At 35.6% G+C, this 57,671-nt stretch carries 45 protein-coding genes (2 of these 45 only partly in view); 22 read left to right on the forward strand and 23 right to left on the reverse strand.

Features of this window, described 5'->3' with window-relative positions:
* The 9 genes from ACEN92_RS06265 to ACEN92_RS06305 all read right to left on the reverse strand — a co-directional run.
* Nucleotides 1–190: the 5' portion of a hypothetical protein gene (locus tag ACEN92_RS06265; RefSeq protein WP_495641515.1), read on the reverse strand. The gene continues 14 nt to the left of window position 1, outside the view; only the first 190 of its 204 coding nucleotides appear in the window; the start codon lies at nt 188–190; its stop codon lies beyond the left edge, outside the window.
* A 277-nt stretch (nt 191–467) separates the two neighbouring features.
* Nucleotides 468–1,715, reverse strand: coding sequence for an MFS transporter (locus ACEN92_RS06270; protein ID WP_495641516.1), 1,248 nt, complete (start codon nt 1,713–1,715; stop codon nt 468–470).
* A 33-nt stretch (nt 1,716–1,748) separates the two neighbouring features.
* On the reverse strand, nt 1,749–1,907 hold the full coding sequence (locus ACEN92_RS06275; RefSeq protein WP_495641517.1) for a hypothetical protein: 159 nt from the start codon (nt 1,905–1,907) through the stop codon (nt 1,749–1,751).
* Between the two features lie 75 nt (nt 1,908–1,982).
* Nucleotides 1,983–2,579, reverse strand: coding sequence for a TetR/AcrR family transcriptional regulator (locus ACEN92_RS06280; RefSeq protein WP_495641518.1), 597 nt, complete (start codon nt 2,577–2,579; stop codon nt 1,983–1,985).
* 71 nt (nt 2,580–2,650) lie between these two features.
* Nucleotides 2,651–3,289: a ligase-associated DNA damage response endonuclease PdeM gene (pdeM, locus tag ACEN92_RS06285; protein WP_495641519.1), complete on the reverse strand. Its 639-nt coding sequence runs from the start codon at nt 3,287–3,289 to the stop codon at nt 2,651–2,653.
* 5 nt (nt 3,290–3,294) lie between these two features.
* Nucleotides 3,295–5,754, reverse strand: a complete 2,460-nt coding sequence (locus ACEN92_RS06290) for a ligase-associated DNA damage response DEXH box helicase (protein WP_495641520.1) — start codon at nt 5,752–5,754, stop codon at nt 3,295–3,297.
* A 95-nt stretch (nt 5,755–5,849) separates the two neighbouring features.
* Nucleotides 5,850–7,451 (reverse strand): ATP-dependent DNA ligase, encoded by a 1,602-nt coding sequence (locus ACEN92_RS06295; protein ID WP_495641521.1) that lies wholly within the window; start codon nt 7,449–7,451, stop codon nt 5,850–5,852.
* 28 nt (nt 7,452–7,479) lie between these two features.
* A complete protein-coding gene (locus ACEN92_RS06300; protein WP_495641522.1) occupies nt 7,480–8,520 on the reverse strand; it encodes a ligase-associated DNA damage response exonuclease in 1,041 nt (346 codons plus the stop codon).
* Between the two features lie 151 nt (nt 8,521–8,671).
* On the reverse strand, nt 8,672–9,262 hold the full coding sequence (locus ACEN92_RS06305; protein ID WP_495641523.1) for a Zn-dependent protease: 591 nt from the start codon (nt 9,260–9,262) through the stop codon (nt 8,672–8,674).
* 186 nt (nt 9,263–9,448) lie between these two features.
* Here ACEN92_RS06305 and ACEN92_RS06310 point away from each other — a divergent pair, with 186 nt between their 5' ends.
* On the forward strand, nt 9,449–9,928 hold the full coding sequence (locus ACEN92_RS06310; RefSeq protein ID WP_495641524.1) for a CAP domain-containing protein: 480 nt from the start codon (nt 9,449–9,451) through the stop codon (nt 9,926–9,928).
* Nucleotides 9,929–10,267: 339 nt separating this feature from the next.
* On the forward strand, nt 10,268–11,026 hold the full coding sequence (locus ACEN92_RS06315) for a GH12 family glycosyl hydrolase domain-containing protein (RefSeq protein ID WP_495641525.1): 759 nt from the start codon (nt 10,268–10,270) through the stop codon (nt 11,024–11,026).
* 87 nt (nt 11,027–11,113) lie between these two features.
* Here ACEN92_RS06315 and ACEN92_RS06320 read toward each other — a convergent pair whose 3' ends face one another.
* From ACEN92_RS06320 to ACEN92_RS06335, 4 genes are all read right to left on the reverse strand, one after another.
* Nucleotides 11,114–12,340, reverse strand: coding sequence for a sensor histidine kinase (locus tag ACEN92_RS06320; RefSeq protein WP_495641526.1), 1,227 nt, complete (start codon nt 12,338–12,340; stop codon nt 11,114–11,116).
* 25 nt (nt 12,341–12,365) lie between these two features.
* Nucleotides 12,366–18,728, reverse strand: coding sequence for a HAMP domain-containing protein (locus ACEN92_RS06325; protein WP_495641527.1), 6,363 nt, complete (start codon nt 18,726–18,728; stop codon nt 12,366–12,368).
* Nucleotides 18,729–18,812: 84 nt separating this feature from the next.
* Complete coding sequence (locus ACEN92_RS06330) at nt 18,813–19,241, reverse strand: response regulator (protein ID WP_495641528.1); 429 nt, start codon at nt 19,239–19,241, stop codon at nt 18,813–18,815.
* Nucleotides 19,238–20,689 carry an ATP-binding protein gene (locus ACEN92_RS06335; protein ID WP_495641529.1) on the reverse strand — a complete coding sequence of 484 codons (1,452 nt, stop codon included), beginning with the start codon at nt 20,687–20,689 and terminating at the stop codon, nt 19,238–19,240. Before ACEN92_RS06335 ends, ACEN92_RS06330 begins: the two co-directional genes overlap by 4 nt.
* Before the next feature lie 490 nt (nt 20,690–21,179).
* On the opposite strand from ACEN92_RS06335, the gene ACEN92_RS06340 reads away from it, so the two are divergent.
* The 5 genes from ACEN92_RS06340 to ACEN92_RS06360 all read left to right on the forward strand — a co-directional run bounded on the left by ACEN92_RS06340 (nt 21,180) and on the right by ACEN92_RS06360 (nt 25,343).
* Nucleotides 21,180–21,827 (forward strand): NAD-dependent epimerase/dehydratase family protein, encoded by a 648-nt coding sequence (locus tag ACEN92_RS06340; protein WP_495641530.1) that lies wholly within the window; start codon nt 21,180–21,182, stop codon nt 21,825–21,827.
* A gap of 333 nt (nt 21,828–22,160) precedes the next feature.
* Nucleotides 22,161–22,622: a DUF1810 domain-containing protein gene (locus ACEN92_RS06345; RefSeq protein ID WP_495641531.1), complete on the forward strand. Its 462-nt coding sequence runs from the start codon at nt 22,161–22,163 to the stop codon at nt 22,620–22,622.
* A 460-nt stretch (nt 22,623–23,082) separates the two neighbouring features.
* Entirely contained in the window at nt 23,083–23,730 is a 648-nt protein-coding gene (locus ACEN92_RS06350; protein WP_495641532.1) for a hypothetical protein, read from the forward strand.
* Nucleotides 23,731–23,801: 71 nt separating this feature from the next.
* Entirely contained in the window at nt 23,802–24,374 is a 573-nt protein-coding gene (locus ACEN92_RS06355; RefSeq protein ID WP_495641533.1) for a hypothetical protein, read from the forward strand.
* A 9-nt stretch (nt 24,375–24,383) separates the two neighbouring features.
* Nucleotides 24,384–25,343: an HTTM domain-containing protein gene (locus ACEN92_RS06360; protein ID WP_495641534.1), complete on the forward strand. Its 960-nt coding sequence runs from the start codon at nt 24,384–24,386 to the stop codon at nt 25,341–25,343.
* Nucleotides 25,344–25,549: 206 nt separating this feature from the next.
* Here ACEN92_RS06360 and ACEN92_RS06365 read toward each other — a convergent pair whose 3' ends face one another.
* A complete protein-coding gene (locus ACEN92_RS06365) occupies nt 25,550–26,668 on the reverse strand; it encodes a Fe(II)-2OG oxygenase family protein (RefSeq protein WP_495641535.1) in 1,119 nt (372 codons plus the stop codon).
* 235 nt (nt 26,669–26,903) lie between these two features.
* On the opposite strand from ACEN92_RS06365, the gene ACEN92_RS06370 reads away from it, so the two are divergent.
* Genes ACEN92_RS06370 through ACEN92_RS06405 form a run of 8 tightly spaced genes read left to right on the forward strand, consistent with a single transcriptional unit; the run spans nt 26,904 to nt 37,850 of the window.
* Nucleotides 26,904–27,560, forward strand: coding sequence for a nitroreductase family protein (locus ACEN92_RS06370; RefSeq protein ID WP_495641536.1), 657 nt, complete (start codon nt 26,904–26,906; stop codon nt 27,558–27,560).
* Between the two features lie 30 nt (nt 27,561–27,590).
* Nucleotides 27,591–29,117, forward strand: coding sequence for a pyridoxal phosphate-dependent decarboxylase family protein (locus ACEN92_RS06375; protein ID WP_495641537.1), 1,527 nt, complete (start codon nt 27,591–27,593; stop codon nt 29,115–29,117).
* Nucleotides 29,095–31,542, forward strand: a complete 2,448-nt coding sequence (locus ACEN92_RS06380) for a GNAT family N-acetyltransferase (protein ID WP_495641538.1) — start codon at nt 29,095–29,097, stop codon at nt 31,540–31,542. The genes ACEN92_RS06375 and ACEN92_RS06380 overlap by 23 nt, the downstream gene beginning before the upstream one ends.
* 10 nt (nt 31,543–31,552) lie before the next feature.
* Entirely contained in the window at nt 31,553–32,923 is a 1,371-nt protein-coding gene (locus ACEN92_RS06385; protein WP_495641539.1) for a lysine N(6)-hydroxylase/L-ornithine N(5)-oxygenase family protein, read from the forward strand.
* A 6-nt stretch (nt 32,924–32,929) separates the two neighbouring features.
* Nucleotides 32,930–34,765, forward strand: coding sequence for an IucA/IucC family protein (locus tag ACEN92_RS06390; protein WP_495641540.1), 1,836 nt, complete (start codon nt 32,930–32,932; stop codon nt 34,763–34,765).
* Nucleotides 34,762–36,168 (forward strand): MATE family efflux transporter, encoded by a 1,407-nt coding sequence (locus ACEN92_RS06395; RefSeq protein ID WP_495641541.1) that lies wholly within the window; start codon nt 34,762–34,764, stop codon nt 36,166–36,168. Before ACEN92_RS06390 ends, ACEN92_RS06395 begins: the two co-directional genes overlap by 4 nt.
* 30 nt (nt 36,169–36,198) lie before the next feature.
* Nucleotides 36,199–36,441: an acyl carrier protein gene (locus ACEN92_RS06400; protein ID WP_495641542.1), complete on the forward strand. Its 243-nt coding sequence runs from the start codon at nt 36,199–36,201 to the stop codon at nt 36,439–36,441.
* A gap of 17 nt (nt 36,442–36,458) precedes the next feature.
* A complete protein-coding gene (locus ACEN92_RS06405; protein WP_495641543.1) occupies nt 36,459–37,850 on the forward strand; it encodes an AMP-binding protein in 1,392 nt (463 codons plus the stop codon).
* 75 nt (nt 37,851–37,925) lie between these two features.
* Here ACEN92_RS06405 and ACEN92_RS06410 read toward each other — a convergent pair whose 3' ends face one another.
* The gene (locus ACEN92_RS06410; protein ID WP_495641544.1) at nt 37,926–40,265 is read right to left on the reverse strand and encodes a TonB-dependent siderophore receptor; all 2,340 of its coding nucleotides are present in this window, start codon (nt 40,263–40,265) and stop codon (nt 37,926–37,928) included.
* Nucleotides 40,266–40,802: 537 nt separating this feature from the next.
* On the opposite strand from ACEN92_RS06410, the gene ACEN92_RS06415 reads away from it, so the two are divergent.
* The 3 genes from ACEN92_RS06415 to ACEN92_RS06425 all read left to right on the forward strand — a co-directional run bounded on the left by ACEN92_RS06415 (nt 40,803) and on the right by ACEN92_RS06425 (nt 43,104).
* The gene (locus ACEN92_RS06415; protein ID WP_495638448.1) at nt 40,803–41,234 is read left to right on the forward strand and encodes an IS110 family transposase; all 432 of its coding nucleotides are present in this window, start codon (nt 40,803–40,805) and stop codon (nt 41,232–41,234) included.
* Nucleotides 41,228–41,803 carry a transposase gene (locus tag ACEN92_RS06420; RefSeq protein ID WP_495638449.1) on the forward strand — a complete coding sequence of 192 codons (576 nt, stop codon included), beginning with the start codon at nt 41,228–41,230 and terminating at the stop codon, nt 41,801–41,803. The genes ACEN92_RS06415 and ACEN92_RS06420 overlap by 7 nt, the downstream gene beginning before the upstream one ends.
* A 170-nt stretch (nt 41,804–41,973) precedes the next feature.
* On the forward strand, nt 41,974–43,104 hold the full coding sequence (locus ACEN92_RS06425) for a PepSY-associated TM helix domain-containing protein (protein WP_495641545.1): 1,131 nt from the start codon (nt 41,974–41,976) through the stop codon (nt 43,102–43,104).
* Nucleotides 43,105–43,206: 102 nt separating this feature from the next.
* Here the strand turns inward: ACEN92_RS06425 and ACEN92_RS06430 are convergent, their stop codons facing one another.
* The 5 genes from ACEN92_RS06430 to ACEN92_RS06450 all read right to left on the reverse strand — a co-directional run bounded on the left by ACEN92_RS06430 (nt 43,207) and on the right by ACEN92_RS06450 (nt 47,077).
* Nucleotides 43,207–44,208, reverse strand: a complete 1,002-nt coding sequence (locus ACEN92_RS06430) for an NADP-dependent oxidoreductase (RefSeq protein WP_495641546.1) — start codon at nt 44,206–44,208, stop codon at nt 43,207–43,209.
* 41 nt (nt 44,209–44,249) lie between these two features.
* Nucleotides 44,250–45,014 carry an SDR family oxidoreductase gene (locus tag ACEN92_RS06435; RefSeq protein WP_495641547.1) on the reverse strand — a complete coding sequence of 255 codons (765 nt, stop codon included), beginning with the start codon at nt 45,012–45,014 and terminating at the stop codon, nt 44,250–44,252.
* 10 nt (nt 45,015–45,024) lie between these two features.
* A complete protein-coding gene (locus ACEN92_RS06440) occupies nt 45,025–45,726 on the reverse strand; it encodes an SDR family oxidoreductase (RefSeq protein WP_495641548.1) in 702 nt (233 codons plus the stop codon).
* 144 nt (nt 45,727–45,870) lie between these two features.
* A complete protein-coding gene (locus ACEN92_RS06445; protein WP_495641549.1) occupies nt 45,871–46,461 on the reverse strand; it encodes a TetR/AcrR family transcriptional regulator in 591 nt (196 codons plus the stop codon).
* Between the two features lie 130 nt (nt 46,462–46,591).
* Nucleotides 46,592–47,077 (reverse strand): CinA family protein, encoded by a 486-nt coding sequence (locus ACEN92_RS06450; RefSeq protein ID WP_495641550.1) that lies wholly within the window; start codon nt 47,075–47,077, stop codon nt 46,592–46,594.
* A gap of 264 nt (nt 47,078–47,341) precedes the next feature.
* Here ACEN92_RS06450 and ACEN92_RS06455 point away from each other — a divergent pair, with 264 nt between their 5' ends.
* The 4 genes from ACEN92_RS06455 to ACEN92_RS06470 all read left to right on the forward strand — a co-directional run bounded on the left by ACEN92_RS06455 (nt 47,342) and on the right by ACEN92_RS06470 (nt 55,495).
* On the forward strand, nt 47,342–48,562 hold the full coding sequence (locus ACEN92_RS06455; protein ID WP_495641551.1) for a DUF763 domain-containing protein: 1,221 nt from the start codon (nt 47,342–47,344) through the stop codon (nt 48,560–48,562).
* A 559-nt stretch (nt 48,563–49,121) separates the two neighbouring features.
* A complete protein-coding gene (locus ACEN92_RS06460; protein WP_223680337.1) occupies nt 49,122–49,850 on the forward strand; it encodes an LOG family protein in 729 nt (242 codons plus the stop codon).
* A gap of 294 nt (nt 49,851–50,144) precedes the next feature.
* A complete protein-coding gene (locus ACEN92_RS06465; protein ID WP_495641552.1) occupies nt 50,145–52,895 on the forward strand; it encodes a gluzincin family metallopeptidase in 2,751 nt (916 codons plus the stop codon).
* 188 nt (nt 52,896–53,083) lie between these two features.
* Nucleotides 53,084–55,495: an alpha-ketoacid dehydrogenase subunit alpha/beta gene (locus tag ACEN92_RS06470; RefSeq protein WP_495641553.1), complete on the forward strand. Its 2,412-nt coding sequence runs from the start codon at nt 53,084–53,086 to the stop codon at nt 55,493–55,495.
* Nucleotides 55,496–55,859: 364 nt separating this feature from the next.
* On the opposite strand, the gene kdsB is transcribed toward ACEN92_RS06470, so the two are convergent.
* From kdsB to ACEN92_RS06485, 3 genes are all read right to left on the reverse strand, one after another.
* Nucleotides 55,860–56,594, reverse strand: coding sequence for a 3-deoxy-manno-octulosonate cytidylyltransferase (kdsB, locus tag ACEN92_RS06475; protein ID WP_495641554.1), 735 nt, complete (start codon nt 56,592–56,594; stop codon nt 55,860–55,862).
* Between the two features lie 105 nt (nt 56,595–56,699).
* Entirely contained in the window at nt 56,700–57,530 is an 831-nt protein-coding gene (gene ygiD, locus ACEN92_RS06480) for a 4,5-DOPA-extradiol-dioxygenase (RefSeq protein WP_495641555.1), read from the reverse strand.
* Between the two features lie 87 nt (nt 57,531–57,617).
* Nucleotides 57,618–57,671, reverse strand: the end of a protein-coding gene (locus ACEN92_RS06485) for an ATP-dependent DNA helicase (RefSeq protein ID WP_495641556.1). 1,371 nt of this gene lie beyond the right edge of the window; only the last 54 of its 1,425 coding nucleotides appear in the window; the start codon falls outside the window, past its right edge — the gene reads right to left on this strand; it ends in the stop codon at nt 57,618–57,620.

The following is a 57,671-nucleotide window of genomic DNA, read 5'->3' on the forward strand; positions in this document are numbered from 1 at the left end:
TTTTCGTAGTATCAGTTCTCATTGTATCTGTCATCGTTGTATCAATTGGTGTCTGCACACTATCAATAGTTGTTGCTGTCGAATCGTAAGTAGTTGTTGTATCAACAGCAGTTTCCTTTTTTTTACAAGAAGCTGCAATTCCTATTATCATGATGGCAATAGCAATTGTGGATTTAAAAGATCTTTTCATAATATTCGTTTTTTAAATTTGTAGCATCTTCAAATTTAAAATCTTGAGAATAATTATTGTTATATAATTTTTTAAAATTTTTATACAATCTTTCAATTAATTTGCAAAATATTTATTTTAAAACACTTACTCTTGCTCGAATCCAAAACAGGTGTCAGGCTGAGCGAAGTCAAAGCCCACTCCTTACATTAAAAACCCTTCGCTAAGTTATCCGCAACGAAGCCAATTGATTCCCAATAATAATAATAATAATAATAATATTATTATTATTACTCTTTTATTTTTTTTCGATTGCTTCTTTTGATTTTGCTAATTGATTCACTCTCCACATTAACAGTGCAGTGCAAAATGTAATAACAGCAATTACATACCCTAAAATATCATAGTTTTCCAAAGGAGAAGTTTTCGTTCTCTGATGTACAATAAAACCTGCACAGACAGCCGCAATCCCGCCTGCAATTTGCTGTAATGATGATGTTATCGACATATAAGCACCACGGTCTTTCATTTCGGGAATCGCTGTATTGAGTGTTGTAGCAGGAATCATACGGCTCATAATACCCATAAACAAAATCATATTGATTACCACTACTTCCCATAATGGTATTGGACTAAGATTGGTATAAATTAAAACCATAATGATCGAAATTAATGATCCTGCGCAAAATAATTTGAACTTGCTTATTTTATCACTTAACCGCCCAATTATCGGCATTATAAAAAGTACCGAAAGCCCTGTAAAGAAAAAAACCATAGGTAGCTGAAGCTGGCTTATATGAATATTATTCACCAGAAAAGCAGTTCCAAATGGCTGCAGCATAAAACCTCCGACAGAAAGAAATGCAATAGCTGCAAAGCCAATCTGATAGTTTTTATTACCTAGTGTATGCCAAAGATGAAGAAAAGGGTTTTTATCAGACTGCAGTTCTAAATGCTTCGTTATAGGCTCCATTTTAGTAACAATAGCAATCAAAATCAATATTCCTAAAACAGCAATCATAATAAAGGCCGAATGCCATCCCCAATTATTGGCAAAATATAATCCAAGCGGTATACCTAAAATCTGGCTTGTTGCAAATGCCATTTGTATAAAACCCATAACCCGCCCTCTTTGATGAATTACAAATAAATCTGTTACAATCGCCAGAGAAACCGAACCAATAACACCTCCAAAAAGGCCTGTAAAAATCCTTGCAAAAAGAAGCCACCAGTAGTTGGAAGCAAAAGCGCAGAAAACGGTACCAATAATGAATCCTGTATAAAAGAAAATCAAGAGTTTTTTCCTGTCAAATCTGTCTGCAAAACCCGCTGCAAGCAATCCGGAAATTCCTGCACTGAATGCATATCCGGAAACTGCAAAACCGAAATTTGATGTAGTCATATCAAGCTTTTTCATTAATATATCTCCCAAAGGGGAAATAATCATAAAATCAAGTATAACCGTAAATTGTAAAAGCGCCAGTATGGCAATAATAATTTTTTGATGTGAGGTAAAGGGCGGAATTTCTATTGTATTTTTTTCCATTTTGACTGATTGATTTTTGATTGATTAATTTGATTAAGGCAATTCGTGGCATTGATAGCCAAACTCATTAACTATACCAATGATTTCATTAGGTTTAAGTACTTCTGAAACTACTCGCAGTACGCAATCAACATCTTCATAATCAATGCTCCATTGTTGTATGCCTGAATGATTATCAAATGTGCTATGCATGGGACAGTCCGGATTTTTTTTCCAAACGTCTGTTTTAAAAATGTGTATTGTGTTTAAATTTGTTTCCATAATTTTTCATGGTTTTAAAGCTTTAATGGCAGCCTGAAAGGCTTCCCTTATCATTTTATTGGTCAGTGTAAATGGTTTTCCTCCTAAACTTTTTCCTTCCTTATGAAAGTTTAACAAAGTATATAATGGCCCATATGCAAGAGACCAAAAAACTTCGAGTGTCATTGGAACGAGTTCTTTATTTCGTAATGCATTCTCAATAAACTGAAGCATACTCATTCTGAAATCTGAAAATTTTGTTGAAGAATTTAATATGGCTTCTCCGTATGGCGAATGCTTTATAATTTCAAAAAAAGCAACTTCCTTAGGGTTTTTCAGGGCAAATAGAGACCGGTTTTCCCACTGTTTCCATAATCCTTCTTCAAATGACATTTCTGGTGAAAAGTCTTTTACTGTACTTGTAAAAAAATCGAGGGCAATGGTTCCTCCTATTTTCAGGATTAAATCATCTTTGTCCTTGTAATAAATATATAAGGTAGCGACAGAAATGTTACAGGCTTTTGCCAGCTTATTCATACTGAAACCCTGAAAACCATCCTGCACAATCTGATCTATCGCATTTGCAATAACCAGTTTCTCCTTATCAATATCTCTTATTCGCATTCTGTTTTTTTTACAAAGATAAAATAATAAGTGAATGAACGTTCTTTTATTTATTATTTTTTTATCTAAATTTATAATTTTCCAAAAAGCACAAAAATTTCATCCTTTGCAATAGCATAAATAATGTCATCCTGTTCTGCCTTCATAAGGTGTTTGCCTGTAAATTCACCAAAAGCCGGTAATATCATTTGATTTTCATTTTGGAAAAAACAAGGCAGCTTTAAAGACTGGCCGCCTAAACCCCGCAATATAACTCCGGGATGAATATGTCCGGAAAAGTTAAACCAGCCTTTTTTTTCCACAGGATGGTGGGTCAGTAAAAAGTCATCTATTTCGAGGAATTGCAAGACATTGATATTAATATCCGTATATTCTTTTTTGTTTATAATATCATGGTTTCCGGCAATAAGCATAATTTCGCTGACACATCCCGCTACCCATTCAACAAATAAATCCCATTCCTTATTTTTGGAACTATGAAATAAATCTCCCAGAAAAATAATTTTTTCAGGACAAAAAAATTCAACAACTTTTGTCAGCCTTGTAAAGTTTTCAATAATCGCATTATTCGGAATTGCAACGCCGTGTTTCCTAAAATGTGAAACTTTTCCCAGATGCACATCAGAAATTAAGAGCATTTTTTTAGCTTTCCAAAACAAAGCTCCGCTTGGATGTAAAATGAATGCCTGATTTTTTATTGTAATTTCCATAAGTATTATTTCATATATGATGCTGTCATTTTTTTGATTCGTTCTGCTAATGTTTCGCTCGAAAGCTTTTCTCTCAATCGGTCAGTAATCACCGGAAAGCTAAAAGGTGTTGGTTTACTGCAGGGTTTCCATACGATTTCCTGATGCTGAATACGCTCCAATGCCATAATCAAACGTCCCTCTTCTAATTGATGCTCAAAGGTTTCGAGATAGGCCTGCTGAAATAATAAATTATCCGGCTCATAATCCCGAAATACTTCAAACAACAATTGAGAACCGCTTTGCAGGTGTTTTGTTTTGACCATTTTTCCCGGAAAGCCTGTAAAAACCAATCCGGCAATCACGGCAATATCCCTGAATTTTCTTCTGGCCATTTCGGTTGCGTTCAAACTTTTTTGCAGATCATGATGTACGTATTCCGTAGAAAATAAATTATTATCCAACACTTCCTGCATATTGATTTCCTGATCCGAAAGCAATTCAAAACCATAATCATTATACGCCAGCGAGAAACTTATTGGCACCAATAAACTAATTCTGTAAGCCAGTAAACTCGCTAAAGCTTCATGTACAAAACGACCTTCAAACGGATAAAAAATAGCATGAAATCCTTCTCTGGTTTTGAAAGTCTCAATTAGAAATTCATCTGCATTGGGTACAATAGATTCTTTTCTTTGTCTCGTAAATAATGGTTTTAGCGCTTTTAATTCCGGAGATAAATTATCTGTATTGGCACGGTATAATTCCTGGCGAAGCAATTCGCTCATTTGTGCGGAAAGTGCCATGCGTCCGCCCATCCAGCTGACCACTTTAGCTATTTTTTTAGGATCTGCTTTTCTTACCAGAACCTGCATATTTCTGATTCGAAACAGTTCGAGTCTTTTTCCGGCAAAAATAAAGGTGTCACCGGGTTTTAATTTGGTTATAAACCATTCTTCAACAGTTCCGATGTAACCGCCGCTCATGTATTTTACATTCAAAACCGAATCGCCAATAATAGTTCCGATCTGCATTCTGTGATGCATGGCGATCAATCGGCTGTTGATCTTAAAACAGCCGTTTTCATCAACATCCACCTTTTTATATTCGTCATAAGCTTGTAAACTCTGACTTCCGTTTGAAATAAAATTGAGCATCCAATTCCAGTTATCTTCCGTCATTGCCTGATAGCAAAATGTCCCTTTGACTTCTTTATAAATTTCATCAGGAAAAAATCCATCAGACACTGCCAGCGTATTTAAATATTGAACCAAAACATCCCAACTGTTCAAATAAGGAATTCTGTCTTCGATAACATTATTCTCGACTGCTTTTTTTAATGCCGAGGCTTCGATTAATTCAATAGCATGGGTAGCAAGAAAATAAATAACACTTTCTTTTCCCGGCTGGTGACCGCTTCGTCCGGCTCTTTGCAGAAAACGGGCAACTCCTTTTGGACCTCCGACCTGAATAATGGTTTCTACGGGAGCAAAATCTACCCCCAAATCCAGACTCGAAGTACAAACAACTACTTTTAGTTCTTCATCACGTATTGCCTGCTCTACCCAAAGCCTTGTTTCTCTGCTGATACTCCCGTGATGCATCGCCATTTCTCCTGCAAACTCAGGATATTTTTCCAGTAAACGCTGAAACCACGTTTCGCAGGCAGAACGTACATTGGTAAAAATAAGTGTTGTTTTACTGGCTTTTACGATTTTAGCCACTTCATCAATCAAATGTAATCCCATGTGCCCGCGCCATGGATAAGTCTCCATTTTATCAGGAATAATCGAAATGACTTTTATTTTTTTGTGAATAACTGCTTTAATCAAAACCGAATTATGATAGGCCTCTGAGTCAACTCCGAGTAAAACTTCCTGTGCCTGCTGTAAATTTCCAATTGTGGCAGAAATTCCCCAGATACGCATATTCGGGGCGATTTTTTTTAATCGGGACAAAGCCAACTCGGTTTGTACACCGCGTTTTGTGCCTAATAATTCGTGCCATTCATCAATTACAATTGCTTCGCATTTACCAAATATTTTATCATAACCTTTGGTTGCGAGCAGCAGCTGCAGACTCTCCGGTGTGGTTATGAGCAAATCGGGCATTTTGTCTTTTTGTTTGGCTCTTTCTCCTGCCGATGTATCACCGGAACGAATTCCGACAGTCATTTTGGTTTCCAAATCATGTACAACACGTTCAGCAGCTTGTTTTATTTCTACCGAAAGCGATCGTAAAGGCGTAATCCAGATTGCCTTGAGTCCGGAAGTATGTTTCGTTTTATAGTCCGGATTATTTTTTATGTAATTTAAAACAATTGGTAACCAGAGTGCATAGGTTTTTCCGCTTCCGGTTGGTGCATTCAGCAGACCGTTTTTACCCTGCAAAAAAGCCGTCCAGGTTTGCGTCTGGAACGGAAAAGGTTTCCATCCCTGCTGATGAAACCATTCATTTGCCAAAGCAAAAAGTTGCTCTCTGTTCATTTGTTTTTTATAAATCATTAAGATATTAAGAAAATGAAGAAATCCTTTTTATCTATGTTTTCGCTTAGCGAATTCGTGTCATCTGCGTTCCATTTTTACAAAATCATGCTTTTTAAATCCTCAATAGAATTGGCTTCGTCAATTTTTTTGTCATGACGCCATCTTAAAATCCTTGGAAATCTTGTTGCAATTCCGCTTTTATGTCTTTTGGAAAGCGCTATTCCTTCAAAACCAATTTCAAAAACCAGTTGTGGGGTTACGCTTCGAACCGGGCCAAATCTTTCCAGCGTATTTTTCTTAATCCAGTCATCCACCATCCTAAACTCTGCATCAGTTAAACCGGAATACGCTTTGGCAAAAGTGACGAGTTCCTTTTCATTGTTATCATTTTGCTGCCAAAGTGCAAAAGTATAATCGGTAAATAAATTCGAGCGCCGTCCGTGTCCGCGCATTGCGTACGTAAGCACGGCATCAATAACCAGAGGTTCGATTTTCCATTTCCACCAATCTCCTTTTTTTCTTCCTGTGAGATAGGGAGAATCTTTTCGCTTCAGCATCAAACCCTCGCTTTTCATTTCGCGGCAGCGCAATCTTTCTTCTGTCAATTCTTCCCATGTCGAAAATTCTATCCTTTCGGAAAGCTGCAGCGGAATATCATTATGCTTTATATCTTCGTATAATTCTTCGAGTAAAATTCGCCGTTCTTCAAAAGGACGATTTCTAATGTCTTCACCTTTCCATTCTAATAAATCGTATGCTTTTATAATTACAGGTGATTTTTTTAAAATTGTTGCTGAAACTGTTTTTCGTCCAATTCGTGTTTGCAGGTCATTAAATGTACCAATTTCATTATCCTTAAAAGGAAGAATTTCTCCATCGATTACAGTTCCATCAGGAATGATTCCTATAAAAGAAGCAAATTCGGGGTATTTATCTGTAACCAGCTCCTCTCCCCGACTCCAGACATAAATTTCGCTATCACGAATAATGGTTTGAGAACGAATCCCGTCCCATTTATGTTCGGCAATCCAATCTTTTGCATTTCCAAGGCTGGGAGGTTCTCCTTCAATAGGATAAGCCAGATAAAACGGATATGGTTTTGATAAATAATCACTGCTTTTTTCGTCCAGAATCAACTCCTGAAATGTAATTTTATTCGGATTCCAGTCCCCCATCAGTTTATGGGCCAAAGCATCTTCATCAATGTTTTCTGCTTTGGAAAGTGCTCTGGTCATTAATTTTTGACTGACACCAATCCTGAAACTTCCTGTAATTAATTTGGTAAAAACAAAACGCTCATAATAATTTAAGGCCAGCCAATTGGTATGCAGATATTCTTTTTTTTCAAGATCTGTTTTCTTCCTTAAGGCTATGATTTCCTGTAAAAATTCGGTCAGACTTCTGTCGGAATGCTCTTTTGTGGTTGGAATTACCAATGCAATTGTTTCGGCAAGATCGCCTACAATATGGTAACTTTCTTCAAAAAGCCAAAGTGGAATACCCGCCAATTCATTTGCCCATAAACGCAATAAAGTAGTATTGACAGGTCTTGGCGGACGCCTATGCGAAAGGATTGCAATGGTCCAGACTTTATCTTCATCGCTGGCATTGCGAAAATAATTGGTCAACGCATCTACTTTTACCGATGTTTTATTGGAACTGTCGAGTGCTTTTATGAGTTCGGCAAAGTTTTTCATACTTTTATTTTTTACATGATCAGCAACATTAAAGATCCTGCTCTACTGTAGCTTCTTCAGCGTCTTTTTTAGCATCCATTTCACCTGCTTCCCCTTCATATTGGGTGTGTGCCGTTCGGGCATCATAACCTAACTCCTGGAGGTATTTCGAAAAAATATCAGAATAACCGTGAGTAGAAATTATTTTTTCGGCACCGGTAGCTTTTATGCTTTCGAGTAATCCAGTCCAGTCACAATGATCGCTTAAAACAAACCCGCGATCTATCGCACGGCGTCTTCTTGCTCCGCGAAAAGCCATCCATCCACTGGCAGAACCGGTAACAAAAGGAGTCATTTTCCTAATCCATATACTTCCGTGAGCACTTGCAGGCGCAAGTACTATGCTACCCAATAAATCTTCTTTTTTAGTTTCTGAAGTTACTCTTGTTGTTGGCGGAAAATCAACTAACGGACGCAAGACATTTGTCATGTTTTCTATTGCACCATGAGTGTAAATTTTTCCGATATCGGTATCTAAATATTTTAATAATCGCTGTGCTTTCCCTAACGAATAACCAAAAAGGACAGAGGTTTTTCCTTCGGCACGATTTTCTGCCCACCAATTATTTATGTCGGTCATCACTTCGGCTTGCGGTACCCATTTAAAAGCGGGTAATCCAAAAGTACATTCTGTTATAAAAGCATGGCATTTTACGACTTCGTAAGGGACTGAAATTCCGTCATCTTCGGTTTTATAATCCCCGGTAAAAACCCAGATTTCGCCTTTATATTCCACTCGTATCTGCGCGGAACCAATGATATGTCCTGCGGGATGAAGCGAAAATGTAACTCCGTTGATAGTAAAAGTTTCATTCCAGTCTTTGCCGGTAACGCTGATATCACCAAGGCGATGCTTTATAATCGGAACATTGGTGTGATGTGTAATGTAGTTTTTATGTCCCCAGCGTGCATGATCTGAATGCCCGTGCGTAATGATGGCGTTGGTTACAGGCCGCCAGGGATCAAGATAAACATTGGCCTGCTGGCAGTATATTCCTTTATCGTTAAATGCTAGTAATGGAGGGTTCATCTTTACGCTTTAATGTGAATTTTTAAATCTAAAAATGAAAATATTTTTCTCATTTACAGAACATTAAATTTAATTCACGGCACGTAATAAAGTTTTACACGATTACTAATTGTTATTACAAAACTTCAATTGCAAATAGTACAAATAGACCTTAGAGCAAATTCCAGTTTTTGGATTTTAAAAATTTCCTGCAATCCCTGCAAAAGTCTTTTTCCTGATCTATCGGATTACCACCTTCGGCATCGCACATCAGGCAAGCTTTTATTTTACAGTGCGGTAAACCTTCGGTATGACCTAATTCATGCAGAACGACTTTATAAAACTGTTCTTTTTTATTTTTCTCCGACAACCTGAAATCAGAAACAACGCATGCTTTTCCGGGGTGATAACCCAACCCCATTATTCCCCAGTCCCTGATATTGCCTTTTGTTGTACTTATGTCCTTACTTGAAAGACCGACAATAACAGAATCCTGACCAATTTTTGTTTTTAAATTTTTAATAATACTGTCGGCACGAAACCTGTTTCTTGGTTTATAATAAGATCCTGAAGGAAAATCTATTGCTTTTCTGAGCACTACATTTGGATTAATTTCCTTTATTTTTTCTAATACTTCATTTGCAGAATTAGATTGAAAATTTCCTAAAGGCTGGAGAACAATAGTTTTTGAATGTTCTGTTGGATGTCCGGCTTTTTTACATGAAATAAAGGCGAAAAAACAAAAAAGGAAGAGTCTGTACATTAATTTGTATTTTTTTTGAAGTTTACCTGTAATTTTAAAAATTATTTTCAAATACTTTTTAGTTATCATAAATATGCTAATTGCGGTTTTTCCATTTATATTTTTTGTTCGTATTTGTTTGAACAAATAAAACAAATATCTTTACAATTCACAGGCTCTTTATATCTTAATTAATAATATTTTTCGATGTCTTCAAAATATTTTATTTTTTTCATTTTCGCAGCATTATTTTTTTCTTGTGATAATAATGATGCTGCTGTCCCTGTTGTTGATACAAATGTTACCGATCCTGTTTTGATCGAAATCAATAAATTAAGAGTAACAGGATGCAAGTGCGGCGACGAAGATATGCCACCTGTTCCTGAATTGGTAAGTAACTCAATATTAGCTGAGACAGCAATCAATCATGCCCATGATATGAATGTCCGCAATTATTTTTCTCATATATCCCCGGAAGGGACAAGTCCTATACAAAGAGCCAGTGCAGCAGGCTATACAGGTACCTACGTAGGGGAAGTGATTGCCCGCAATTATAATAATCCTGCAGAAGTTGTAAACGGATGGAAAAATAGCACAGATCATTGCAAAGCCATGATGAGCAGTACTTATATCGAAATGGGTGCAGGAAGATCTGATAATGTGTGGGTTGCCAATTTAGGAAAATAAATCTGTTCTGATTTTTACTTTTCTCCTCGTTTATTTAAACAAAAAAACCTTCACTCTTCTATCGATCAGAGAATCAATGCAATACAAAACCATACTTTTATAGGATAGATCAGTTGCTTAATTTACATTTCTTATAAATTACGAAATTCACATTTTTTTTATTTTAATTATGGTCATTTTAACCATAACTAAATAAAACTATTGCATTTAAAAATGTAATTGCTAATTTTTTATGATAATAACTTAAAAATTACAATTTATTTAAGACAATATTTAAACAAATAGTTAATTATCAGTATCTTGGTAATAACTTATTATTAACTATAAACCATTTATTTTATGAAAAAATCAATTTTATTTGCTGCGTTATGTGCTATGTTTATCAGTTGCGAGTCAACCGATGTTAACGACGAACCTGAAGTTAAAGCAAACTGGTCATCATCTGCTCAGTATGGCAGTTGGTCAAATGGAGGCTATACGGTCTACAACAATGTCTGGGGGGCTGGTGCAGGCGGTCAGTCTATCTGGGCAAACAGTTACAGTCAATGGGGAGTTTGGGCAAATCACCCTAATACTGGTGGTATTAAATCATATCCAAATTCTACCAGATATATTGGTAAAGCTCTTAGTTCAGTAAATACGCTTAGTACCAGCTTTAATGCCACTACACCTGCCGGTGGTGCATGGGAATCCTGTTATGACATCTGGGATAGCGCTAAATCCCATGAAATAATGCTATGGATGAATTATACAGGAAATGCAAATGGTACCGGTAATGTAAAACCAATTTCATATAATTATTCAGCTACCGGAGGTGCAATTGCTGTTTATACTAATCAAAGTATTGGTGGGCACACCTGGAATGTGTACAGAGGCCATAATGGTTCAAATAATGTATATTCATTTTTACGCACATCAAAAACAAACAGCGGTACTATTGATGCCAAAGCCATTTTAAACTGGATAAAAAACAAAGGATGGATTGGCAATATTACTGTTGGTGATGTACAATTTGGATTTGAAATTACCTCATCTTACGGTACAAACGGAGGCGGATTAAACTTTACCTGCAACAGTTATTCTGTCACCAGTAACTAATTTTTATCAACATTAAATACAAAAACAGACTCAAATAATGAGTCTGTTTTATTTTATAGACAATGTCATTAATGATTTCCCTGCAGATTAATTATAAGGGATATAAATATTAAAAGTGGCTCCTTTTAAGGGTTCACCAACGGCATCTACATAACCATGGTGATTTTCAACTATTTTCTTGACGATGGCAAGTCCAATTCCCGTTCCTTCATAAAGATCCCTGCTATGCAATTTCTGAAAGACACCAAATATTTTTTCATTGTGCTGTGGTTCAAATCCGATTCCGTTATCTCCAAAAGTAATATGGCAATAATTGACGTCTCTGGATAGTTTTCCGATATGTAAATCCGGACCGTCAACCAAACGGCTTTTTATGGTAATTTCTAGTGGCACTTCGGGCTGGGCAAATTTTATGGCATTATGAATTAAGTTCTCCATTAACTGAACAAACTGAAAAGGAATAATTTTTACATTATCATGAAAATCAGTTATAACAACAGCATTCTTTTCCAATAAATTTTCATGTAATGCCTCTTTCACATCATTTATAATGGTGTTAAGATCTACTGTTTCAAATTTTCTGTCAACAAGTGTTGCTCTTGAAAAAGTAAGCAGACTATTAATGAGCTCCCGCATTCTATTGGTGGCATACAGGATTCTGTTAAACTTAAGTTTTCCGTCTTCAGACAAATTTAAATATTCGTTGGAAAGTATCAGATTGGCAAAGGTTTGAATTTTTCTCAATGGTTCCTGAAGATCATGACTTGATATATAAGTGAAAGCATCCAGTTCCATGTTTTTCTTTCTCAGTTCTTCAGCATGTTTTTCGATAGCCGAATTTTGAAGAGCAAGTTCTTTATTGGATTTTAAAATTATTTCATTAAGTGCATTCGTTTCCTCTTCTTTTTGTCTCAATTCCTGATTTTTTCTGAATAGTTCCGTAAAAACCATGACTTTGGCCTGTAATATTTCCGGAGATAAAGGTTTAATCATATAATCAACAGCACCTGACTGATATCCTTTGAATATATATTCTGCAGTATCCATATTGGCTGTTAAAAAAATAATAGGAACATGTTTCAGTTTTTCGCTTTGGCGAATTAATTCAGCTGTTTCAAAACCGTCCATCAACGGCATTTGCACATCCATGAGGATAATGGCAAAATTCTGATCTTTTAAAAGAATCCGCAAAGCATCTTTTCCTGATGTTGCTTCAACAAACTGATAACCGCGATTAGCCAGAATGACTTGCAAAGAAAGCAGGTTTTCTTTTTTGTCATCAACTATTAAGATTTTAATTGCGTTGTCTCCCATTATTTTGAATTGAATATAAAATTATTTATTTAAGCCACACGCGCATCAGCGAAGATAACTGTTCTACATTTACCGGTTTTGTCATATAATCTGAGGCTCCCGATTCTATACAACGCTGTCTGTCTCCTTTCATCGCTTTTGCTGTTACTGCAATAATCGTCAAATCTTTATGTCTGGCATCTTTTCGAATACGTTTCATAGTTTCATATCCATCCATTTCCGGCATCATAATATCCATCAGAACAATATCTATAGTTTTATCTTCATTCAGTATATTAATGGCTTCCTGACCACTTTCTGCACTGATGACATCTAATCCATATCTTTCTAAAGCAGTTGTCAGGGCAAAAAGATTACGAACATCATCATCAACCAATAGTACTTTTTTGCCTGGCAGTACATCTTCTTTCAGATAAAAAGATTCAATACTTTCCCTCATAGCTTCGGGCAATTCTTTATGGACACGATGCATAAACAAAGCTGTCTGATCTATTAGTTCATCCATTGACGATGCACTTTTTGTAATGATGCTATGGGCAAATCTGTTGAGTCTCGCTTTTTGTTTCTTGGTTACATCACCTGCAGAATGAATAATAATGGCAGTTTCCTGTCCTGTTATATTATTCTCTAAGTCGGTAATAATGTCAAGTCCGTCTGCATCCGGCAGTTTTAAATCCAATATAATACAGTCAAATGAATGATCTCTAATAAGTGCAACCGCTTCCGTAGCAGTTTTAGCATAAAAAACCGTAATATCATCACCATCAACAGCCTTCAGTATTCTGTCTAATTCTGTCTGATTATCATCAACCACTAACAGGTTTTTTACCTTTTTGTTTTTAAAATCGTGAATATCATTGAATAAATAATTTAGCGAATCATTTTTTACCGGTTTAAGAAAAAAGTTTCTGGCTCCGCGTTTAAGGCCTTTGTTTCTCTCGTCCTCACCAGAAATAATATAAACCGGTATATGTCGCAGGTTAAAATCGGTTTTTAATCTGTCAAGGATTTTCCATCCACTCGTATCAGGCATATTCAGATCCATAGTTATGGCATGTGGATGAAACTGATTGATAAAATCAATTACATCATTGCCCTTTGTTGTAACGATAGCTTTGATTCCGTTAATATGGGCCTGTTCCAGCATAATTTTCGCAAATGTCAGATTATCTTCGGCAATCAGGAGCACTTTGTCGTCCGGTTTAATATCGGTCCTGTCGTCTCCTACTTCATCAACAAAGAATAAATCAATATCAGACCGGTGAAATTTTTCGGAAGGCAATGATTTTATACGGCCTTTAACATCGGTTTCTTCTTCTACATCAATATTTTCTATTTCAGGAATATGAACATATTTTAAAGGAAGGAACAATGTAAATTTACTTCCTACATTGGTTTCACTTTCAAGCTCAATACTTCCTCCCAATAAATCTGAAAGTCCACGGCTGATAGATAATCCTAAACCTGTACCTCCATATTTACGGCTGGTAGAACCTTCGGCCTGCTGGAAAGCTTCAAATATGATATTTTGTTTTTCTTTGGAAATACCAATACCGGTATCTGAAATTTCAAAAGCTACTACAGCCTCAGCATTATCAAGGCTTGCATTTGTGGTTTTCCAATTATTATTTGCTTTATATATTTTGAGCTGTACTCCTCCTTTCTCCGTAAATTTGAAAGAATTTGACAAAAGGTTTTTCAGAATCTGATTTAATCGCTGCGAATCGGTTTCTATTAATTCCGGAAGGGAATCATCCATACTAATTTTAAAACGCAGATGTTTCGCTTCTGAAATTGGATTAAAAGTAGACTCAACAAATCTGCTGATATCTTGAAAACTAATCGGATTATAATCCACAGAAATATAACCGGATTCAATTTTAGATAAATCCAGAATGTCGTTAATCAGCTGAATAAGGTCATCCCCGCATGAGTTAATAGTTTTGGCAAACTGTATTTGCTTTTCTGAAAGATTTCCGTCTCTGTTAGCAATTAATTCATTGGCCAAAATCTGCAGACTGTTCAGTGGTGTTCTTAACTCATGCGACATGTTTGCCAAAAACTCCGATTTGTATTTTGATGTTAAAGTCAGCTGATCTGCCTTTTCTTCCAAAGCCTTTCTAGCCACCTCAACTTCCTGGTTTTTAAGCTCTACTTCTTCTTTTTGATTTGCCAATAAGAAGGCTTTCTCTTCCAGTTCTTCATTGGTGTTTTTCAGAACTTCCTGTTGACTTTTAAGCTCGCTTGCCAATGATTGAGATTGTACCAAAAGTTCTTCTGTTCTGGAGTTCGATTCAATCGTATTTAATACGATACCAATACTTTCTGTTAATCCTTCAAGGAAATCTAAATGGGTCTGACTAAAAGTATCCAAAGAAGCCAGCTCGATAACAGCTTTTAACTGGCCCTCAAAAAGTACCGGAAGAATGATAACATCCTGCGGTTTTGCATCGCCAAGACCTGAATTGATTTTGATATAATCTTTAGGGACATTGCTCAGAATGATTCTTTCTTTTTCTATCGCAACCTGTCCGATAAGCCCTTCTCCCATTGCGTATTGGGTTGGGGAGTTTTTTCTTTTGATATAAGCGTAAGAGGCAATCAGATTCAGTTTAGAATCCATGAATTCTTCATCTTCCTGCAAAATATAGAAAAGCCCATGTTGTGCGGTTACAACGGTTGCAAGCTCAGAAAGGATTTTTTTGGTAACCGAATTCAGTTCTTTTTGCCCCTGAAGCATTTGTGTAAATTTCGCTAAATTCGATTTCAGCCAGTCTTGTTCCTGATTTCGTAGTGTTGTCGCTTTCAGGTTTGAAATCATTTGGTTGATGGTATCTTTCAAAGCCTCAACCTCCCCTTTTGCTTCAACACCAATTGTTCGTGTTAAATCCCCTTGTGTTACCGCAGAAGCAACTTCTGAAATTGCACGTACCTGAGTCGTCAGATTCGCTGCAAGCTGGTTTACGTTTTCTGTTAAATTTTTCCACGTTCCGGAAGCTCCCGGTACATTTGCCTGCCCCCCCAGTTTTCCTTCTGCTCCCACCTCACGGGCAACAGTTGTTACCTGATCCGAGAAGGTTGCCAGCGTATCAATCATTTCGTTGATTGTATCTGTAAGTTGTGCAACCTCTCCTTTTGCATCAATAGATAGTTTTTGTTTCAGGTTTCCTTTTGCTACGGATGTTACCACTTTCGCAATTCCACGTACCTGAGACGTTAAATTGGAAGCCATCAAGTTAACCGAATCTGTTAAATCTTTCCACGTTCCCGCAACACCTTTTACTTCAGACTGGCCTCCCAGTTTTCCTTCGGTACCAACCTCACGCGCCACACGGGTTACCTCGGATGAAAACGAATTCAGCTGTTCCACCATCGTGTTGAAGGTGTTTTTCAAATCCAAAATTTCTCCCTTTACATCTACGGTAATTTGTTTTGAAAGGTCACCATTCGCTACCGCTTTAGTTACATCGGCAATATTACGTACCTGGCCTGTTAAGTTAGATGCCATCTGATTCACCGAATCCGTTAAATCCTTCCATGTTCCCGCAACTCCGGGTACAAACGCTTGTCCTCCCAGTTTTCCTTCTGTTCCTACTTCTCTTGATACCCTTGTTACCTCTGAAGCAAAACTTCGAAGCTGATCCACCATCGTATTTACGGTTTCTTTCAACTGAAGGATTTCTCCACGAACGTCGGCAGTAATTTTTTTCGACATATCCCCGTTTGCTACGGCAATGGTTACCTCGGCGATATTACGTACCTGAGTTGTTAAGTTACCCGCCATTTGGTTAACGGAATCCGTTAAATCTTTCCACGTTCCTGCAACTCCCGGTACATTTGCCTGACCTCCCAGTTTTCCTTCTGTTCCTACCTCACGTGCCACACGGGTTACCTCAGAGGCAAACTCACGAAGCTGATCCACCATCGTATTCAGGGTTTCTTTTAATTGAAGAATCTCCCCCCGAACGTCAACGGTAATTTTTCGGGACATATCGCCGTTTGCCACGGCAATCGCAACATCGGCAATATTACGAACCTGAGCGGTTAAGTTACCCGCCATCTGGTTAACGGAATCTGTTAAATCTTTCCACGTTCCGGCAACTCCAGGTACATTCGCCTGACCTCCCAGTTTTCCTTCTGTACCAACTTCTCGCGAAACCCTTGTTACCTCAGATGCAAAGCCTCGAAGCTGATCCACCATCGTATTAATCGTATTTTTAAGCTCCAGGATTTCTCCTTTTACGTCTACTGTAATTTGTAATGATAAATCGCCTTTTGCCACCGCTGTTGTTACCTCGGCGATATTACGTACCTGACCGGTTAAGTTGGATGCCATCTGATTTACCGAATCTGTTAAATCTTTCCAGGTTCCACCAACACCTTCCACCTGTGCCTGACCTCCCAGTTTTCCTTCGGTTCCAACTTCACGCGCCACACGGGTTACCTCAGATGCAAAGGAGTTTAGCTGGCCCACCATCGTATTAATGGTATTTTTCAATTCCAGAATTTCCCCTTTTGTATCAACGGTAATCTGGCGTGATAAATCGCCTTTTGCTACCGCGGTTGTTACCTCGGCGATGTTACGTACCTGACCGGTTAAGTTCGACGCCATCTGGTTTACCGAATCCGTCAAATCTTTCCAGGTTCCTCCAACTCCTTTTACTTTCGCCTGACCTCCCAGTTTTCCTTCGGTACCTACCTCAAGTGCCACACGGGTTACCTCAGACGAGAACGAGTTCAGCTGATCCACCATCGTATTAATGGTTTTCTTCAACTCCAGGATTTCCCCTTCGGCAACGGCAGTAATCTTTTTAGATAAATCTCCATTTGCTACGGCAGTTGTTACCTCGGCAATATTACGTACCTGACCCGTTAAGTTGGATGCCATCTGATTCACCGAATCCGTTAAATCTTTCCACGTTCCTCCAACTCCTTTTACTTTCGCCTGACCTCCCAGTTTTCCTTCTGAACCTACCTCACGTGCCACACGGGTTACCTCGGCACCAAAGGAGTTCAGCTGATCCACCATCGTATTGATCGTATTTTTAAGTTCGAGAATTTCTCCCGCTACGTTTACTGTAATTTTTTTAGATAAATCTCCTTTTGCCACCGCTGTCGTTACCTCGGCAATATTACGAACCTGACCTGTTAAGTTCGATGCCATCTGGTTTACCGAATCCGTCAAATCTTTCCACACACCTCCAACTCCACGAACCTTAGCCTGACCTCCGAGTTTTCCTTCAGATCCAACCTCTACCGCCACACGCGTAACCTCAGAAGAAAATGAGTTCAGCTGATCCACCATGGTATTGATGGTGTTTTTTAATTCTAATATTTCTCCTTTTACGTCAACAGTAATTTTTTTAGACAAATCCCCTTTTGCTACCGCGGTTGTTACATCGGCAATATTACGAACCTGACCTGTTAAGTTCGATGCCATCTGGTTTACCGAATCCGTCAAATCTTTCCAGGTTCCCCCAACTCCTTTTACCTGTGCCTGTCCTCCCAGTTTTCCTTCTGTTCCTACCTCTCTCGCCACACGAGTCACCTCAGAAGAGAATGAATTCAGCTGATCCACCATGGTGTTGATGGTATTTTTAAGTTCCAGGATTTCTCCTTTTACGTCAACGGTGATTTTTTTAGACAAATCCCCTTTTGCTACCGCCGTGGTTACATCGGCAATATTACGAACCTGGCCGGTTAAGTTACTCGCCATTTTATTTACCGAGTCGGTCAAATCCTTCCAAACCCCTCCAACACCTCTTACTTTTGCCTGGCCTCCCAGTTTTCCTTCTGTACCTACTTCACGCGCTACACGGGTTACCTCCATCGAAAACAGGTTCAGCTGTTTTACCATTCCGTTTACCTCTTTGGCAATCCTTAGGAATTCCCCCTGAAGCGGGTTTCCTTCAATAGAAAGCGGCATTTCCTGTGATAAATTTCCTTTTGCCACAGAAGTAATTACGTGGGCAATTTCAATAGTTGGATGCACCAGATCTGAAATCAGTGTGTTTACCGAATCTACACAGGAGCTCCAGGATCCTCTTGCTCCGTCAAGGGCAACTCTATTGGTAAGCTTACCTTGTTTACCAATACTTTTACCCACTTTCTGAAACTCGAAAACCATTCGTTCATTAAGATCTATGATTTCGTTCAAAGTATCACAGATCGATCTTTTTATTCCGTTTTGATCTGTTGGGAAACGTTGGGTAAAATTACCATTTTTAACCTTTAGCAAAATCTTTAAAAACTCTGCGTCTGTCAAAACAGATTCTTCCGAATTATTTTTTTTTACTTTAGATTTTACCGATTTTTCTACTGAAACTACCGGAAGTACAATAACGGCTTCCTGGGATTTTTCAGCATTAATTTCTTTTCTTTTTTTCATATTCCCAATTCTTTATCAAATGATTAAAAAAATTCCGATACACCAATTTAAAGATACTTTAATTTCAGTCAGGTATACAAACTGCTACGTACTTTCATCAAGCAATATTTTCCTTAAATGAAATTGTACAAAAGCATCCATAGAGTCTGACCGTTTTGTGTTTTCGGTATAATTTAAGGGTTTTATAATATATCCTGATATTCCTAACTTTTCTGCTTCAGAGCGATCATTTCCTTCTGAAGAAGTTGTCATTATAAAAACCTTCAAATCTTTAAGATTTTTATCTTCCCTTATTACTTTCAAAAATTCTATTCCATTCATTCTTGGCATATTTATGTCCAAAAGAATTACATCCGGTATCAAAGAATTTGGATCCCTTAACATTTTTAATGCTTCAATTCCGTTATAAGCTGTATGAAGTTCGTATCCGCTTTCTATTTTTTTTAAGGATCGTTCTACACTTATGATGTCAAGTTCATCATCTTCTATCAGCAAAATTGTTGTTATTTTCATAAAGCTTTGTTATTTCTCCAGGTGAAAATAAATTCGGTCCCGTGTCCCAATTCCGATTTAACGATAATATTTTCTTGCTGGTCATCAATTATTTTTTTTACAATTGCTAATCCCACTCCTGTACTTTCTTCTTCATTTCGTTCACGAAGTGTCTGAAATATTTCAAATATTTTTTGGTGATATTCTACTGCGATACCAATTCCGTTATCTTTTACTGAAAATTCATAAAAGTGCGGAAATGTTTTGCAGTTTATCTGAATCAGACCTTCTTCCTGCGGCGTGTATTTAACCGCATTACTGATTAGATTAGTAAATACCTGCTCCAGTTTAATCCTTTCTGTAAATAAATTTGGAAGATCTCCGATTTCGAGCCTGAAATTTCTTGGAACGATAGAATCTGCAATTTCATGGACCAATGCATTTGCATCAATATTTTCAGATGGCGCTTTTATATTTAACCTCGCATAATCGAGGAGCCCGTTGATAAGCGCTTCCATTCGTCTGGTCTTTTGAGGAATAATTTTAAGATATCTTTTAAGTTCGGGTGAAAGCTCATTATCAAGGTCTTCCTCAATCCAGCTGATTACATTATGAATACCCCGGATTGGAGCTTTAAGATCATGAGATACTACATAGGCAAACTTATTGAGCTCTGCATTTCTGTTTTTTAGTTCGTGAATATTTTTATCGAGTTTTTCAGACATCTTATTAAGTGAAGTAGCGAGAGCTGTCAATTCATCATTTCGTGTATCCTTAACAAATGTAAAGTTTCCTTTTGAAATGTTTTCGGCAAGACTTACCATTGACGTGATTCTCTTATTGGCAATGAACATAATAAAAATAGTACTGAAAATTCCCACTATAATTGTCATAGTAAGGAAAATAAGGGAAAAAGTACGGGTATATTTTAAGGAGGTAAGCAACATATCAGTATGATGTTTCCTTCTTTTATATTCTATTTTATCAAAACTTGAAAACTTTTGGGTAATAGCATCGTTAATTTTTTTTCCAATATGTTTTTTAAGTGAATTTTCGAAAAGATTTTGATAAGATTCAGATGCTTCCTTTCTGGATTCTATTAATTGCTTCGAATATTGCAGCCAATTGTTATGCAGTATGCTTATGGAATCTAATATAGTGCGCTGTATCCTTTGGTTACCAATACGCAGCTTTTGTTCGTTTATTAAAATTGGCACCTTTTTAAGCCCTTTAAAATAAGAATCCAGAAATGCCTGATCATCAGTAAGCAGATAACCCCGAAAAGAGCTTTGCATTTCGATAATTGCCTTATGAGTTCTATTAGAATTACGAATGATTTCTTCTGATCTGGCTAAAAACTGCGAGTTGAGATATACTTTTTTCGACAGCATATAATTTGTATATGAGTCCGCAACAGACAATAAAATTACCATAGTAAACGCTACAAGAATTTGAGTAGATAATTTCATTTACTTAAAATTAAAGATCCATACCGTTACTATTAAATTTGCTTTTGTTCAATAAAAATAATAAAAAATAAAATCTTTTCTGAATATTTTTTAAATCTGAAAATTATTTAAATAATTTAATAGCAAAAAAGCCAAAAGCATGTTGCTTTCGGGAGAATACTTTATATATGATTCTAAATACATTATTCTCCTGTAACAATAATTTTATTAATACCCCGGATTCTGATAAGCTTTTTTGGACTGCTGAAAATAGGAGGTCCTATTTTAAAAGAAGAGATTTGTAAAAGAAAATTATAATCATGTAGTTTCTTTTGACTCAATTTTTATCCTATCATTCCAAAATAAAATTGCTTTAAGATTCAGAAGAAATAAATTATATCTTTAACGTGAGCTTAAAAATCAAATTTAGGCAGTAAATAAAGTATCAAATAACTTTATATTGGTTTTAAACCAAAAATATTATTCAATATAAAATTGTAAAATAAAAAAAATGAATGTAATTATTACAGGTGCTACAGGTATGGTTGGTGAAGGTGTTTTGTTGGAATGCCTTGAAAACTACGCTGTAAAAAAGGTGTTAATGATAAACCGTAAACCTTCTGTTCTCAAACATCCTAAACTGGAAGAATTAATTGTACTGGATTTTATGCAGCTAAATAGATATGCAGATTTTTTACAGGGTTATGATGCTTGTTTTTATTGTGCCGGAGTAAGTTCTGTTGGAATGAATGAAATAAAATATACGTATGTAACTTACAATACCACTTTGGCTTTTGCCAGAGCTTTATCAGAAATCAATTCAAATATGGTTTTTAATTTTGTCACCGGAAGTCATACCGATACTTCTGAAAATGGTAAAATCATGTGGGCACGTGTAAAAGGAAAAACTGAAAATGATCTGATGAAACTGCCTTTTAAAGGGCAATATAACTTTCGTCCGGGATTTATGAAACCTTTTAAGGAACAAAAAAATGTAAAGACAATTCTCAAAATCATGATTCCGCTTTTTCCGGTTTTGTTTCCTAAAAAAACACTAACCCTAAAAGACGTGGGACAAGCCATGATTAATACTGTAAAAGAAGGATATCCTAAACAAATATTAGAAATAGAAGATATTAAAATATTGGCAGAGCTTTAAATTTATCTCTCATATGTCATTAAATTACTTACTTATCTTTTTATAAAGTATTTTTTTCTTAAAATCAATTTATTCGATTACTCAGAATATATTTCTATTAATTCAAGTCCTCTTTTTAAACTATTTTATAGTAATTACGCTAAAAACAGGTCTTAAAAGTTATAATAAAATGCAAAAAAATCTTTACTTTTTTTATTAAAAACACAGTTTTACATCAGAAAAAAACCTCAAAATCAGCACTATAAAATAAATTGCAGTTTCTTGTACTTTTTATTAGGCAGCACTTATCTTTTTTAGTAATTTTCAAACTTTTTCCAATAACATTTTACCATTATGGCAGAAGTAAAAAATGATTTAACACGCTTTTTAGAGGCACAAAATAAACTCTATCTTAAAGCACTTACGGAAATTAGCAAAGGAAAAAAAGAAACCCATTGGATGTGGTTTATATTTCCTCAAATAAAAGGATTAGGCAAAAGTGAAATGTCGGCATTATATGCGATCGAAAATCTTAAAGAAGCTGAAGCCTATCTTAGCCATCCTGTACTTGGCAAACATCTTATTGAAGTTTCACAGATCCTGTTAAGTTTTAAGATGAAGTCAGCTGAAGGCATATTTGGAGATTTGGATGCCCGAAAACTACATTCTTCCATGACCCTTTTTAGCTTAACTAATAATAATGATCCTGTGTTTCAGGAAGTATTAGATGCTTTTTTTTCAGGTAAATTTGATCCGCTTACCTTATCTATCATTAATGAAATGATACATCCGGCTTTGGAACGAACAGCGTTTTAAATATCATTACAATAAAAGAAGTACTCTATTAGAATCTTCAATTTAAATATAAACCTCAATTCTACTTCTAAATAGTTGATTTACAAAGAAATTGAACTCTTGCAAGGTTTCCCAAAACCTTGCAGGTATTTAGGTTTAAAGAAACATATCTGCAAGATCAAAAAAAGACCTTGCAGGAAATGAAGTCAGGTTATAAGTACAATACTTTAGCCGAAAAATTTACATTTTAAAATATAAAGAAATTAATTTTTTAACCCCTGCATGTCAGTCTTGCAGGGGTTATCTTTTTATAAAGAAAACTTTATTGAATTAGGGGAAAAACACCCTTTCAAAAAGGGCTATACTCCTCTATATCATTATTTTAAACAGAAGTACTTTTATATTAATTATAAATTAAACTTTTAAATGGAGGAAACCGAAAAGCCAAAAAAAGAGTAGGTACTATAAAAAAATCAAAATTATGAAAACAAAAACACTGTTAGTTATTGGTGTTATTGCCATTGGGTTAGTATTATTTTCCCAACGCAAACCCCAAAAAATGTTGATCTATAGCGAAAATGGAAATTATATTGTTGACAATAATTTCCTGATTAAAGATGCTAAGCAAATGTCCAGAGCAGATCTTAACGGACTTATCGCTCTTGATAAGGAATATGCAAAAATTGGAGGTGCCGGCTTCCTGAATTACATCGTTAATACGCAAAAAATCCAGCACATTACCCGAATACAGACCTGGGATCATGTAACAAAATTCACAAAATTGAACATCATCCATAAAGGCTGTTTTGAAAGAGCAGATATTGATTGGAAATCTTATGGGGACATCAAAGTAAGACTTGATAAGATATTATCAAAATACAAGTATGCTTCTTTGGATGGAAATATTGGAATTACAGCCAATAAAATTGTGGTCAATGCCACCAAACTATCTAAAAAAGACATTAGTACTTTCAACAGATTAACCGTAGTAGGAATTGATGAAAATAATATCTGTAATGATTATATGGGAACCAAAGCCTTTAGCAGAGTGCTGACCAGAACTACCAGAACACCTTTTGATCAAAAATTAAATCAACAGGTTATCAATGTTATCCAGCAATACCGATAATTACTGAAACAAGGACCAATCAATAAGGTTTGTCCTTGTTTTTATACTATTTTTAATCAAATACAATAAAAATGAAAAGAAAATGGCAGCTTTTTGGGATATTCCTTTTACTGTTTATGGTGTTCACTATTGGATTAAAAGGAACTTTTGACGGTTATTACGGTTTTTACTATGATAAAGAGGAATATAAAAAACCATTCATTTATGAACTCACAAACAAAATTGTAGAGCTCGAACCTGTCAGCATGTTTACGGCTTATACCGGATTTGATACCGGGTATGGTTTTTTTGCGCCTAATGTTGCCAGCGATTTTGTACTGCTTTTTGAATTGCAGGACGCGGACGGAAATGTTTTGGAAGAACGTATTATGCCGGAATTGAAGAGTAAAGAAGGTATCGTGAGATATACTTCGGTTTTTAATATGTTTATGGATAAAGTGGTTTCTTCCAAAAAGAAAAGCGAATCTCAATACTTCGAATATTTGGATGTGGTACTGAAACAAATTGCAAAAAGCGTACTTAATGAAACTCATGGTGCCACAAAATGTACGGCCAAACTTTATCTCTACGATTATCCTACTCTGGACCGATATAAAAAAGGAGAAAAAACAGATAATCTGATTTTAATTAGTCAAATAAAATAAAAATACATCATGAGAAAAGCTGCTATCTTATATAAAAAAGTCGAAAATTTCTTTTTTGAAAACAAAGGCAATGCCGAATTTCTGGGTTTCTTCAGAATCTCAATAGGAACAATGGTATTATTGCATTTTTTATCTGTCATAAGCGATTTTGACAAGTTTTTTTCCAGTAAGAGTATTGTTCCGCAGGATATAATGTCTGTTTTTCATCCCCGCTGGCTGCTTACTTTTTCAAAAATTACTCATTTTTTCGAATCCTTTGGAGTTACTGAAAATACAGTTATTTTAGGATCTAAAATAATATTTATCATGTTATGTATCAATATCATAATTGGGTTTTATTCCCGAATGAGCGCTTTTTTGTTACTGCTTTTGCAGGTTGCTTTGCTAAAAGGAAGTTCATTCTTTATTTATGGAGTCGATTTTTTTACCAGCATGTCTTTGTTTTATTTGATTTTATTGCCTTCCGATGCCTATTTTTCAGTGCTTCGTTTTATTTTTAAAAAGAAGACCAGAGAAGTAAACTTTATGCCTGTCAAAAGAATGTTTCAAATCCATATCAGTATGGCTTATTTCTTCTCAGGATTTGATAAATTGCTCGGGTACAATTGGCGAAATGGTGAATCTATCTGGAAAGCCATTCATCTGCCTTATGCCAACAGGGATTTTAATTTTGATTTTTCGTGGATGGCAGACCATTCTTATATTTTAATTATTATTGGCTGGTCTACTGTCATCATCGAAATGCTGTATCCGGTTTTTGTCTGGATTCCTAAAACACAAAAAACATGGCTAATGCTTACCATTTCCATGCATCTGGGAATTGCTTTGGTATTGAACCTTTATTATTTTTCGGCCATTATGATTATCTGGAATCTGACTAATTTTTATTTTGAAAGAGAATCAGTTGCCGTGAAGTTTCCGGTTTTTAAGCATTGGTTTTACAAAAAATACAATCCGATAGGAATATAGAGAGTTAAGTCAAATTAAGTCTAAAAAGCCAAAAGCAATCCGATTGAATTGCTTTTGCTTTTTTAGATTTAGCTGAATTTAAGCTAACTAGTGTAATTCAAAATAGAAGTGTCAAGCTGAGCGGAGTCGAAGCCTTTTCGAGATAAAAAGCCTTCGACTCCGCTCAGGATGACAATTATTTCTGGAATCACAAACATATTAATTGCCTAATCCAGATCAAAAATTTTCCCTAAGTGTTCTTCCATAATAAAATAAGGATCATCTGTACGAGTTACTGATCTGATATGGATTAAACTTGTCTTACTCATCATCCTGAGCATTTGGCGACGCTCACATTTTACAATTCTGCCATTTTCTATTCGTTGTCCGGCAACAAAAGCGCTTCTTCCATGTGCGCACAAATGATTATTCACAAAAATAAGATCTCCGGAATCAGGAATATAATCACTATTAATTAAAGTCTTGGCTTCATCCCAAAAATCCATTAAGTTGCCAAGTGCCTCAGAAGTCTGTCCTGCATTTTCATTAAATATTTGTTCAGCAGCATCAAAACGAATAAAAGGAAGCTGTCTGTTTCCATATAATACAGAGGCTGTAGGCCCTGAATTTGCTACATCCTCATCATTATAATTGGCATCTTTTGGACATTGATAAATAGGTTCAAACAATTTTTTCATCACAGGGTTCATTTTCCCATGAGAACGAATCGAATATAATGTAGAAGGTACTCTTTCTTCATTTCTCAGATACAGAAAACTTAAAAAATCTGCCTGATTCGATAAAAAGGCATCTTCTGTATGCACAAATAAATCAGTTTTGGAGCCTGACCCTGTCTGCGTAGCTGCCATTTTCTCATCAGGAATAACGGCATGCAATAGACCTCCGCCCTTTCTCTGAGCATAATATTGAACCGGTTTAGAAGGCACAGCACCATGCAGGAGCGAACAGATAAAACCATATTTATTTAATTTTCCATAATCGGTACCCTGCCAGTTTGGGGGTGTTGGTCCCAGATCATCCTGATCTACTTCTATAAGTCCCTGAAAGACTATCGCACCATATTGCTCAGCAGAAAAATCCGAACCAAACTGACTTAAAATCCTGGTTATTCGCTCAGGAAGCAATTGAAAAGCATGAAGATGGAGAGAGGCTATATAATCCGGATTTTCATAATTGCCAAATGCTTTTACCAACAGATTACCAACGTTTGATAAAATATTTCTCTCCTTCTGTGTTATTTTAATAATTAGAGGACTTGTAGGAATTTTTAAAGCTAAACTTGTCTCAGCGGATTTTTCAGCTGACATAATAGTTTGTGATTTCATTTTTAATAGTTGATGGTTATTAATAGATAATTGAAATATAAAATACAACACACTTAAAACAAGCTATATACACAACTTGATTTGGGGCTTCAAAGTGATTATGTACGGGCATTCGGATAAAATTTTTCATATTTATTTTTTTTATTGCTTTTAATTTATACATTTGTTTTTACTTAGTCTAAATAAGATTTACTTACAAATATATTTTTATTTAATCTAAATAACAATAATTTTGATGAAAAAATTTAAAAAAATTATGAAAATTGCCCAAATTCCCAGTAAAATAAATACATCAGAATCTTCAGATGATATTGGAAAAATTTCTAAAAACATTCGCAGAAGAAGAAGCATTTTTGCCGATCAGTTCATTAAAAAAAATATTCCTGCAAAACTCCTTGACGAGATTCTCACAAATGCAACCTGGGCACCAAATCATAAAATGACAGAACCCTGGAGATTTATAGTTTTTAAGGGTAAATATCTTCCCGAATATGGCCAGTATATGGCCAAATACTACAAGGATTTTTATGCAGAACAGCTTCCACCGAAAGCGCTTGAAGAAAAGCTGGCTTATTTACGCGATTATCCTTTAAATGCTGCCTGCATGATTGGGATAATCTTAGTTCGAAACACAAAAATTAACCTGCCCGAATGGGAAGAAATTGCTGCTGTATCTTCTGCAGTACAAAACATGGCTTTGACCTGTACCGCAAATAACATCGGAAATTATTGGAGTACTAAAAGCGTTGCCATCGATTATGTTTCACAATTCGATCTGGCCGAAAACGAAAAATCATTAGGCCTGCTTTATCTGGGATATTATCCTGATGATCTCAGACTCTCTAAAAAGAAGAGGACTCCCATATCTAAAAAAGTGATTTATCTGCAATAAATATTAATAAACCCTAAATAATTATCTATCATGGACACTACATTAATGAATGATAAGACACCAAAAAACAAGGTGCTTATCCCCGATCAGGACTTCTACAAGGACATTTTTCATCAACATGCCAATGAGGAATATGCGCAGGCAATACAATTGGCGCAGGACCGGGTTTCTAATTTTCTAAAAAATAATCGCAAGCCTTTCAGCGGAATCAGACCTGACGAAATGAAAGCAAAAGTAGAATGTGTAGATTTAAAAATACCTTTACCGGATTATGAAAGTTTACTTAATGAAGTGGACGAATTGTATGTAAAACATGCTACTGCTTATCACCTGCCTGAGTATATTGCGCATCTAAACTGCCCTGTGGTAATACCTGCATTGGCTGCCGAAGTATTGATAAGTGCTATTAATTCTTCTCAGGATACCTACGACCAAAGTGCCGGAGGAACTTTTATTGAACGAAAACTAATAGACTGGACCAGTGAGCAAATTGGTTATACTGACAACGCTGACGGTATTTTTACCGCTGGAGGTTCTCAAAGTAATTTAATGGGTCTGCTGCTGGCCAGGGATTACTTTTCTTTGGAATACCAAAAATGGAACATCAAATTGGATGGTCTTCCACCTGATGCCAATAAATTCAGGATTTTTGTGTCTGATAAAGCACATTTCAGCAACCATAAAAACGCCTGGATTTTAGGCCTTGGAGAACAATCTATTGTGCATGTCGGAGTAGATAGCAGGTATCGTATGGATCCTGAACAGCTTGAAAAAGCAATAGCACAAGAAATAGAAAAAGGTAATATTCCTATTGCTATAACTGCTACAGCAGGTACTACAGACTTTGGTAATGTGGATCCGCTTCATAAAATAGCCAGTATTGCAAAACGTAATAACCTATGGCTTCATGTTGATGCTGCCTATGGCTGCGGTCTTTTGCTGACAGAAAAATACAGACATCTTTTAACAGGTATTGAACTGGCCGATTCGGTAACGATTGACTATCATAAGTCTTTCTTCCAGCCTATCAGCAGCAGTGCCTTCATAGTTAAAAATAAACTACATCTGAACATCATCAAGCATCATGCTGATTATCTGAATCCTAAGGAGCAGAATTATGAAGAGCTTCCGGCACAGATTAATAAATCCATCATTCAGAGTACCCGTCGTTTTGATGCCTTAAAACTCTGGTGTACACTCCGTTATATGGGCAAAGAAAAACTTGGAAAATATACAGATACCATTATAGAAACTGCAGAAGAAGCGGCCAATCATATTGATTCTGATAACGATTTTGAACTTTTATGCCATTCAGATATGGGCGTATTAGTGTTCCGATACATCAATGTTCCTGATCAGGCTAATTATTGTAATATTAACCAATACATTAAAGAAAAACTGTTTTTCAGCGGAGAAGTTTTGGTTGCCAGCACTAAAGTAGATGGTCAATTCTACCTCAAGTTTACCATTTTCAATCCTCTGACAACTCTTGACGATATAAAACATATTCTTAACATTATAAAACAAAATGCAAATGACTACCAACGACTTAACTAAATTTCACCCGCTGGCAGAACAGGTTAATTTTAAATCCCTGCTCAACTGTTATTGCAGGGAATTCAAGAACTGGGGTCGTTATGAAGGCATTCCTAAATACGATCCGGCATTAGCAGATTATATGCAGTCAATTAGCCATAGCATTTTTCTTAGGTTTGATTTTACCAATATTGGTCAGGAAGTATTTGCTCCTTTGGAATACTTTTCGGAAAGTGGAATACATTCTTTTGGTTTTCCGATTGTAGTACGCGATTGCGCCACTGACAAAATCAAAGAAATTGACCCTTTGCATTTTACTGACCTTGTAACAGCATATTCAAAAACCGACTATCCGGACATTGATGCTGCTCCAACCAAACAACGTTTAGAAAACAGTATTAATAATTTAGCCTTTTATCTGGCTCATTATAAAAACAGTGGCAGGATTGCAAATAATCCTGAGCAATCTTTTATAGAAGCCGAACAATCCCTTATTTTGGGACATTCGGTCCATCCTCTTCCTAAAAGCAGAGAAGGCTTTAACAGTGAAGAATTAGAGAAATATTCTCCGGAAACTGGCGGACAATTTCCGTTGCATTTTTTCTTGGTTCATCCCGATAATGTACTGGAAAAAAGTGCTGAGGATTATCTGATGACAGAATACCTGAGAAAAGAAATTGCAGCATATGCAGATAACAATGCAAAAGAATTACTGGCTCGTTATCCAGAATGGAAAGTAGTCCCTGCACATCCGTGGGAAGCTGAATATCTTTTGAATCAACCAGAAGTAAAAGAAATGCAATCCAAACAAATCCTGTTTAGTTTAGGTCAGTTTGGTCCGTCTTATACAGCAACATCTTCTGTTCGTACAGTTTACAATGATGAAAGTGAATGGATGTATAAATTCTCCTTACATGTTAAAATTACGAATTCTTATCGCGTGAATTATCTCCATGAATTAAATCGTGGTTATGACGCCAGTGAACTTATGAAAACCGACTGGGGAAAAGGAGTGCAAAAAGAATATCCTGAAGTACAACTTATTTGTGATCCTGCATTTATTACAGTTGTTTATCAGGACAGTGTTATTGATGGTTTTAGTACCAGTGTACGTCAGAATCCATTTAAAGGTGCAGCTTCCAAAAAAAATGTAAGCATGGTTGCCTCCCTTTCCCAGGATGGTATTTTGGGTGAACCATCAAGAATATTGAACCTCATCTCAGAATCGGCAAATCGACAAAGCACAGAGGCATCCGATGTTGCGGTTGAATGGTTTAAGCAATATCTGAACATTACCATCCGTCCTTTGATCGGTATTTTTAATAAATACGGATTTGGAGCAGAATTCCATCAACAAAACATGCTGATTGAATTTGATGATAAACTTTTCCCATCCAAACTTTATTTCAGGGACAATCAGGGTTATTTTTTCCGTCAGGGAAAAGTCGAAGAATTACAACGCATCCTGCCTGATTTTGGAAAAGACAGCCGATCGTTTATAGCCGAAACCAGGATTATAGATCTTCTGGGATACTACTTATTGGTAAACCATTTATTTGGAATTATAAATGCTTTAGGTAAAAGCAGACTGACAGAAGAAAAATTACTTATAAACCTGTTATATGAAGCATTAAAAGCTGAAGAACAATCTGATACTACAGGTTTGGTTTCGCATTTAACCAACAGTGTCAAACTGGTTGTAAAAGGTAATTTACTGACCAGTCTTAATAATATGGATGAAGCCAGTGCTCCAAGAACTAATCCTGCAGTTTACAAAAGTTATCCCAACCCTTTAAACAAATACTTCTTTTCTGAAAATCTGATTAATCCAAAAGGAACTAATGTCGTTTTTAGCAGATATTTTGAAAAGGAAAATGTAACTGTAACATTGAGACCGGTGGATATTAATACAGATCTGAAAATGCTGCATGAATGGTTCCATCGTGAGCATGCTTTGCAAATCTGGAAAATGAACTGGCCAATTCGGGAATTAGAAGCTTATTATCGTGCGTTACTTCCAAATGATATTGTACAAAGTTATATTGGCGAAGTTAATGGTGTGCCCACTTTTAATATTGAAGTGTATTGGGCTAATCGTGATGTGGTTGGAGAATACTACGATGCACTGCCATCGGATTATGGTACACATCAGTTTATAGCACCAGCTGATCCTAAATTAAAATTCACTTCTCCGGCCACACAATCTATGATGGATTTTGTATTTGCAGAACCAAAAGTAGGCAAAATGGTCGGTGAAGGTTCAACAGCCTTATTAGCATCTATGATCAATAAAGCACAAATGGGATTCAAAATCGAAAAAATAATTGAAATGCCGGATAAAAAAGCCAACCTCAACTTTTGCTATAGAGAATGGTATTGGGCAAAATTTCCGGCAGCAAAAGATTTTCAGAATATTCCGGTTACAGCACCCCAGTTTAATCAATAAAAAAATAACAATGAGTACAGAAAAAATATATTCGATAATAGGTATCGGAATTGGTCCTTTTAACCTTGGTCTTGCCGCTCTTATGGAACCCGTAGAAGAATTATCATCCCTATTTTTTGATCAGGCGGATGGTTTTGACTGGCATCCCGGTCTAATGCTGAACAATGTTACCCTTCAGGTTCCTTTTTTAGGCGATCTGGTAACGATGGCCGATCCTACAAGCAAATACACTTTCCTGAATTTCATCAAAGAAAGTGGAAGATTGTATAAATTCTATATCAGGGAAAACTTCTTTATCTTCAGAAAGGAATATAATGAGTATTGCAAATGGGTAGCTTCTAAGCTCCATAATTGTAAATTTTCCCATAAAGTAGTGTCTCTTGACTATGTCGACGGACTCTATAAAGTAATGGTCATCAATACACAGACCTGCATTACTGCTACTTATTACACCCAAAAAATTGTTTTAGGAACAGGAACCTCTCCGCATATTCCAGACTTTATTAATCAGGAAGCTTTGCCAAATGTGATCCATGCTTCAAAATATTTATATTTTAAATCACAAATCCACAAAAAATCATCAGTAAGTATTATCGGTTCCGGACAAAGTGCTGCAGAAGTATTTCGTGACCTTTTACCTGAAACCCAAAATGGCCTGCAGCTTAAATGGTTTACGCGCTCTTCGCATTTTTTTCCATTAGATAATAAATCGAAACTTACACTGGAGCTTACATCTCCGGAATATGTAGATCATTTTTATAATCTGACATATGAAAAACGTAAGCAGCTCTTAGCCAGACAGCATGGGCTTTACAAAGGAATTGATCAGGAATTGATTAACGAGATTTTTGACAGCTTATATGAAATGAGTTTGGACAATACGCCTTTAAATGTCGAATTGCGCTCTAATCTGCGTCTTACAGCTGTAACTGAAGATTCGGATGGTTCTTATGATATGGATTTCACACATACCGAACTGGAGCAGCCTTATCAAAACCAGAGCGATTATGTTATTCTGGCTACCGGCTATAAATATAAAGAACCGGACATTCTTCAGGGAATTGAAGATAAAATCGATCGTATGGAAAATGGGTTATTTAATGTAGGCCGTAATTATACTATTGATAAAAATCGTAAGGATATTTTTGTTCAAAATGCGGAACTACATACGCATGGGCTTTCTACCCCGGATTTAGGAATGGGTGCTTATCGTAATTCATACATTATTAATCAACTTGCTAACCGCGAAGTTTATAAAGTTGAAAAACGTATTGCTTTTCAGGAATTCGGTGTAGAAAAATCAGCAGAAGCCTTTTCACAAACCAATACGATGGACATAATAAACGAACAATTAGATGTTCAGACATTAATAAAAAACTAATTTAGAATGACAACTTCTGAAAATATATTCAAAGATGCACAACATCTCAATACAGATATCTGGAACAAAGTAAATCGTAACCTTTTGGCAAAAAGTATCGCAGAACTGATGCGTGAGGATTTGGCAAAACCGCTAATCGTAAGCAAGGAAAAAAACAGCCTTACGCATTTTAAATTAGAAACAGACAAAGAGAATATTTATTATACTTTTTCCGGGTATCCAAGATTTATTAATTATTGGCATATCGTTAAAGAAAGTATTTATAAAAATGAAGATGGACAGCAATCAGGCACAATTGATGTCCCTAATTTCTTTATAGAACTGCAAAATACCTTTGGTATAAATTCCTTCACGCTGGCACATTATGTTGAGGAATTATTGCACACTTTATATGCTGATGCTTTTATCCATTCCAAAGGTCGTTTGTCTGCTGCAGAACTTGCAGATTCAGATTTTCAAACTATTGAACACAGCCTGGACGGGCATCCGTGGGTGATTGTAAACAAAGGCCGAATTGGTTTTGATTCACAGGATTACGAAGATTTTGCTCCTGAATCCGGTCAGAATACACGTCTGGTATGGATTGCGGCTCATAAAGAACGCGCTGTTTTTCGTTTATTGGAAGGTATGGATCAGCAAAATTTTTATGAAAATGAATTGGGCAAAGAAAAAATAACTTCGTTTAGAATCCTTCTCGCTCAGGCAAAGGTAAATCCGGAAGATTACATTTTTATTCCTATACATTCATGGCAATGGCAAAATAAACTGGTTATGCAGTTTGCCCATGATATTGCTGCGAAATACCTGATTCCTTTAGGACTTTCAGATGATTTGTACAGTCCTCAACAAAGCATCCGTACGTTTTTCAATCAAAGTGAGCCACACAGACATTATGTAAAAACATCCATGTCTATATTAAATACCAGTCATATAAGAGGATTATGTGCAAAACAATTATCAATAGCACCACGCCTCACAGGCTGGATCAAAGACATGCTTAAGCAAGACTTACACCTTCAAAAAATGGATGTTGTACTTCTGGGTGAAGTAGTTTCTGTTAGTTATACACATCCGAGTTACAGCAAAATCACAGATACTCCTTATCAGTATAATGAATATTTAGGAGCCATGTGGCGAGAAAGTCCGATCAATTTTCTAAAACCCGGAGAAAATCTGATGACGATGGCTTCATTATTATATGTAGATGATCAGGGAAAAAGCCTGGTTCAGGAGCTTATAGAAAAATCAGGTCTTTCTACGGAGCAATGGTTAAAGGCTTATTTTACAGCATATCTTAAACCAGTACTGCAGATTTATTACCAGCATTCTTTATGTATAGATCCGCATGGGCAGAATGTGATTTTGATTTTAAAGGATTATGTGCCTACACGTATAGCCTTGCAGGATTTTGTGGGTGATATTTTAATTAATGAAGAAGGAAAGAAAAAACTGCCGCAGGAATTCATTGAAAACATGTTCAATGCCTCTCCAAATCCCGAAAATGCTCCTTTAGTTATTCTTATCGCTGTCTTCGACGCTTTCTTCAGATACCTGAGTGATGTTTTAATTACTACTGCAGATTTTCCTGAAGTTTCTTTTTGGAATGGTGTGTACGAAATCATCACAGAATATCAGGAAGAACACCCTGAGCTAAAAGATATGTTTGAAAAATATGATTTGTTGATTCCCGAATTCAAACGTCTTATTTTCAATAGTCGTCGTTTGTTTAATGGTTATGAGGAAACCTCAGGTTTTCCACACATGAAAAAAAGCGGTTTTATTCCGAACCCTTTATATCAGTTGGTAACAGAAGAATTACTAACAATAAAAGAGAATTCATGAAAACCACGATATTAAAGACACGCTCCTTTTTTAGTCTTTTAAAGCGTTCCTTATCCGGCAGTGAAAGTAATTTTACTTCGGGCAGCATCAACAGAACCATTATTTTAATGTCTGTGCCAATGGTTGCAGAATTATTAATGGAATCTTTGTTTGTTTGTTCCAATCTGTTCTTTGTGAGCAGATTGGGAACCAACGCTATTTCTATTGCCGGTGCGACAACTACTTTTATCACCTTTTGCTACTCCGTTTCCATAGGTCTTGGTATAGCTGCTTCGGCCATGATTTCAAGAAGGATTGGTGAAAAAAAGTTTAAGGCTGCAGGACAAACCGCTATGCAGGTTATTTATGTAACTGTCCCAATTGCTGCACTTATAAGCTTGGTCTGCAGTATCTGGACAACAGAGATAATGAGTTTAATGGGGCTCTCTCCTGCTATGGTTCAGGAAGGTGCTTCCTACGGAATGATCATGTTTGCTTCAAGCGGATTCCTAATCCTTCGGATAGTAATCAACGGAATATTTCGTGGGGCCGGCGATGCTTCCACAGCCATGAGAATATTATGGTTGTCTAACGCAATAAATATAATATTATGCCCAATATTCATGTTTGGCTGGGGACCAATTCCTGCTTATGGGTTATTCGGAGTAGGTATTGCGACACTAATCGCGCGAATGGTTGGAGTACTCTATCAGGCATGGTATCTGGTAAAAGGCAAAACGATAATGAAAATCGGAATGGCACAATTGGTATTCCATTTTGATATTTTCAAAAGAATACTCAAACTGGCTTTTAGCGGGACAGTTCAATTTATCATCCCTGCTTCGAGCTGGGTATTTATGATAAAAATTATGTCCCATTTTGGGGAAGATGCTTTGGCCGGATATATTTTAGCCCAAAGAGTAACCTCAATAGCCACGATGCCTGCCTGGGGTCTTGGAAACGCAGCCGGAATATTAACTGGACAAAATCTTGGAGCAAAACAGCCTGATCGGGCAGAAAAATCGGTTTGGAGAGCAGGAACGCTAAACATGGGATTCCTTGTTTTAATTGCTGTTTGCTGGATATTTCTCGCAGTTCCCGTGGTAAAAATCTTTACAGATATTCCGGAAGTGATTTCCCACAGTACCATGTATATTCATTTTATCTCTATGGCTTATGTTCTTTTGGGATATACCATGGTGATTTCAAGAGCGCTCAATGCCGCCGGAGAGGTAAAAGTCGTTACCTGGCTTTATATTCTAATGTTTTATATCGTACAGATTCCGCTTGCCTATGCGTTGGGAATTACTTTCAACCTGGGCTCAAATGGTGTTTTTACAGCCATCTTAATATCAGAAATTGTATTGGCTGTTGCCTGCATAATTGTCTTCCGTAAAGGAAAATGGAAAAATACCAGAGTTTAATCAGACCCAAATTAATTAAAAAATAAAAATATGAATACAACAGAAAAATTACACGGTGTATTTGCAAGAGCTTTTGAAATACCTGTTACAGAAGTAAACGACCAATTGGAATATCAGGCAATAGCCGAATGGGATTCTATGAGCCATCTTGTTTTGGTTGAAGAACTTGAAAGTACCTATAACATCTCAATAGAAATGGAAGATATTTTAGATATGGGAAATGTCGAAAAAATAAAGGAAGTGCTTAAAAAACACGGATTTGAAATTAATTAGAATATAGCACAAGAACTATGGAACTATATGATTTAATCAGAAAAAATGAAAATTTAACCTTTACGGATTCCAGTACCGGTGTTTCTAAATCTATAAAGGAAATGCATCAATCCCTGAAAATTGACGATTTGCGATCGGTTGTCTTTATTTATAACGATAATCAGTTGCCGGCTATTGAAACTTTTTTAAACTTTTATCAAAGCAGATATACAATAGCATTACAGGGATTAGGAATAAATACTGACTTTAAGGAAAATTTAGAAAAAAAATACACGCCTTATTACATCTACGATCCGTCCCGTAACAGCATTGAAGGATACAGCGCGGTAAATGCTTCTGAAACGATAGTATTATTTAAACGCAATGAAAACTCCATTTATCCTATCCATCCTAAAGTTAAGCTGCTGCTAAGTACTTCCGGAACAACAGGATCTCCAAAATTTGTGAGGCTTTCAGATGATAATCTGGTGCAAAATGCCAAATCTATCCTGAAATATCAGCCGATTAAAGCAGATGACGTCGTACCATTGAATGTACCTGTAAATTCCGTTTACGGATTGTCAATTTTTACAACCAATTGTATAAAATCACAGCAAATTGTCTGTACTGACAAAGATGTGTTTCAAAAAGAGTTCTGGTCTGATTTGAAAAAGTATGAGTATTCCACCTTAGGAGGAGTACCCTACTTTTATGAAATACTTCAGAGTATCGGTTTTTTTAAAAAGGATCATCCTTCACTCCGATACTTTACTCATGGAGGAGGAATGCTGAATCATAAATTGATAGAAGTTATTTCAGAATACACCGAAAAATATGGAAAGCAATTCTTTGCACAGTACGGGCAAACAGAGGCAAGCGGAAGAATGGCTTTTTTACCAACTGAAGATTTGCTGAGAAAAAGAGCTTCTATCGGACGTTCTATTCATAATGGACGTTTTGAAATAGACAATGAAACATCCGAACTTATCTATTATGGCCCAAATATCTTTGGCGGTTATGCAAATATACGAGCCGATTTGCAATTTTATGATCAGGAAGAAAAACTGCATACAGGAGATCTTGCAAAAGTAGATGACGAAGGTTATTATTATATTACTGGCAGACTAAAACGAATTGTGAAATTATTTGGTACCCGAATAAATCTCGATGAAATGGAATTGCTTCTGAAGGATAACCTGAACGGAAAAACCTTTATTTGCCTGGATGTAAGTGACAAGAATTTAGCTGTTTTGTATACAGACAAAAATTTAGATAAAGAATTGATTAAAGGCGTTCTAAAAGAAAAACTAAGCCTTCATGCCAGTTCATTAAAAGTCATTCATATGGATGATTTACCTTTGACTGCCAACGGAAAAGTGAATTACCCAATGATCAGGGAATGGCTTGAATCTGAAAGTCTGGTGCAATAATCCAGAAAATTCAACCTTAAATAAAACACCTCTATCCTTACGAATAGAGGTGTTTTTGATTCAACTAAAACTAACTTAAAATCTGAAAGTCAGGTTTGCTAAAACTGTTGTTGGTGCTTGTGGTGCTCCCCATGTGCTCCAATATTTTTCATTTGTTAAATTATCTACCTTAACCCCAATTCTCCATGTTGGCTGTTCATAAAATACCGTCGCGCCTAAAATTGTATAGGAAGGAATATAAAAAGTATTGCTTGTACTCATATAACTTTTACTCACATAGTTAGCTCCGAAACCGGCACCAAGTCCTTTTAAACTATTTTGAAGTTTATAAGAAGTCCAAAAATTTGCTACATTTTCTGGTGCATCAGCAGCTTTATTACCTTCAATAGCTTTATTTGTATCACTTGTTTTTACAATACGATTATCATTATAGGCATAACCAGCTGTAATATTTAAACCAGGGGCAGGATTCGCAAGGAATTCAACTTCAACTCCTTTACTTACCTGTTTTCCATCCTGTTGATAAACTAAATCTGCTTGTCTTATTAATGCATTATCATTAGTGATTTCATAATAACTAACTGTTGTGCTTAATTTTTTGTTGAACAATTCAGCTTTTATCCCTGACTCCCATTGATTAGCATAAAGAGGGTCCGGAACAAATTGTGTTGCATCAGGCTGATTTACAGGTGCAAGATTTTGGAAACCATTCATGTAATTTCCAAACACAGATAATTGATCTTTAAGAATCTGGAATACCAATCCAAATTTAGGTGATACTGATGTTTGTTTATAACCCGCTACCGTACCACTTTGTTTACGTTCGAAATCGTCCAAACGCAAACTTGTCATAATATGTAACCTGTCTGCAACACCCATTACATAAGAAGCATAGGCACTATAAGTATTTTCGTCCCTGCCTGCGCGTATAACCGGAGCTAATAATATTGCATCAATATCTTTTTTTCTAATTGGTACAAAATTAGTTGTTACATCAATCGTTCTAAATGGAGCAGTTGGTGTTGGCGTAGATGAAAAAGTATCCGAATAATTTCTGTAATTCACTCCTGCAACTAATTTATGCTTTAAGATTCCTGTTTTAAATTCTCCATTAATATTTTCCTGAATATTGGTATAGTTACTCGATATTGGCCCAAACATCGTAGCACGAATAGTCGCTGTAGTTGGAGAAGTCCAGGTTGGCAAAACCTGGTAGCTATACTCTACGTTCTCACTTACATAAGAAAATAAAGTGGTAGATTTCCAGTTCTCTGATATTTGATATTCTGACTGAACAAAAGCTTTTGAAGATGTAGATTTAGCATCGGCATCATCATGAACCAAAGATTCTTTATAGTCTAATTTTATATCCCCGGGATTTGTTATACCCGATGTAGCAGCCACAGTAGGATATAAAGGTTTGGTACTTTTAACATTATATAACTCTGCATCTACATTAAAAGTAAGTTTCTCTGTAGCTTTAAAAGTAAGACTTGGAGCAAAAGAAAGGGTATTAGAAAAACCATAATCCAAAAAGCTTTTTGCTCTGTTAACCCCTACATTCAGCCTGAAAAGGGCCTTTTTATCTTTGGTAAGAGGTGCATTAACATCTACCGTAAGCTGGTTAACCCCATAACTTCCGCCAGTATATGTTATTTCGGCAGATTTGGTTTCAAACGGTTTTTTAGTAACCAAATTGACTACACCTCCAAAAGAAGAGGCCGAAGATCCGAATAAAGTTCCTGAAGGTCCTTTTAATACTTCAATTCGGTCAACATTTTGAATCCCAACAGTAGAACGGCCTGATAAAGTTTCCATACCATTTCTGGCATTAACACCAACAGTAAAACCTCTGAAAATAAGGGCAAATCCTCCCGAAGGGTAATTAAGAGGTACAATACCCGGAGCGTTTCTCATAGCCGTTGTAATATCGATTGTTATCTGCTCTTGCATAAGTTCTTTGTGTATCACATTATATACCTGTGGATTCTCCAGGTTCTTTAAAGGCATTCTGGCCACATATTCCGTTTTTTTAGAAAGAATGCTTTTTTTATTACTGATTACAACCTCCTTTAACTCTTTATTAGAAACTTTTAGTTGCAAATTAAGTGAAGCTGTTTCATTTTCAGCCACTCTAACTTCCTGTTCTGATGTTTCATAACCATTTAAAGACACTTGTAAGATGTAAGTATTTGGTTTTACACGGTTTAGTTCAAAACTACCGTCATCATTTGTACTCGTATTATATTTTGAGCCTTTAAGAATGATATTCACATCTGCTGCCGGTTTTCCGTCTGAAGTTGTGATTTGACCTTTAATTTTTCCGTGATTTTGTTGAGCAAAAGAAAAAAGGACTGAAAACAAGAAGGCAATTATAAATAAAAACTTTGATGTTCTTAAAGTAAGATATTTCATTGATTTTTAATTTTGATTAATATTTGTTTTTATTTAGAATTAATAAAAACAGTGCAAAAATAAAAATTAATATTAGTTTAACAAGGATTATTTAGATTTATTCTACACAATAATTACACTTATGGCTTTATGTATAATTGATATCCAAATCACTTAAAAAATTTTAAACTTACCTATGTGGTTTAACTGATTTGAACTCTTCTTTGATATAAAACGAATAGATCAAAAATTATAAATTTGAGTAAAACTTCTTCATCCATCCAAAAATAATTGTCACCCTGAGCGGAGTCGAAGGCTTTTTAAGTAATAAAGGGCTTCGACTCCGCCTTTACTTTGGATTTGATAAAAAGCTTTAAATTTATTCAAAGGAAAGCAGAGGTGAACTTTCGACTCCGCTAGTTAAGAACTATGCTGTGCATTAGTCCTCTGCCTTCCCCTTGAATCCCGTTGAATTGCTTCAAATAGAATGATAGACATAGCGGTCTAATAAAGGCTCTAAAGAAGTTCAACATTTTTGTTTATCTTAAATTCAAAGTTATGAAAAAGTATTCATTTTATGTCGGCATTGATGTATCAAAAGCTAAATTAGATATTAATATTCTTGATGCTTCAACTCTTAGGTCAGAGCATTTTAGCATAGAAAATAATATCAAAAACATTTCTGTTTTTATCAAAAATATGAGCAGGCAGGTTAATAAAGAATATATTCTTTTTTGTTGTGAAAACACAGGTATTTATACCAATCATATATCAAGTGCTTCAGTAAAACTCAATCTGGATTTATGGATTGTTCCTGCGATTGAAATAAAAAAATCAAAAGGAATTTCAAGAGGAAAAAATGATAAAATTGATGCCAGGGATATTTCTTATTACAGTTACAGAAACATAGATAAATTAAAACTATTTACTTTAACAGGCATAGAGATTCAAAAACTAAAAATTCTTTATACCGAAAGAGAAAAATGCTAAAAGCCTTATTGCTTATACAAGCTACAAAAGAAAATAAAGATTTTACAGATAAAATAATTTTCAGGGAAGTATCTCAAATTAACCAGGCTCTGGCTAAATCTATTAAAAATTCGATCAATAAAATTGAGTCGAGAATTAAAGAAATAATTAAATCAAACGATCAATTAACCAAACAAATCCAACTTATCAGATCAATTCCCGGGCTCGGAGAACAAACCAGCGTGTATTTGATTATTGCAACAAAAGGATTTACAGCGTTTAAAAACTGGAGGCAATTTGCCTGTTACTCTGGTGTTGCCCCTTTTGAACATAGCTCTGGTTCCAGTGTAAAAGGAAGGACCAGAGTGAATCATATGGCTGATAAAAAAATGAAGTCACTATTGCAAATGTGCGCTATGACAACATTAAAATATGATCCACAATTAAAGGAATATTACAATAAGAAAAAAGTGGAAGGCAAAAACTCAATGTTGGTTTTAAATAATATCAGATGCAAACTTATAAGCAGGGTCTTTGCTGTTATAGCAAGGGAAACTCCATATATAAATACCTATAAATTTGCATCGTAATTTTTTAGTACTTTTTGTTGTTTTTTATCATAGAATGCTCAGCCTGACATCTATCTTGAATTACAACCAATGAGTTAAACTAAATAATCTTTGCACTACTATGCGTATTTAATCTAAATAAGTATAAATTTGCGATTCAAAATTGAAGTAATTAATGTTTCCAAAAACACATGAATAAAGCATTTAAGAAAAAAATCAGGAATTTACATTTGTGGCTGGGACTTGGTTCGGGGCTAATTGTTTTTATAGTAGCACTTACAGGAAGCCTGTTGGTTTTTGAAAAAGAAATCGACCAATTCATAAACCCGGAATTTTACACCGTTTCTAATATCGGTCAGACAAAAAAGACAATTGATTACTGTACAAACGTATTACAAAAAGAGTATGCTGTTAAAAAAATAAATCGTATCCTTACATTTAATGATCCCCAACGAACTCTGATAATTGTTGGAAAAGATAAAGACAAAGTAGTACAGATTTTTTCGATGGATCCCTATACTGGAAAAGTACTTGGTACAGTTGCACAAGAAAGCAGATTTTTTTCTGTTGTTTTATCAATACACCGACAACTATTAATAGAAGATGCAGGTGAAATTATTACAGGCTGTTCCTGTCTGATTTTTGTTTTTATGTTAATCTCCGGTCTTATTTTATGGTGGCCGAAAAAAATTAAAAATTTAAAGCAAAGATTAACTGTCAAATGGAACGGATCATTCAAAAGATTCAATTGGGACTTTCATTCCACTATTGGTTTTTACAGTTTTTTATTTCTGTTGATTATAGCTCTGACGGGTTTAACATGGTCTTTTAAATGGTTTGAGAACGGAATGTATTTCCTTGCAGATGGTTCCATAAAAAAAGCGTCTCCAAAAGTTGAAAATCCAACAAAAACAGATCCTAAACTTGATCAGACAGCCTTCTATCAAAGCATTTATCAAAAAACGGACAGCATTTTTCCATACAAAGGAAATATTCAAATCAGAATGCCTGCAGATACAATTAACAGTATTCTGGTTCTAAAGGAAAACCTTGAAATGAGCATTCCAAACCAATCCAGCGCAGCTTATTTTGACAAATACACAGGTCAGAATATTGAAAAAAGACCTTATGCGTCTTTTAGTAATGGAGACAAACTAAGGAGACTTGTCTATCCGATACACACGGGAAATATTTATGGGTATCCAACCAAAATAATTGCTTTTTTGGTAACACTTTTTGCTGTCACTTTGCCAATTACAGGTCTATTAATTTGGTTAGGAAAAAAGAAGAAAAAAAAGAGTCCTGCCGCATCAGTCAATTAAAAATACTTAATAAAATGATTTTAAAGCCTAAAGGTAAAAATCATCACAGATGCGACAAAACAAATTATTATTTACTTGTATTATCAGGAAATAATAAATAAATTAATTTACCTTAATAACAACTTTTCCTTTAGCCCGACCGCTTTCTACATAAGCAAGAGCATCATTGGCAGCATCGAATGAAAACACTTTGTCTACAACCGGACGTATAATTCCGGAATTGATAAGCTCAGTGATTTTACTTAGCTGAGCTCCACTTGCTTTCATGAATAGAAAGGAATAATGTACACCTAATCGTTTTGCTTTTTTCTTAATTCCATAACTTAAAAAAAACAGTACTATTTTGAGAATTGCATTCAGCCCAATTTCTTTTGCAAATTCAGGATCCGGAGGACCGGAAATTGAGATAAGCTTTCCTCCAGGTTTTAATATGCGTAATGATTTTTCCAGGGTTTTAGCATCCTGACTATTCAAAACAACATCATAATCCTTAAGTATAGTTTCGAAATCTTCATTTTTGTAATCAATAACAATATCGGCTCCCAGGCTTTTTACCAAATCAATATTGGCTGTACTCGTAGTCGTGGCTACAGTAGCACCCAAATGTTTTGCCAGCTGAATAGCAAAAGTCCCTACGCCGCCTGACCCTGCCTGAATAAAGACTTTTTGGCCTTTTTTTAGATTCGCTTTTTCAACCAGTGCCTGCCATGCCGTTAATCCTACCAACGGAATAGAGCCAGCTTCTTCCATTGAAATATCTTTAGGTTTTATCGCAACATCACTTTCATCAATGGCAATAAATTGGGCAAAAGTACCTATTCTATAATCTTGCGGACGTGAATACACTTCATCTCCTGCCTTGAAATTCTTTACTTTTGAGCCGGTTTTCACAACAACTCCTGCAACATCATGCCCTAAAACGAGAGGCATTTTATAAGGAAGTATTGCTTTGAACTCCCCACTTTTGATTTTAGAATCCAAGAGATTTACACCGGCAGCATGCACTTGTACCAATACATCATTTTCTTTCAGCTGCGGTTCCGGAACTTCAACTTTCTTCATTCCCCCTTTAGGCTTATAACTATTTATAATAAATGCTTTCATATTAATTTGTATTAAGAGTTTGATAATTCAAGGTGTAATTTTTACTGTAATAATTTGTAACTTTTCTTAGGATTCACTAAACTGTAAGCTAATTTAGGAAAGAATCTGTTCAGGAAGTACAAGGTTTTTGTATCCCCTATTCGAATCGTATACTGATCTTTTTTAAGGGCATCGATAAACTCTTTTACTAATTGTTCCGCAGTTAACTTTTTACCTGTCCTTTCTGCCGTCATTTCAGTAGCAACAACCGGAGGCAGTAGTTCAAATACTTTTACACGGCTGTTCAAAATCTGTAAATGTTTTCGCAGCGATTGCGTATAAAACCCCAAAGCGGTTTTAGATGCAGAATATGTAGCTTCTGTGATTGATGGTACATAACGAAGAAGAGAGGTTGTGTTGATAATGGCACCTTCGCTTCGGGATTGCAGCATCTCCATAAAAAGATTATTCAAACGAACAATACCAATATAATTAACCTCCATTTCATAAGCAGCACTTTCGGCATGTTTATCGTCTGCAATACCTAAATTCAACACAGGACTTAATACCCCTGCATTATGATAAAAAATATCAATTCCGCCCAATTCCTTAATCTGTTTGAAAAGAGTAACTGCATCTTCTGCATTGGCAGCATCACTTTTTATAACCGTAAGGCCAGGATATGCTTTTTTTGCATTGTTCAGTTTTTCCTGATTTCTGCCCGTAATAATCACTTTGGCACCCAACTGTAAAAATTGTTTTGCTGCTTCAAGACCAATTCCTGAACCTCCTCCTGTAATTAATATTGTTTTATTCTTTATTATCATGATTGTCTATTTATAATTTATCAGAAAACGTTTTTGATTCCCCGACCAAAATATCAAACTGGTTTTTCTCTAATGCCAAAACTAATTCATCTGCTACTTCTGAAGGAGGAATCCCGTTTGCTCCGCCAATCTCAGCTGAGAATTCTGTATTTACCAAAGGAGGGTAAATTTCATAAATACTTAAATTTGGGGTTTCTTCAAAAGTATCTCTTAACCCTTGCGTGTAACTGTGTAAGGCAGCTTTACTGGCGGAATACGTAGGAAGGTATTTATTTCCTCTAAAAGCAACTATAGAAGTAACATTTACAACAGCTGCCTCTTTCTGTTTTAATAAATGAGGCAATACCAATTGTGTAAAATCTATAACACTTAAATAATTGGTATTGATTTCCTGAAATGCTTTTTCGGCAGCATTATTTGTATTGTCGCTCAAATCATTTAGAAAGGCAGCACCGGCATTATTGATCACGATATTTACCTGAGGATACTGCTCCGTTAATTCTTTTGCAATACGAATACGATCCGCAGGAATTGCTAAATCCCCTTGTATGGCTTTGGCACCGTCTAATTCTTTCAATGCTTTCTGTAGTCGGTCTTCACTGCGTCCGTTAATGATAACCTTGTTTCCTGCTGCAATTAATTTTTTAGCAAATGCTAAACCTATTCCGGCGCTACCGCCTGAGATAAATATTGTATTTCCTGATGTGTTCATTTTATTATTTATTTACTTGATTAACAATTGTTTTAATTTAAATTTTGTACTTTTTAGTATATTTTTAATTCCTAAAAACCATTAGGTCCATTCATTTAACCATTGTATAAAATATACCAAAAAGTATATTGTTTTGAAAAAAAATTAGATTGCAAAGCTTTCTAATTCTTTTTTCAGATTTTTAATAAGACCGCGCATAGGTTTGGCTGTATTCATGTTTCTGCATATAATTACTGCCCCTTCAACAGCCGCAAATGCCTTAAAGGCATATACTTCCGAATCCAGACGATTGGAGAATTCCCCATCCTCAATGCCTTTGTTAAGGATTGAAACAAAAAATTCCAGTCCGCTTCTGAATGTCACTGCAATTTTTTCTTTAATCGCAGGATAATTATCATCTGACTCTACAGCGATATTCATAACCGGGCAGCCACCTTTGATATGAGTCTCTAAAGGATCTTTATAAAAATCAAAAAAGGCAAATACTTTCGCTTTGGCTGTCTTTCCTTTACTAATAGCTGTTGCTAATTTACTGCCATTACACTCAAGCATATAATTAATAACCTGAAGAGATAAATCTTCCTTACTTTCGAAATGCCCATAAAGACAACCCTTTGTTAATTTTGCGGCTTCAAGCACGTCATCTATGTTCGCACCCGAAATTCCCTTTTGATTAAAAATAGGGGCCGCAATTTCGAGTATAAATTGTTTTGTTCTTTCAGCTTTTGTTAGCATCACATTCAGTTTTGAAATGCAAATATACTAAAAAGTATATTTTAAAGCGAAAAAACAACATTTTTTTTAAGCATAATATGGCTTTAAATTATTCCTTATCGATATTGCCTAAATTTATAATTCTGACAGATTAAAAATTTAAATTAATTTCATCGATAATTAATGAAGCTGCCGCATCAATTGTCTGAGTAACAATTTCTTCAGCGGTACCTTTAAATTCATATCGTTTTGCTAATTGTTTATGTGGAAAAATAATATGGATAAAAATAGTCCCAACAGGTTTTTCAGGAGTTTCGCTTCCACCCGGAGTTGTGAGTCCTGTAATGGCAACACATACATCTGAAGCGATAATTTTACAGAAATTATGTGCCATTGCTTCGGTTACTTCAGCAGATTCAGGTGTAAATATATCTATAAGTTCGGGTGGAATTTCAAGTATCTCTTCTTTCATGCAGGCATCATAACAAACCATTCCGCCAAGCAGGATTTTACCCGAATCAGGAACTCTGGAAAATTCATAACACATTTTTCCTGCCGAAGCACTTTCAACAAACGTTATCTTCCAGCCCTGTTTTATAATCGCTTTACTGCATTCTATAACTTTAGGAGATATCATATTTTAAAATTTTGATATAATAAATTCTTAAACTTCGTTTCAAAAATGAAAGGATTATTGATGTAAACTTTCCTGATTTATTTAGGTAAATAATATTTTTGAAACATTCTTATAAAATTAGAAAAACAGAAATACAGGAACTTACATAATTAAGAATGAAATTTATAATATTAGGCCTTTGGAGTTTTCATTTCCATCTTTGATTTTATTTAACAGCCTACCATCCATATTTTTTTTAATTTTGTCGAAATCCAAATTTCTCCAATGAAACGTTCCGGCTCTGCAGATCTTCCATTACATTATGGCCATGTTCCTTTATGGCTGGCTGATCGTATGTCGAAACTTGGTTTTGCAATTGTTGAAACTATTGCAATGGAATTTTCAACATCGGAAGTTATCAGTAAATTGAGTAATCCATTTTGGTTTCAGAGTTTTGGTGCCGTTATGGGTATGGATTGGCATTCTTCCGGAATTACGACTTCTGTTCTTGGTGCATTAAAAAAATCAGTAAATCCGCATTCGAAAGAACTCGGAATCTATATCTGCGGAGGCAAAGGAAAACATTCCATGCAAACGCCACAGGAACTTTTATATGTAGGTGAAAAAACAGGGCTTGACGGCAATAGCCTGGCAAATTGCAGCAGGCTAACTGCCAAAGTTGACAACACAGCCATTCAGGACGGATTTCAATTGTACCAACACAATTTTATTGTTGATAATAAAGGGCAATGGGCTGTTATTCAGCAGGGAATGAATCCTGACTCTAAAACAGCACGAAGGTATCATTGGCATTCACAGGATTTGAAATCCTTTATTAATGAACCGCATACTTTTATATATGGAGAAAATCAGGGTTCTATTCTTAACCTTACAGCCGGAACTGCCGAAAAATCCAGAGCCGGTATTTTAGAATTATCCAAAGAGTCTCCAACAAAAATTATGAAAGAAATGCAGCATCTTTCTTTACCGGCGCATCATGATGTGAGAATTGAAGATGTGAATATGAAAAGGCTTGGCGCTATGTTATGGGCAACACATGAAAACAAACCGGAAGATTTTGAGGAACTTTTACTTTTAAAAGGAATGGGGCCAAGAGCTTTGCAGTCATTGGCATTGGTAAGTGAAGTTATTTATGGTACTCCTACCCGATTTGAAGATCCTGCGCGTTTTTCGTTTGCACATGGCGGTAAAGACGGACATCCTTTTCCTGTTCCGATAAAAATTTATGATGAAACAATCGATACGCTGCAAAGAGCTATTAACCGTGCTAAAATTGGCAATAGCGATAAAATAGAAGCCATTCGGAAATTATCTGAAATTTCGCGAAAAGCAGAAGAAGGTTTCACCCCCAACACCAACTTTGATGTCCTCATACAAAAAGAAAGAGATGAATCACACAAATATGGCGGAAGGACTGTTTTTGGAGAAGCAAAACCTCCAAAACCAAAACCGATAAACCCTAATAATCAATTAGAGTTGTTTTAATAACCAAAATGATTTTGATTGTTGAAAGAACCAGAAGGTTTAAAGTCAGGAGGATTCAAATATGTTTCATTAAAAATTACATTTCAAAAACTATTTTTAACCCGTTGGGTGTAATTGACTGAAGCTCTTATTTGATATAAAATAAATAAATCAAAAGTATAAATTTGAAATTACTGTCACCCTGAGCGGAGTCGAAGGCTTTTTAGGTGGAAAGGGCCTCGACTAAGTTTATCCTGAGTGAAGCCGAATGGACTAAGCCTGACATCTATTTTGAATTACACCCGACGTATTATTTTCAATCAGCTGATAATTAGATAAAATCGAAACAAAACTTTTTATCAGAGTTACCCTTGAAATTAATTAATATACATTTTTATAACAACTTTCAAAAAAAGAGTTAATTTAGTACGACAGCTTAGATAAAATCTGAACTGAAAACAAGTGCCTAGCCCTGATGGGAACGGCATCCTTTTGTGATCTCGTTTTTTTCTAACGAGACCACAAAAGATACAGTGAACAGCAGGAATGAGCTCCTGAAAAACAAATTAATATACAAAAAATGAGATTAGAAGATTTTGATAACGATGAGGATAAAGTAATTCAGGATCGTTTGAAACAAAAAACGTGGAATGAAATCAGAACCAACGACAGCTGGGCGATTTTTAAAATCATGGCGGAATTCGTAAATGGTTACGAAAGCATGGGACGTATTGGTCCGTGTGTATCTATTTTTGGATCAGCCAGAACAAAACCGGACGATAAATATTATTTACTGGCCGAAAAAATTGCCTATAAAATTAGTAAAGCCGGTTATGGAGTTATTACAGGCGGCGGTCCCGGAATAATGGAAGCCGGTAATAAAGGGGCACATTTAGGAGGCGGAACTTCTGTTGGACTGAATATCGAATTGCCTTTTGAGCAACATTTCAATCCTTATATCGACCACGATAAAAACCTTAATTTTGATTACTTTTTTGTTCGAAAAGTTATGTTTGTAAAATATTCTCAGGGATTTGTAGTTATGCCCGGAGGTTTTGGAACTTTGGACGAAATGTTTGAAGCAATTACGCTGATTCAGACCAAAAAAATTGGAAAATTCCCAATTATATTAGTCGGAGTTGAATTTTGGTCAGGACTAATCGAATGGGTAAAAACGGTATTGGTAGAAAAAATGCATACTGTAAGTCCTGATGATTTAAACTTATTCAAAATCGTAGATACTGAAGATGAAGTAGTTGACGTGTTGGATAAGTTTTACAAGAAATATGATCTAAGTCCGAACTTCTAATTTTAAACATATCAATCATTGAAGTTAATTTAAATTTGACGTCTGACAAAAGTAATCTTATAGGAATTTATCACCTAAATGATTAAATTACATTAAGTATTACAAAAATTGAAGCTGTTTTAAAAAACAGCTTTTTTTATATTATTTTTACAAAAACCGAAACAATCCAATACTCGTAAATTAAGGATATATCCTAAAACATTTAAGCCAAAATTGAGATCATTTTATAATACATTTTTTTTCATTTTAGTTTTATTAAGTTCAATAAAACAATACGCGCAACATCAGTCCAAGATGGAAGTGGCAGTAAATCCTGAGCTTAAAACACTGAATGTAAAACAGGATATTACTTTTTATAATACTTCAAATGATTCTTTGTCTTCGATTGTTCTAAACGACTGGAATAATGCTTTTTCGAATAAAAACACTCCCTTAGCCAAACGATTTTCGGATGAATTTTACAAAGGTTTTCATCTGGCTAAACCTGAAGAACGCGGAAGTACTGTTATACTTGCGTTAACAGATGCGCAGGGTGTGGATTTTGAATGGGAAAGAACTAATGAAGATCCGGATTTTATTGTAGTTAAACTGAATAAAAAATTACTTCCAAATCAAAAAATTGAATTACATATCACCTATATTGCTAAAATCCCGAGTGACAAATTCACCCGCTATGGCTATACTCAAACTGGCGGAATGAATTTGAAAAACTGGTTTCTGAATCCTGCTCGTTTTGAAAATCATGATTTTGTGAAATACCATAATCTTAATCTCGATGACATTGCAAATGCAGTGACGGACTATGAATTAGAAATCAAAATTCCCAATCAATATACGCTTACAACAGATCTGAATTCGGTTACAAAAGATTCTTCCAACCCTTCATTCAGTAATTATCACTTTTCCGGAAGCAACAGGACTGATTTTAATTTATTCATTGAAAAACAAAATACTTTCAATAGTTATACCCGTAGTACAGTTGAGGTTCTTTCAAATTTAAAAAACAAAAAAGTTGATGATATACAAAAAGCCATCATCATTGACAGGGTTATCAGTTTTACAAATGATTTTATTGGAAAATTTCCCCATGAAAAAATTATTGTTTCCCAGACAGATTATGACCGAAATCCTTTTTATGGTCTTAATCAGCTGCCTTCGTTTATAAGTCCGTTTTCTGATGAATTTATTTTCGAGATTACTTTTTTAAAAACATATCTGAATAATTATTTAAAAAGCAGTCTGCGCCTCGACCCAAGAAAAGACAACTGGATTTATGATGGAATTCAAATTTACACCATGATGAAATACATGGACGAACACCATCCGGACCAAAAGATGTTAGGAAGGCTTTCGAGCATGAAACTTTTTAAAAGCTATAATATCACTAACCTGACTTTTAACGAGCAATACAGTTATTATTATATGTTAATGGCCCGAAAAAACCTGGACCAGCCAATTGGAAATCCAAAAAACACATTAATAAAATTTAATGAGCAAATTGCCAGTAAATACAGGGCCGGTTTAAGTTTGAGTTATTTAGACGATTATTTAAACAACGGTAATGTACTTAAAAGTGTTCAGGAATTTTATGAATTGAATAAAAATAATCAAGCGAATAGATTGGATTTTGAAAAAATACTAATTCAAAACAGTCCAAAAAATATCGATTGGTTTTTTAAAACGATTATTGATTCCAGAGAAATTATAGATTATAAATTTTCGGATATGTCCCGAACTAAAGACAGTATCCAATTTTCAATAAGAAATAGAACAGGAAATTATGTCCCAATTCCGGTTTATGGACTCAAAAAAAATAATGTCGTATTTAAACAATGGATTGAACCAAAAAACAATGATTCGATTTACTTTTTCGAAAGAAAAAATGCCGATAAAATAGTCTTAAATTATGATAACGAAGTTCCCGAATATAATTTAAGAAATAACTGGAAATCGTTGAAAAGTGTAGCGATAACAAATCGTCCGATAAAATTTAATTTCGCTAAAGACTTAGAAGACCCGTACTACAATCAGATTTTGTATATTCCTACGCTCACTTATAACTTATATGACGGTTTTACGCCGGGAATACGTTTTCATAATAAAACGATATTAGACAAGCCTTTTACATTTGATATTAATCCTGCTTATTCACTTAATGCCGGGACAATATCAGGTTCATCTGCTTTTTCATTAAACCAAAATTACAGGAACAGTACACTTTATAATGTAAGGTATTCTATCAGTCAAAATTATTTTCATTACGCACCGGATGCCACATATTTCAGACTGAATCCTATGGTGCAGCTGCGGATCAGAGAAGAAAATTTCAGGGATAACCGAAAACAGCTTATTATGCTGCGCCAGGTGATTGTAAATCGTGAAGCAAGCGAATATATAACAGATAATTCAAGCCCTAATTATTCTGTTTTTAATGTCCGCTACATGAATACAAAAACCGAATTGATTAATCATTTTAGTTTTATGACAGATGTACAATTTTCCGGGAATTTTGGAAAATTGTCCGGAGAAATTGAGTACAGAAGGCTATTTGAAAACAATCGGAAGCTAAATTTAAGGCTCTACGCTGGAAGTTTTTTATACAACAAATCGAATTCAGATTATTTTAGTTTTGCTTTAAATCGTCCAACGGATTATTTATTTGATTATAATTTTTACGGAAGATCTGAAAGCACCGGTCTTTTTAGTCAGCAGTACGTCATGGCCGAGGGAGGATTTAAATCTAAACTGGAACCGCAATTTGCTAATCGATGGATGACCACTTTAAACGCCAGTTATTCAATCTGGAACTGGATTGAAGCTTATGGTGATGTAGGATTTATGAAAAGCAGGCAACAAAAAGAACGTTTTGTTTATGATAGTGGTATCCGGTTAAATCTTGTTCCTGACTATTTTGAACTCTATTTTCCGGTTTATTCTAACAATGGGTGGGAAATTTCTCAAAACAAATACAACGAAAAAATAAGATTTGTAATAACATTGTCACCCAAAACATTAATCAATCTTTTTACCCGAAAATGGTTTTAATTAATCAAATTTTAAACAAAAACATAAGTTATTATTAGCGTATCATTATTTTTATTACAAATTAATCAAAAAATATACGTAGTTTTTAGAATTTAAGTGTAAATAATTAAATTATATTTATTTTAATGAATTATGATTATTGATAGATTTTGAGTAATTTCGCACTCTAAACATGACCCTTCCAGATTATGATTAAAGAAAAAAGCAATACTACATTAACCTTCGAAGATTTCAAAACTGAAGTGTTGAATGACTACAAAATTGCAGCTACCAGTCGGGAATGCAGCCTTTTAGGACGTAAGGAAGTATTGACAGGAAAAGCCAAATTTGGAATATTTGGTGACGGTAAAGAAGTTCCGCAGCTTGCTATGGCAAAAGCTTTCAAAAACGGTGATTTTCGTTCAGGATACTACCGTGATCAGACTTTTATGATGGCTATTGGTGAATTTACCCCTAAACAATTTTTTGCCGGTCTTTACGGTCATACCGATATAGATTATGACCCGATGTCTGCCGGAAGACAAATGGGCGGACATTTTGTAACGCACAGTCTAAACGAAGACGGTTCCTGGAAAGACTTAACAAAGCAAAAGAATTCAAGCGCAGATATATCGCCAACAGCAGGGCAAATGCCCAGATTATTGGGATTGGCCCAGGCTTCAAAAATTTACAGAAATGTTGATGGTATCACAATCAAAGACAAATTTTCAGTAAACGGAAATGAAATCGCGTGGGGAACTATTGGAAATGCAAGTACATCCGAAGGTTTATTTTTTGAAACCATAAATGCTGCCGGAGTTTTACAAGTTCCAATGGTAATGAGCGTTTGGGATGATGAATACGGAATTTCGGTTCATGCCAAACATCAGACTACCAAAGAAAATATATCTGAAATATTAAAAGGGTATCAACGTGATGAAGATGCAGATGGGTATGAAATTTTCAGGGTAAAAGGCTGGGATTATGCCGAGTTGGTTTCTACTTATGAAAAAGCTGCAGCAATAGCACGCGAACAGCATGTTCCGGTTTTGATTCATGTAAACGAATTAACACAACCTCAGGGGCATTCTACTTCAGGCTCACACGAACGTTATAAAAACGGAGAAAGACTGGCCTGGGAAAAAAATTACGATTGCATCCGCCAGATGCGTTTATGGATGATTGCCATTAATATAGCATCTCCCGAAGAATTGGAGGAGATTGATTCTCAGATAAAAAAGGAAGTTCTTGAAGCCAAAAAAGAAGCATGGAATTTATTCATCAATCCTATAATAGAAGATCAAAAAAATCTTTTGGCTTTATTGCAGGAAATTTCAAATGCCAGCATCAATCATAAAGATAAAATTCAGAAATATATCTCTGAATTAAATGCTATAAAAGCTCCTTTAAAAAAGGAAATGCTCGTTATAGCCCGAAAAATTTTACGCTTTATTGAAATACCAAACAGTAAAAAGTTATTATCAAACTGGATTACTGATTATATTGCAGATACACAAAAAAAATTCAGCAGCAATTTATACTCTGAGTCAGAGAAAAATGTATTTTCAGTACAAAAAGTGCTTCCTGAATACGCCGATAATGCCAGGCCGGATCTAGATGGCCGAATGATTTTGCGTGATAACTTTGATGCTTTGTTTGCCAAATATCCTGAAGTATTGATTTTTGGTGAAGATGTCGGAAACATTGGCGATGTAAACCAGGGATTAGAAGGCATGCAGGAAAAATACGGTGAGCTTCGGGTTGCTGATGTCGGAATTAGAGAAGCTACCATTATTGGTCAGGGAATTGGAATGGCACTGAGAGGTTTACGCCCAATTGCCGAAATTCAGTATTTGGATTACTTATTATATGCTATTCAGATCATGAGCGATGATTTGGCTACTTTGCAATACAGAACAGTTGGAAAACAAAAAGCACCATTAATTATCAGAACCCGTGGACACCGTTTAGAAGGTATCTGGCACTCTGGTTCTCCAATGGGAATGATTATCAACGCTATTCGCGGAATCCACGTTTTGGTTCCCAGAAACATGACACAGGCCGCAGGTTTTTACAATACACTTTTAGAATGTGATGAGCCTGCTTTGGTAATTGAATGCTTAAATGGATACCGTTTAAAAGAAAAAACGCCTCTTAATTTTGGTGAATTCAAAACGCCAATCGGAGTGGTTGAAACTATCAGAGAAGGTGCTGATATTACTTTAGTTTCTTACGGATCAACTTTAAGATTGGTAGAGCAAGCTGCAAACGAGCTATTCGAATTAGGAATTGACTGCGAAATAATTGATATTCAGTCTTTACTTCCGTTTGACATCAATAAGGATATTGTAAAAAGTATCATTAAAACAAATCGTCTTTTAGTAATTGACGAAGATGTTCCCGGTGGAGCTTCAGCATATATTTTACAGCAAATTCTCGAAGAACAGGATGCCTATAAATATTTAGATAGTAAACCACATACATTAGCCGCAAAAGCACACAGAGCAGCTTACGGAACTGATGGCGATTATTTTTCTAAACCTTCTGCCGAAGATATTTTCGAAAAGGTTTACGATATGATGAGTGAAACAAATCCGGCTAAATTCCCAGATTTATACTAAGAATTTAGTTCGATTTCAGATATAAAAAAGCTCCAAATCTTAATTGATTTTGGAGCTTTTTCGATTATTTAGATATAACAAATTAGCGTTAATATTTGTTAGAAGCTATTCCCGCTATCTGTTGCAATCTTTTCTGCCGAACTCCGTCACAAAAGGATTTCCACGTCTATCGGGGCTAGGACTTTACGTATTTCAAAAACTATTAACGTCAAAATACACAAGAAATTCATACAGTACACTTGCTCTCTGGATGTGATTTCTCCTCTGTCGAAATGACAAAAATGCGGTTAAAGGGTTACGAAATCCGTTTTCATCCGCGTTTTCGCTTTAGCGAATCCGTAAAATCCGTGTACCATTTCGCAATTTATTTCAAAGCCAGAATATCCCTCGCCTTTTCCAAATCTTCAGCCGTATCAATCCCGATTCCAACATGAGTTGTTTCGACCATTTTAATGCGTTTTCCGAATTCCAGATAACGAAGCTGTTCCAGTTTTTCAGAAGCTTCCAATGATTTCATCGGCAGGCTGTAAAAATCTAACAACGCCTGTTTTCTAAAAGCATAAATTCCGATGTGCTGAAAATAACGAACACCAGCATTTTTATCTCTCGGATATGGAATCACAGAACGGGAGAAATACAATGCAAACTGCGATTGATCTACAACCACTTTTACATTATTCGGATTATTGATTTCATCTTCATCGGTGATTTCACGCATTAATGAAGCCAAATCAACTTTATGATCCGGATCATTCTTAAAAACCGATAAAACCTGTTCCAACGGTCCGGCTTCTGTAAAAGGCTCGTCACCTTGTACGTTTACTACGATATCAACATCCAGATCGGCTACAGCTTCAGCAATTCGGTCACTTCCGGATTCGTGTTCTTTGATACTCATAATGGCTTTTCCGCCATTAGAAACAATCTCATTAAAGATCAAATCCGAATCGGTTACCACAAATACATCATCAAATAATTTAGTAGCAACTGAGGCCTCATAAGTTCTTAAAATTACAGTCTTCCCTCCCAAATCCTGCATTAATTTAGCAGGGAAACGTGTTGATGCATATCGCGCCGGAATTACAGCTATTACTTTCATTCTAATATTTTTAAATTTATTTTCTCTGTGAAAATATTTGCGAATCTCTGTGGTAAAATTATAACACAAAGCTGCACAAAGATTTTCAGAGATTCACAAAGGTTTTTACATAATTTTTACTGACGTCATACTCAAAGAACCTGCCAGTAATTTATCATTAAACAAGTTCAATTCTTCCGACTTTTCTTTTAGACCTAAAGTATAAAGCAACGGCAAATAATGATCAGGGGTTGGAATCGCCAATTGAACTGCTTTACCCATTCTCTCAAAATCCATTAAAGGCTGGAAATTCCCATCCAATAAGTAATTATTAATGATTTCCCTTGCTTCAATTGCCCAGTCAAATCCGTAATTATCTTTATCAAAATTCCTAAAATCAACCAAACGCAAATTGTGAACGATGTTTCCACTTCCAATAATCAGAACTCCTTTATGTCGCAAGGATTGTAATTTCTGAGCCAACTCAAAATGATACTGGCCAGACTTGGTATAATCAATACTCAACTGAATTACAGGAACGTTGGCATCCGGATACAAATGTTTGATAACACTCCAAGCTCCGTGATCTAAACCCCAGTGTTCATCTAAATCTACAGCAACTGGTTCTAATATTTTCTTTGTTTCCATAGCCAGTTCAGGACTTCCTTTTGCAGGATACTGAACATCAAAAAGTGCTTGTGGAAAACCGCCAAAATCATGAATAGTCCTTGGCATCTGCATCGAAGTTACTTTAGTTCCGTTCGTAAACCAATGTGCTGAAATACACAAAATAGCATTTGGCTCTGGCAGGGTTTTAGCCAAATCACGAAAACCAGCCACAAACTGATTTTCTTCAATAGCATTCATCGGACTTCCGTGTCCTAAAAACAGAACCGGCATTTTATCAGTATTCGAAAACGTCGATGAAATCGAATGTAAGTCGTTTAGTGTTGTCATTACTGTATAATATTAAACACAATTTCACAGGTTTTTACTAATGCAAATCTCAAAAAAAATTCGTGCTAATTCGTGAAATTAGTGTTTTTATTCCTCAAAACTCTCGTCTTTAAATCCTATCAAATATAACTTATTTTTAGC

Source organism: Flavobacterium sp. Flavsp81, assembly GCF_059491325.1.

Excerpts from the sequence above, each read along its gene's own strand:
- ACEN92_RS06400 (WP_495641542.1), top strand. The coding sequence starts at position 36,199 with ATGAATACAACAGAAAAATTACACGGTGTATTTGCAAGAGCTTTTGAA.
- ACEN92_RS06305 (WP_495641523.1), bottom strand. The coding sequence starts at position 9,262 with ATGTACAGACTCTTCCTTTTTTGTTTTTTCGCCTTTATTTCATGTAAA.
- ACEN92_RS06390 (WP_495641540.1), top strand. The coding sequence starts at position 32,930 with ATGACAACTTCTGAAAATATATTCAAAGATGCACAACATCTCAATACA.
- ACEN92_RS06335 (WP_495641529.1), bottom strand. The coding sequence starts at position 20,689 with ATGAAATTATCTACTCAAATTCTTGTAGCGTTTACTATGGTAATTTTA.
- pdeM (WP_495641519.1), bottom strand. The coding sequence starts at position 3,289 with ATGGAAATTACAATAAAAAATCAGGCATTCATTTTACATCCAAGCGGA.
- ACEN92_RS06320 (WP_495641526.1), bottom strand. The coding sequence starts at position 12,340 with ATGGGAGACAACGCAATTAAAATCTTAATAGTTGATGACAAAAAAGAA.
- ACEN92_RS06360 (WP_495641534.1), top strand. The coding sequence starts at position 24,384 with ATGAGAAAAGCTGCTATCTTATATAAAAAAGTCGAAAATTTCTTTTTT.
- ACEN92_RS06440 (WP_495641548.1), bottom strand. The coding sequence starts at position 45,726 with ATGAACACATCAGGAAATACAATATTTATCTCAGGCGGTAGCGCCGGA.
- ACEN92_RS06450 (WP_495641550.1), bottom strand. The coding sequence starts at position 47,077 with ATGATATCTCCTAAAGTTATAGAATGCAGTAAAGCGATTATAAAACAG.
- ACEN92_RS06460 (WP_223680337.1), top strand. The coding sequence starts at position 49,122 with ATGAGATTAGAAGATTTTGATAACGATGAGGATAAAGTAATTCAGGAT.
- ACEN92_RS06395 (WP_495641541.1), top strand. The coding sequence starts at position 34,762 with ATGAAAACCACGATATTAAAGACACGCTCCTTTTTTAGTCTTTTAAAG.
- ACEN92_RS06375 (WP_495641537.1), top strand. The coding sequence starts at position 27,591 with ATGGACACTACATTAATGAATGATAAGACACCAAAAAACAAGGTGCTT.
- ACEN92_RS06465 (WP_495641552.1), top strand. The coding sequence starts at position 50,145 with ATGGAAGTGGCAGTAAATCCTGAGCTTAAAACACTGAATGTAAAACAG.
- ACEN92_RS06340 (WP_495641530.1), top strand. The coding sequence starts at position 21,180 with ATGAATGTAATTATTACAGGTGCTACAGGTATGGTTGGTGAAGGTGTT.
- ACEN92_RS06275 (WP_495641517.1), bottom strand. The coding sequence starts at position 1,907 with ATGCATAGCACATTTGATAATCATTCAGGCATACAACAATGGAGCATT.
- ygiD (WP_495641555.1), bottom strand. The coding sequence starts at position 57,530 with ATGACAACACTAAACGACTTACATTCGATTTCATCGACGTTTTCGAAT.
- ACEN92_RS06295 (WP_495641521.1), bottom strand. The coding sequence starts at position 7,451 with ATGAAAAACTTTGCCGAACTCATAAAAGCACTCGACAGTTCCAATAAA.
- ACEN92_RS06280 (WP_495641518.1), bottom strand. The coding sequence starts at position 2,579 with ATGCGAATAAGAGATATTGATAAGGAGAAACTGGTTATTGCAAATGCG.
- ACEN92_RS06410 (WP_495641544.1), bottom strand. The coding sequence starts at position 40,265 with ATGAAATATCTTACTTTAAGAACATCAAAGTTTTTATTTATAATTGCC.
- ACEN92_RS06425 (WP_495641545.1), top strand. The coding sequence starts at position 41,974 with ATGAATAAAGCATTTAAGAAAAAAATCAGGAATTTACATTTGTGGCTG.
- ACEN92_RS06455 (WP_495641551.1), top strand. The coding sequence starts at position 47,342 with ATGAAACGTTCCGGCTCTGCAGATCTTCCATTACATTATGGCCATGTT.
- ACEN92_RS06345 (WP_495641531.1), top strand. The coding sequence starts at position 22,161 with ATGGCAGAAGTAAAAAATGATTTAACACGCTTTTTAGAGGCACAAAAT.
- ACEN92_RS06310 (WP_495641524.1), top strand. The coding sequence starts at position 9,449 with ATGTCTTCAAAATATTTTATTTTTTTCATTTTCGCAGCATTATTTTTT.
- ACEN92_RS06355 (WP_495641533.1), top strand. The coding sequence starts at position 23,802 with ATGAAAAGAAAATGGCAGCTTTTTGGGATATTCCTTTTACTGTTTATG.
- ACEN92_RS06290 (WP_495641520.1), bottom strand. The coding sequence starts at position 5,754 with ATGAACAGAGAGCAACTTTTTGCTTTGGCAAATGAATGGTTTCATCAG.
- ACEN92_RS06420 (WP_495638449.1), top strand. The coding sequence starts at position 41,228 with ATGCTAAAAGCCTTATTGCTTATACAAGCTACAAAAGAAAATAAAGAT.
- ACEN92_RS06315 (WP_495641525.1), top strand. The coding sequence starts at position 10,268 with ATGAAAAAATCAATTTTATTTGCTGCGTTATGTGCTATGTTTATCAGT.
- ACEN92_RS06470 (WP_495641553.1), top strand. The coding sequence starts at position 53,084 with ATGATTAAAGAAAAAAGCAATACTACATTAACCTTCGAAGATTTCAAA.
- ACEN92_RS06430 (WP_495641546.1), bottom strand. The coding sequence starts at position 44,208 with ATGAAAGCATTTATTATAAATAGTTATAAGCCTAAAGGGGGAATGAAG.
- kdsB (WP_495641554.1), bottom strand. The coding sequence starts at position 56,594 with ATGAAAGTAATAGCTGTAATTCCGGCGCGATATGCATCAACACGTTTC.
- ACEN92_RS06370 (WP_495641536.1), top strand. The coding sequence starts at position 26,904 with ATGAAAAAATTTAAAAAAATTATGAAAATTGCCCAAATTCCCAGTAAA.
- ACEN92_RS06350 (WP_495641532.1), top strand. The coding sequence starts at position 23,083 with ATGAAAACAAAAACACTGTTAGTTATTGGTGTTATTGCCATTGGGTTA.
- ACEN92_RS06445 (WP_495641549.1), bottom strand. The coding sequence starts at position 46,461 with ATGCTAACAAAAGCTGAAAGAACAAAACAATTTATACTCGAAATTGCG.
- ACEN92_RS06325 (WP_495641527.1), bottom strand. The coding sequence starts at position 18,728 with ATGAAAAAAAGAAAAGAAATTAATGCTGAAAAATCCCAGGAAGCCGTT.
- ACEN92_RS06405 (WP_495641543.1), top strand. The coding sequence starts at position 36,459 with ATGGAACTATATGATTTAATCAGAAAAAATGAAAATTTAACCTTTACG.
- ACEN92_RS06270 (WP_495641516.1), bottom strand. The coding sequence starts at position 1,715 with ATGGAAAAAAATACAATAGAAATTCCGCCCTTTACCTCACATCAAAAA.
- ACEN92_RS06300 (WP_495641522.1), bottom strand. The coding sequence starts at position 8,520 with ATGAACCCTCCATTACTAGCATTTAACGATAAAGGAATATACTGCCAG.
- ACEN92_RS06415 (WP_495638448.1), top strand. The coding sequence starts at position 40,803 with ATGAAAAAGTATTCATTTTATGTCGGCATTGATGTATCAAAAGCTAAA.
- ACEN92_RS06330 (WP_495641528.1), bottom strand. The coding sequence starts at position 19,241 with ATGAAAATAACAACAATTTTGCTGATAGAAGATGATGAACTTGACATC.
- ACEN92_RS06385 (WP_495641539.1), top strand. The coding sequence starts at position 31,553 with ATGAGTACAGAAAAAATATATTCGATAATAGGTATCGGAATTGGTCCT.
- ACEN92_RS06435 (WP_495641547.1), bottom strand. The coding sequence starts at position 45,014 with ATGATAATAAAGAATAAAACAATATTAATTACAGGAGGAGGTTCAGGA.
- ACEN92_RS06365 (WP_495641535.1), bottom strand. The coding sequence starts at position 26,668 with ATGAAATCACAAACTATTATGTCAGCTGAAAAATCCGCTGAGACAAGT.
- ACEN92_RS06380 (WP_495641538.1), top strand. The coding sequence starts at position 29,095 with ATGACTACCAACGACTTAACTAAATTTCACCCGCTGGCAGAACAGGTT.